Origin of the sequence: Lysinibacillus sp. NPDC093692 (assembly GCF_050280125.1) — a bacterium.
Lineage (GTDB): Bacteria > Bacillota > Bacilli > Bacillales_A > Planococcaceae > Lysinibacillus.
In genome coordinates, this window is sequence record NZ_JBNNUW010000031.1 from 1 (window position 1) to 45,094 (window position 45,094).

At 35.1% G+C, this 45,094-nt stretch carries 27 protein-coding genes, 2 pseudogenes and 1 riboswitch; of the genes and pseudogenes, 3 read left to right on the forward strand and 26 right to left on the reverse strand.

The annotated features are described in order from the left end of the window. From ACQKN4_RS22735 to comGA, 23 genes are all read right to left on the reverse strand, one after another. A partial coding sequence (locus ACQKN4_RS22735; RefSeq protein WP_427484886.1) for a transposase occupies positions 1-583 on the reverse strand: 583 nt, incomplete at its 3' end. A 334-nt stretch (positions 584-917) separates the two neighbouring features. Then, positions 918-1,157 (reverse strand): LPXTG cell wall anchor domain-containing protein, encoded by a 240-nt coding sequence (locus ACQKN4_RS22740; protein WP_079563958.1) that lies wholly within the window; start codon positions 1,155-1,157, stop codon positions 918-920. A 26-nt stretch (positions 1,158-1,183) separates the two neighbouring features. Next, the gene (locus ACQKN4_RS22745; RefSeq protein ID WP_427484887.1) at positions 1,184-1,981 is read right to left on the reverse strand and encodes a DUF4097 family beta strand repeat-containing protein; all 798 of its coding nucleotides are present in this window, start codon (positions 1,979-1,981) and stop codon (positions 1,184-1,186) included. 2 nt (positions 1,982-1,983) lie between these two features. After that, complete coding sequence (locus ACQKN4_RS22750) at positions 1,984-3,684, reverse strand: ABC transporter ATP-binding protein (protein WP_427484888.1); 1,701 nt, start codon at positions 3,682-3,684, stop codon at positions 1,984-1,986. An 81-nt stretch (positions 3,685-3,765) separates the two neighbouring features. After that, the gene (locus ACQKN4_RS22755) at positions 3,766-14,517 is read right to left on the reverse strand and encodes an amino acid adenylation domain-containing protein (RefSeq protein WP_427484889.1); all 10,752 of its coding nucleotides are present in this window, start codon (positions 14,515-14,517) and stop codon (positions 3,766-3,768) included. Continuing rightward, positions 14,518-21,288, reverse strand: a complete 6,771-nt coding sequence (locus tag ACQKN4_RS22760) for an amino acid adenylation domain-containing protein (protein WP_427484890.1) — start codon at positions 21,286-21,288, stop codon at positions 14,518-14,520. It lies immediately after the preceding gene. Continuing rightward, positions 21,266-27,136, reverse strand: coding sequence for an amino acid adenylation domain-containing protein (locus ACQKN4_RS22765; protein WP_427484891.1), 5,871 nt, complete (start codon positions 27,134-27,136; stop codon positions 21,266-21,268). The genes ACQKN4_RS22760 and ACQKN4_RS22765 overlap by 23 nt, the downstream gene beginning before the upstream one ends. Before the next feature lie 38 nt (positions 27,137-27,174). After that, positions 27,175-27,867 carry an ABC transporter permease gene (locus ACQKN4_RS22770; protein ID WP_427484892.1) on the reverse strand — a complete coding sequence of 231 codons (693 nt, stop codon included), beginning with the start codon at positions 27,865-27,867 and terminating at the stop codon, positions 27,175-27,177. A gap of 24 nt (positions 27,868-27,891) precedes the next feature. Further along, a complete protein-coding gene (locus ACQKN4_RS22775) occupies positions 27,892-28,473 on the reverse strand; it encodes a TetR/AcrR family transcriptional regulator (protein WP_079563941.1) in 582 nt (193 codons plus the stop codon). Positions 28,474-28,560: 87 nt separating this feature from the next. After that, complete coding sequence (locus tag ACQKN4_RS22780) at positions 28,561-29,283, reverse strand: ABC transporter ATP-binding protein (protein ID WP_079563938.1); 723 nt, start codon at positions 29,281-29,283, stop codon at positions 28,561-28,563. Positions 29,284-29,598: 315 nt separating this feature from the next. Continuing rightward, positions 29,599-30,303, reverse strand: coding sequence for a thioesterase II family protein (locus ACQKN4_RS22785; protein WP_427484893.1), 705 nt, complete (start codon positions 30,301-30,303; stop codon positions 29,599-29,601). After that, complete coding sequence (locus ACQKN4_RS22790; protein ID WP_079563933.1) at positions 30,300-31,007, reverse strand: 4'-phosphopantetheinyl transferase family protein; 708 nt, start codon at positions 31,005-31,007, stop codon at positions 30,300-30,302. The genes ACQKN4_RS22785 and ACQKN4_RS22790 overlap by 4 nt, the downstream gene beginning before the upstream one ends. A gap of 971 nt (positions 31,008-31,978) precedes the next feature. Next, entirely contained in the window at positions 31,979-33,442 is a 1,464-nt protein-coding gene (gene gcvPB / locus ACQKN4_RS22795) for an aminomethyl-transferring glycine dehydrogenase subunit GcvPB (RefSeq protein ID WP_427484894.1), read from the reverse strand. After that, positions 33,435-34,781 (reverse strand): aminomethyl-transferring glycine dehydrogenase subunit GcvPA, encoded by a 1,347-nt coding sequence (gcvPA, locus tag ACQKN4_RS22800; protein WP_427484895.1) that lies wholly within the window; start codon positions 34,779-34,781, stop codon positions 33,435-33,437. The genes gcvPB and gcvPA overlap by 8 nt, the downstream gene beginning before the upstream one ends. Positions 34,782-34,806: 25 nt before the next feature. Then, positions 34,807-35,907 carry a glycine cleavage system aminomethyltransferase GcvT gene (gcvT, locus tag ACQKN4_RS22805; protein WP_197144192.1) on the reverse strand — a complete coding sequence of 367 codons (1,101 nt, stop codon included), beginning with the start codon at positions 35,905-35,907 and terminating at the stop codon, positions 34,807-34,809. Between the two features lie 274 nt (positions 35,908-36,181). Continuing rightward, a riboswitch (glycine riboswitch) is annotated at positions 36,182-36,274 on the reverse strand. Positions 36,275-36,416: 142 nt separating this feature from the next. Beyond that, a complete protein-coding gene (locus tag ACQKN4_RS22810; protein ID WP_427484896.1) occupies positions 36,417-36,932 on the reverse strand; it encodes a shikimate kinase in 516 nt (171 codons plus the stop codon). A 19-nt stretch (positions 36,933-36,951) separates the two neighbouring features. Then, positions 36,952-37,140, reverse strand: coding sequence for a hypothetical protein (locus ACQKN4_RS22815; RefSeq protein ID WP_427484897.1), 189 nt, complete (start codon positions 37,138-37,140; stop codon positions 36,952-36,954). After that, a complete protein-coding gene (gene comGF, locus ACQKN4_RS22820) occupies positions 37,130-37,555 on the reverse strand; it encodes a competence type IV pilus minor pilin ComGF (RefSeq protein WP_427484905.1) in 426 nt (141 codons plus the stop codon). Before comGF ends, ACQKN4_RS22815 begins: the two co-directional genes overlap by 11 nt. Further along, a complete protein-coding gene (locus ACQKN4_RS22825) occupies positions 37,548-37,865 on the reverse strand; it encodes a hypothetical protein (protein ID WP_427484898.1) in 318 nt (105 codons plus the stop codon). Before ACQKN4_RS22825 ends, comGF begins: the two co-directional genes overlap by 8 nt. Further along, positions 37,858-38,298, reverse strand: a complete 441-nt coding sequence (comGD, locus tag ACQKN4_RS22830) for a competence type IV pilus minor pilin ComGD (protein WP_079563913.1) — start codon at positions 38,296-38,298, stop codon at positions 37,858-37,860. Before comGD ends, ACQKN4_RS22825 begins: the two co-directional genes overlap by 8 nt. Further along, complete coding sequence (comGC, locus tag ACQKN4_RS22835; RefSeq protein WP_079563910.1) at positions 38,298-38,636, reverse strand: competence type IV pilus major pilin ComGC; 339 nt, start codon at positions 38,634-38,636, stop codon at positions 38,298-38,300. Before comGC ends, comGD begins: the two co-directional genes overlap by 1 nt. Before the next feature lie 10 nt (positions 38,637-38,646). Continuing rightward, positions 38,647-39,720 carry a competence type IV pilus assembly protein ComGB gene (comGB, locus tag ACQKN4_RS22840; protein ID WP_427484899.1) on the reverse strand — a complete coding sequence of 358 codons (1,074 nt, stop codon included), beginning with the start codon at positions 39,718-39,720 and terminating at the stop codon, positions 38,647-38,649. Then, positions 39,698-40,717, reverse strand: coding sequence for a competence type IV pilus ATPase ComGA (gene comGA, locus ACQKN4_RS22845; protein WP_427484900.1), 1,020 nt, complete (start codon positions 40,715-40,717; stop codon positions 39,698-39,700). Before comGA ends, comGB begins: the two co-directional genes overlap by 23 nt. Before the next feature lie 688 nt (positions 40,718-41,405). On the opposite strand from comGA, the pseudogene ACQKN4_RS22850 reads away from it, so the two are divergent. After that, positions 41,406-41,729 (forward strand): annotated as a pseudogene (locus tag ACQKN4_RS22850) (Ltp family lipoprotein); the annotation flags it as partial. A gap of 179 nt (positions 41,730-41,908) precedes the next feature. Then, the gene (locus tag ACQKN4_RS22855; RefSeq protein ID WP_427484901.1) at positions 41,909-42,952 is read left to right on the forward strand and encodes an Ig-like domain-containing protein; all 1,044 of its coding nucleotides are present in this window, start codon (positions 41,909-41,911) and stop codon (positions 42,950-42,952) included. A 25-nt stretch (positions 42,953-42,977) separates the two neighbouring features. On the opposite strand, the gene ACQKN4_RS22860 is transcribed toward ACQKN4_RS22855, so the two are convergent. Then, complete coding sequence (locus ACQKN4_RS22860) at positions 42,978-43,334, reverse strand: aconitate hydratase (RefSeq protein ID WP_427484902.1); 357 nt, start codon at positions 43,332-43,334, stop codon at positions 42,978-42,980. Positions 43,335-43,529: 195 nt separating this feature from the next. On the opposite strand from ACQKN4_RS22860, the gene ACQKN4_RS22865 reads away from it, so the two are divergent. After that, positions 43,530-43,781: a hypothetical protein gene (locus ACQKN4_RS22865; protein ID WP_427484903.1), complete on the forward strand. Its 252-nt coding sequence runs from the start codon at positions 43,530-43,532 to the stop codon at positions 43,779-43,781. Between the two features lie 48 nt (positions 43,782-43,829). Here ACQKN4_RS22865 and ACQKN4_RS22870 read toward each other — a convergent pair. Further along, positions 43,830-44,547, reverse strand: a pseudogene (locus ACQKN4_RS22870) (peptidoglycan recognition protein family protein). Further along, positions 44,544-44,912, reverse strand: coding sequence for a phage holin family protein (locus ACQKN4_RS22875; RefSeq protein ID WP_427484904.1), 369 nt, complete (start codon positions 44,910-44,912; stop codon positions 44,544-44,546). The pseudogene ACQKN4_RS22870 and the gene ACQKN4_RS22875 overlap by 4 nt, the downstream one beginning before the upstream one ends. Positions 44,913-45,094 lie beyond the last annotated feature (182 nt).

Genomic DNA, 45,094 nt, shown 5'->3' on the forward strand with positions numbered 1-45,094 from the left:
CTTTTACTTCGTTAGAAGTATTCTTCTTTGGAAATTTTTCTTTCATGGATTTATCAAATTGATACACTGCTTTGCGGGTATGTCTTGATTTTTCTTGTAAAAATTCTTTCGGTGATTTTTGGTTATAACGTGCTTTGGTATGTGTTGCGTCCACAATGATTGTTTTACTTTTGATAATGTTCTTTTCGAGTGCGATTTCAACTGTTTTTCCAATGAGCATATCTAATAAACTTACGTCTTGAAGACGAAGTCTGCGGAATTTTGTGAGTGAGCTTGAATCAATCACGTCATCTTCTGGCGCCATTCCTAAAAAATACTTGAAAGACATGTCATATTTTGAACGTTCGACAAGGTCTACATCAGATACATTAAAAATGGCTTTTAACAATAAGTACTTAAACATTCGAATCGGAGGAATCGCATTTCTTCCATTGTCTAAACAATATTTTGTTTTCAATTCTTCTAAAATGAATGAGAAATCCACTAGTTCGTTAATTTGACGAAGCATATTATCTTTTGGCACGACAATATCGTAAATGGCCATATATGGACTTAAGTTGAAAGTCTCTTGGTTTGAAATCATTGAGAACACCACCTGCATTTAGTCTCTCAATTATAAATTAAAAAGGCGAGGTATTCGACGATTGAATCGTCGAATACCTCGCTAAGTGGAACCAATTGAAGTTTTTCAGTGCCCTCATATATTATCGAACTCATGCCCAAACCACTGCCAAATGAAATACCATATCTAACTTTTAGGTGTCACTTCACTTTACGGTAAGACTTGATAAAGTTTATACTTTCAATTTTCTCAATATGAGCTTTTCACAGTCTTGTAATCTTTCATTTCATATACTCACACATTTTTTTCTTTAGCTAGATTGTTTGTTTACTTTTCTTGATGTCAATCACATGTTTTAACTCCAGAACAGATATTGAAACACATTATTAATCAAAGATAGTAGTCCTACAATCAAAAATCCTGAACCGACAATTTTTTGAGTTTTATTTTTTCTCTTTCTATTTAACAACAAGATAAGTAATCCAATCAAGACACAGACAATGCCGAAAATAATAAAAACGACATTCCCCATTTGAACAACACTTTCATCCACTCTTGGTAAAAATGACGGAATTGGCAAGCCAGATAAATACATATTTTTTCTCCATTCAACTTTTAATTTTATAATCTATTAACGTTTCCGGTTGTTGTTTTAATATTAATTTCATTGGTTGGGTCACCCACGATTTCTGAGCTACATCTTCCATTTTTCACGAAACTTTCTATCTTAATACAGTAATCACTTAAGCTTGGATTGATGGTCAACTCAATAGCTCCTGTGGTTGTTTTGATGAATTCCCTACGGAACAGCTTATTATGAATAACTGTTATTTTCCCTGTAGTGCTTGAAATAAGAGCTTGGCTGTTGTCATCTTCACTGTCTAAGCTACCCATTGTGATATCTCCAGTTGTTGATTTGATGGATACATCTTTTCCAACTAAAGATCGAACAGTTATATTTCCTGTATCGGTTTTAAAAGAGGCATTTGGAACAATAAGATCATCGGCTATGATTGAACCTGTTGTCGATTTGATACCGACTTGCCCCATATAAGATTCTGGCAGTTTAATTTGAATATAAATTCCATTGAAGAAATTTAAAGGCATTAAAGGATTTTCTCTTTTCAATTGAAGAGAAAGCTGGCTACCTTTCAAATTCTCTGTAAAGACAAATGATTTTGCCTGTTCCCTATTCGTAAAATAATATTCAATTTCAAGATGATTACCGGGAATGTGTTCAATTTTTCCCTGACCTCTCTCAAAAAATATATTCAGTTGGTCAATCTTAGATAAATCAAATTTACACATTTTTTTTTCTGACTCAATCCCTTTAGATTGATAATTGGCATAAACCTTTTTAGCTAATAAACTAGAAATTGTAACTGACGACACCAGAGAAATTAATTTTATAGGTTTCATATTCACACCTCTTTTAGTTCATTCTCTATATTCATAAATTGATAGAATCTGGATGTTGGTTGATATATTTTATTAAATGATCCTGCATCAACGACTTTTCCGTCTTCCATAAAGATTATTGAATCATACTGAGATAGTAAGTTTTGATCCAATTTATGCGTAATTGTAATCAATGTCTGTTCAGGAATATCTAGTAGATCTTTTTCTACCTGATAGGCCGTCTGCATATCCAATGCAGAGGTTCCTTCATCCAGAACTAGCAAAGGTGATTTACGAATCAATGCCCGTGCCATTACAATTCTTTGTTTTTGTCCGCCCGAAAAATTAGAGCCATTTTCTTTTACTGGTATGTCCAATCCGGTTTCATCTATATCAATAAATTGAGAAACACCGCTAGCTGCCATTGCAAGCTTTTGCTCTTTTTCGGTATAAGTCTTGCTCAAACAAATATTATGGGCAATCGTTGTATTGAATAGATAAACGTTCTGATGAATAATAGAACATAAATTCTTTATCCCCTTCTTATCTATCTTTCTAATTTCTTGATTATCATACAAAATTTCTCCATCATAATTGGTTAAAGTTGACGTTAGTAGATTGATCATTGTAGATTTTCCACTGCCGCTTGGTCCGACTACAGCATATTTTTTTCCTTTTTCAAAAATCAGATTTATATTCGATAATACTGGCTGATTTTCTTTATAAGAGAATGAAAGGTTTTTACAGACAATTTTATCCGAAAATGTTGGCTGAGGTAATGCCACTGTTTCCTCTATTTTTTTCACCGTCAATTCTTCTACCTTTGCGATCAATGGGCCAACACTTTTCATTTTTGTAGTATTTTGCATAATCATGATCACTGGACTAATAAAAATGCTAGTCAACTGAACAATAGCTACTAAAGATCCTAATGTCATTTCTTGATGTAGTACTTGATAGGAACCGATGAAAATAACCAAAAAAATAGTTCCCATAGCAATCACTTCAGATAGTGCTTCATTAACAGCTAATAATTTATCAAATGAAAACTTTGTTTTTACAAGACTCGTGTTAGACTTTTCAAATTCATTGGTACTATCAGATTCCATTTCATAATCTTTGATTACTTCAAAGCCCGAAAATAGATCTTTCGATTTTTCTGTGAATAAAGATGCTTGAACGGAAGTTTTCTCCTGTTTCGTCTGCAATGGTTTACCGAACAGCGCTGGTACTACAGACATGATGATTAGGCAGCCGAATAAACTAAGCGTGATTATCGGACTTAACGTCAGTAGAATAACTAAGGCGAATACAAATACAAATGCATTCTGCAGACATAAAAGTAATGGTTGTAAAAAGTTTTCCTCAATTGCTTTAACATCATTTGTAACGATCGATAAGTAGCTAGCTGTATTTTTTTCAGCGAACTCCTGATGATTTTTCCTCATCACTCCGAGAAAAACATCACTTCTCATAGAGTAGACAATTTTCTTTATCAATTGTTTTCCGCATAATGAATACAGATATTTTACTAAACCCATTCCTAGGAAAAATATGATCGAAAGATACATCATATTTTCGAACGTCGAAAAATCACCATTTGTTGCTGCATCAATAATCTTTTGCAGCAGCAATGCAATCAATGCAGTAGAAGCTCCACTTAAACCTCCCAGTATAGTCGTAATAAGCACAAGCCCTTTATTCTGCTTAAGGTATTTCTTCATATTTCATCTCCTCAAATTATTTATCATGCAGAGGCAAAACATTGTTTGAGTAGAATGTTTTACCTCGCATGCTTTTACTAGTTAAAAAATTTCGAACTCTTCCAATTCGCCATTCATTGGCAATTCTTCGTATACTTCCCGCACGTCTGCCAAATCATTTAGCATTCTTGCAATTTTTTCGGGAGTTTTCAATTTGAATATTTCAATTAAAGGGATTTTCTTATTAAATTCTTTTTCTATACTATAAGATAGAACAGAAGCATTTAGTGAATTCCCACCCATTGCAAAAAAGTCGTCTTCAATACTGATTATTGATTGCTGTAGCACTTTTTCAAATAGATGAACGATTTTTTCTTCCGTTTCATTTGTTGGTAATACTTCATTCCCCGTTCTTTTTTTCATCGTTGGAGCAGGTAAGCTCTTCTTATCCAGCTTTCCGGTTCTACCGAAACTAAATTGTTCAATATATTGATAAAATTCCGGAAGCATATACCCTGGTAAATGTTTAGCCAGTTCATACTTGATTTCAGAATCTAGAAGCTCCTCTGAACCAATAAGATAAGCACATAATGTCTTTTCTCCGTTTTCATTAGTGTAAACAGTTACTGCTGCATTATTGACAGTTGGAATAGCTTTCAGACAACGTTCGATTTCTTCCAGTTCAATCCTAAATCCACGAATTTTTACTTGCTCATCCACTCGACCAATATAGATTACTTGACCCTTCTCATTCACATATCCCAAATCTCCGGTACGGTAGACACGTTGTCCTAGTTGGTCATTAAATGTAAATGTCTGTTCTGTCAATTCACTATTATTTAAATAGCCCCGTGCAAGACCGCATCCTGCAATATATATTTCACCTGGGATACCTATTCCACTTAGTAAATGGTTATTCATACATAGAACACTTGTCTGGTTAATTGGATAACCGATCGAATTTTGTTTATACTCTTCCGCTTCTGAATACTGCTGAACTGTAGCCCATACTGTTACCTCACTAGGACCATAGCAGTTGTACAGCTTAGTAAGATCACTTCCAGCTATACTGCGATATTTATCGATCATCTCTATTGAAACAGCCTCACCACCGAAACATAAAGTCTCAATCTCGACTAATTTTTCAGTTTGTCCGCTTTCAATTGCATAATCTAAAATCATATTGAATAAACTCGGTGTCAATACAACAAAATGGTTAGCCATTTTTTGAAGCATTATTTTAGGATTAGTCAATTCATTTTCTAAAACTATATCTAAAGTAGCCCCTAGCGCTAAAGAAGGGAAAATTTCAAAGACCGATCCGTCAAATATATAGTTGAAACATTGCAAAACAAGAGATTGTTCATTAACCTTCAAAATTGAGTTCAATGATTGAATTAGGTTTACTACTCCTCTGTGCTCCAGCATAACACCCTTAGGATTTCCAGTTGTACCAGATGTGTAGATGACATACATCAACTGATTAGGTGCAACCGGTGGGAGAAAAATATCCTCAGAAGCTGTCAGATTCATTTCATTCATGTTTATGAATATTACGTTTTCATCTGCCTGCTCACTAAGAAGCTTACCTTCTTCATTATTGAATAGAACAAATTTAGTCTGACTGTCTGTCAAGATAAACATCAAGCGGTCGATTGGGTGCTTAGGATCTAAAGGTAAATAGGCACCGCCTGCTTTAATTATCCCTAACATCGCTATAAACATTTCAATTGATTTATCCATCACCAATGCAGAGATATCTTCTGATTGAATTCCCTTCCGTCGTAGCTGACTAGCCAAAATCGTTGATTTCTCATCTAGTTCTCTATAGGTAATCACTTTATCTTCGAATCTAACAGCATTTTTCTCAGGAAAACGAGCTACTGCTTCTCTAAAATAATCCAAAAATGTTATGGAGCTATATTGTTCATAGTTTTGATAATTTTTCTCCAGTAAGAATTGCTGCTCTTTTTCTGGCAGCATCTGTACCGTGCCCACTACTCCCAACGGATCATTCAAAACAGAACCTAAAAGATATAGAAAATGTTCAGATAAACGGGATATTGTTTCTTCTTTGAATAAATCTGTCGCATACTCCCAATATAAATGGTATTGACCACTAAGTTCACTCATGCTCAATGTTATGTCAAATTTCGAAACCTTACTTTTAATTTCCAAGAATGACATTGAAAAATCTGCAGTCTGCATTTTTATATCATTGTCATTTTGAAGTGCAAACATAACACTGAACAGTGGATTACGGGATATGTCTCTTACAACAGTGACCTTGTTTACCAATTCCTCAAGCGGATATGCGTGATTTTGGAAAGCATCTAAACATTTATCTTGAACCCTGTCTGCCAAGTCAATAAATGTTTGCTTTTCATCAATCTGGTTACGAATCGGTAATGTATTGACGAACATTCCAAGCATATTCTGAGTAACCTCATGGTTTCTTCCACTGAAAGGTGTTCCCACAACAATTTCATCCTGCCTGCTATATTTACTCAGCAACAGTGTGAAAGCAGTCATCAATACTGTATATTCTGTATATTTATGCTCCTGACAAAACGCTCTTAAATGGTTCCTCAACTCGTCAGGCATTATACTAATAAAACTTTCCCCTTTATTCGTTGGAATATTCGGTCTTGGATAGTCTGTTCGAATATTCAAAGTAGGAATTTCTCCTGAAAATTCTTCTAACCAATATTTCTCCTGTTCAGATAAATCGACCTGATTCTGCCAGGCAGCAAAATCTTTATAGTGCAGCTCTATTGGGGTAAGCTCTTCTCCTATATACAGAGAAAGCAGTTCTTCAATCCAAATTGTTGTTGAAGCTCCATCGGAAATGATATGGTGAATGTCTACCAATAAAATATTGTCTCCACCTGTTATTTCTATAAAGAGTGCTCGAATCAAACAGTCCTCTGCCAGATCAAATGGCTGGACAAAATCGTCATACATATCTTTTAGTTGCTCTTTTGTCCCTTTTTTACTCTCTAATTTGAAAGTTATCTTATCCTTTACCGCTTGAACAGGATGACCATCCTTCAAATAGAAGTTTGTTCGCAAAGATTCATGACGCTCAATCAGCTGAACAAACGCTTTTTCCAATTGCACCGTATCAACAAAACCTTCAACAGAAAGAGCTGTAGGAATGTTATAGAGTGTCGATTCTTTATGCAACTCACTTAAGAGATACATACGGTTTTGTGCAGGGCTCAACAGATATTCAGCTGTTTCATTGGTAACTGGTTTTATCTGCATAATCGGTTGTTCTTTATGAATTTTTTCCGAATCAATAGTTTTTGAAACTGCTGAAATCGTAGCTAACTCTTTAATTTCCTTGATCGTCAAAGTCACATTGAATACTGCATCGATTTTACTAATTACGCGCATAGTTCTTAAGGAGTGACCACCCAGTTTATAGAAATCTTCCTCCAAACCAATTCCGCTGACTTCAAGCACTTCCTCAAAAATAGTTCCCACAAGCTTCTCAGTTTCTGATCGTGCTTCCCAAGCATCAGGTTGATTCAACTTTCGTTCAATTTTAGGCAGCTTCAACTTATCCACTTTACCATTGCTATTTAGCGGCAAATTAGGTAATTGAATCCACGATATTGGAATCATATACTCCGGTAATACCTCCCGAAGCTTTTGCTTCACAGTTTCAATAGAAATCGTTTCTTTTCCAACAAGATACGCAATCAGGTGAGGATCTCCAGTCTCTTTTTCGACCGTAACATAAGCTTCCTGAACTTCATTCAGCTCAACAAGACGACTGACAATCTCCCCCAATTCGATCCTGAAACCACGAATCTTGATCTGTTCATCTGATCGATCAAGATATTCAATATCTCCCATTTCATTCATTCGAACAATATCGCCTGTTCTATATAATATTTGATTAGGGATTAAAGGATGGGTAATAAACTTTTCTTCCGTCAGTTCTGGACGATTTAAATAGCCTTCAGCCAACCCGTCTCCTCCGATAATCAGCTCTCCAGGCATCCCCACATCACATAACTGTCCATAGACATCAAATAGATAAACTTGTGTATTGGAAATCGGCTTCCCAATAGGCAAAGATGGAGATTTTTCAATATCTTTTACAGGATAATAGGTAGTAAAAGTTGTATTTTCTGTAGGTCCATAAATATTATTTAATTTTACAGACGGTGTTTCTACTAAACACTTGTTCATATGCTGCTCTGAAGCTTTTTCTCCGCCAACATACAATTGAGTCAGACCTTCAAAAGCTTTATTGTCTAAGTCAATCAATGAATTAAATAAAGCAGTAGTTATAAACATTGTTGAAATGTCATGATTTTTAATCATTGCTTTAAATATCTCTACATTGCTGAGTCCGTTTTCAGATGCAACGTACAAATAGCCGCCATTTAGAAGGGCTCCCCAAATTTCAAAGGTTGCCGCATCAAAAGCCATAGATCCAGCTTGAAGTAAACGGATATTCAAAAAATCACAATAGTTTGTATTTATAACTAAACGAATGATACTTCTTTGATTAATTAATACCCCTTTAGGCTTTCCTGTAGTACCGGAAGTATAAATTAAGTACGCCGGAGTAGAAGCCGTAATCGACGGCAGACTGACCTGAGTTGCTGACTTTATTAATTCACTATAATTTATTACTGGGACTGCTAACAGATTAGCTTCATCCTCCATAACAACACATAGTTTACATTGGCTGTCTGTCAAAATCATATTCATTCGCTCTACAGGATAGTTAGGATCTAAAGGTAGATAGGTTGCACCGCTTTTCAATATACCGACCATTAAAATAATAGTAGCCGCACGCTTATCTGAGATAAATCCAACGATATCCTTTTCTTTAATTCCCTGTTCTGCCAGACCAGAAGCAATCTGATCAGAAATTCTATCTACTTCTTCATACGTAAATCTGTCCGATTCATCTTCTAAAACAACTTTATCCGAATAAAGGGATACCTGTTTTTTAAATAATTCAACGATTGAAAGTTCACTTGGATAAGGTACTGGCTGATTATTTAATAGAAGTAATTCTTCTACTCGTTGAGACTCCGTGTGTGCCACATCAGCAATTAGACCATCTGGATTTATGACTATTTTCGTTAATATAGTCATAAAATAACCGGAAAGTCGCTCTATTTCACTTTGAGTATATAAATCATACTTGTATAAAAACGAAAGATTCAAGCCGTCTTTTTCATAAACACTTAATGAAAGTGGATAATGAGTTTCTTCACTTGCATCAATCAAATCTAAATTCAAATCCGATGCATTTTCTTCCATTTTATAGTAATTTTCAAAAGCGATCATTGTTTGTATTAAATTTTCCTGACTAGCTGTCAATAAGTTAATTTCAGCCAATGGATATTTATCGTATTCACTAGAGTTTATTGCCTGATCCTGTACTTTTTTCAATAGCTCAGCTACAGTCATTCCTTCTTCAGTTCTGATTCGAACTGGAATCATGTTAATAAACAGCCCTAACATTTCTTCTGCTCCAGAAATTGCAATATCTCTACCTGATACGATTTTCCCAAATACTGTATCATTTGTATAATTGAATTTATGCAGAACTAAGCCCCAGACTGCCTCAAAAATAGTATTTTTAGTTACCCCATACCCCTTAACCAGTTGGTTAATTTTTTGATTGACTTCAGCAGGAACTTTTTTATCTATCTTACTTACCTTACGGATTCTTTCTTCTTTTATTTCACCTTGTTTATATAAAGGAGAAATGTGATTGACTGCATTATAATCTTTCAAAAGCTCTCGCCAATACTCTCTAGCTTCTGTTTTATTTTGGCTTTCATTTGCCTTGACGATATCACTCAAACTTGCCTGTTTATTTTGTGCCACTTCTTCTTCTAAATCCTTGACAATCTTACCAGTAGTCAATTCTCCGTAAAACTTAGTGAAATCATTCAATAAGATCGACATACACCAGCCGTCCATCGCAATATGGTGGAAAGTGAATATCAGATAATTTTGATCAATTTCCTGCCCCTCTACAATAGTTAATTTAAATGGACTCTCATTTTCTAAATCAAAGCCCTGAAGTATTTTCCTTTGTGCAACTTCTTCAATTTTCTCGTTTTCATCCAAAGTATAGGCATCAAGCAATAAATCATCTTGTTTCAAAATAACTAGTCTCGGCTCAGAATATTGACTGCATGCAACACGACTTCTGATGATTTCATACTTTTTACTCAATAGATCAAGAACTTCTTGAATTACTTTTACATCAAATTTTTTCGGATTACTGTATACTGATTGCACAATATAATTCGTTGATTGAGGCTCAGATAAATAATGATATAGAATTCCTTCCTGCATTGCAGTTAAAGGAATCAGTTTCTCAATTTTTCTACCGCTTCCATCAACTGAAGCAACAAGACGCTCCAATTCCAACTCAGGCAGAATCAGTTCTTGGTAAGTCTGTGGTTTTTCAAGTTCTTTCTGACAGTATTCAATAAGTTCAAGAACAGACTTCTTAAATAGTTTCAGTAGATCTTCCATTTCTAGTTTAGTAATTTTTTTAGCATTAAACAGTATTTTTATGTCCATCTGATTATTGATGATAACTATATTGAAGGAAATAGGTGTACTAAAATTATTCTTAGAGCTGAATTCCTCTCCTACAGGAAGATCACTGATTTTAAATTGATCTTCATTTGAAAGTGTTTCATTTCTAAATTGTCCTAAATAATTCAATGTAACTTCTGGCTCAGCAAATGTCGTTTCCTCTTGATAAGCAGTTAGTAAATTATAGCCGATCCCTTTATTAGGAACTCCTTGTAAAGCTCGTTTGATTTGTCCAAAGCTTTCCCGAATGCTTTTCTCTCCATGTTCCACAACAATAGGATACGTAGAGGTAAACCAGCCAACTGTTCTGTCTATATGAATACGTTCATATAAGTCTTCACGTCCATGACCTTCAATCAATACAGATACCTGTTTTTTCTGATGGTACTGACCTAACGACCGAATTAATGCAGCCGTAATACTTTCAAACACAGAAGTATTAAAAGCTTTACCTATTTGATAAAGTAATTGCTCAGTCTGCTCTTGAGATAATGAAGCTTCAATATACCCCTGTTCATATCCTTCAGCATCAGAATTTAAAAACTTGCTTTCTATCACTCGATTAGTAACAGCTTTCCAATAAGGTAATTCTGACTGGGCCTGTACTGTACCGGCAAACTGTTTCAACTGTTCACTCCATGATTTATAGGATTCTGTTTTTTGTCCTAATCTAACTGGAGAATTCTTTCTTATTTTTTCGTACAGATGATTCAAATCTTCCAACAATATTCTCCACGATATGCCATCGATCACTAAATGATGTACACAAAGGAATAAATAATTCTTTGTGCCAGTTTCAAATACCGCTGCTTTAACCATAGACACTGTTCTGTCTATTTCATGATGAATTTGATCAACATGCTCAGCAATTAGCTGCTCTTTTTCCTTTGAATCTGAAATATGGCTCAAATCATTGATTTGAATCAACTGCTCAGTGATTTCTTCACTTTTCCGAATATACAGCTCCTGTTCTTTTACGATTGTACGTAGAAGGTCATGATGCTTCAGTAATTCAAACATCATTTTTTCTAATATATCAATATCGATTTTATCGGAGTATTCAAACATCATAGCTTGATTGAAATGATCAGGCTCTTCTAAATTGCTTTGGAGAAATCTTTGCTGAACAGGTGTCGGAATGAAAACACCAGATACTTCACTCTGGTCTATCTTAGTTACTTCAGAATCGCCTAAAGCATTTTGAATATTGATAATCGTTTTTTGCTCCATGATTGTTTTTACATCAAAGTGAATCCCTAACTCACGAAGCTTAGAAACAATTCGAATCGCTTTAATCGAGTCCCCTCCCAGCATGAAGAAACTATCATCGATTCCCATATCTTCTACACCCAGAACTGATTTAAAAACAGCAACAATTTCTCTTTCTTCTTCGGTTCTAGGCATCATGATTTGTTTATTTAGGCTGATTTTCGGCTCAGGTAAAAGTCGCTTAGCTATTTTTCCATTTCTCGTCATCGGGAAATAGTCTACCTGCATAATAACTTGTGGAACCATATAATCTGGTAAAGTTTGCTGAAGATCTTTTTTCAATTGTTCCATATCCATTTCAGCAGTACCGATTACATATCCTACTAAAGCTTCTGTCTGATTTAATACACTTTTTATACAAACAGCATCCTTTACTCCAGACAACCTACGAATATGCTCTTCCACTTCTGAAAGTTCAACTCTAAAACCTCGAATTTTGACTTGCTCATCGATTCGACCTAAATATTCAATATTTCCTTTTTCGTCCCAACGAGCTAAATCTCCTGTGCGATATAATCGCTGATCAATCACAAATGGATCAGGTAGAAACTTCTCCTTAGTCAACTCAGATTTATTTAAATAGCCTCTAGCAACACCACTGCCTGCAATACAAAGCTCACCAGGTACACCAATTCCGCAAAGCTGATCGTCTCTCATAATATATATCGATACGTTGGCTATTGGCCCGCCAATTTGATTGGAGCCCACGATATTGTTTTCTCCAAAATTATTAGCTGAGCAACAGACAGTTCCTTCAGTTGGACCATAACAATTGGATATTTTACTTAAATCAGCCTTACAGATATTCTTATATTTATCGAGAATATCTTTAGTAACAGGTTCTGCTGCTAAATAAACACGTTTCATCTGAGACAATAAATGAACCATGTCATTTTCCTTTGCATAGTCGAGAAGTGAGTTGAACAAAGTCGGTACGATTGTAATATGTCTATTCGGCAATAATTTCAATAACCGATCTGGTTCTTTTCGACACTCCTCTGGAACAATTTCTAAAGTATTACCACTTAATAGCGGAGGGAATATCTCCCAAACAGAACCATCAAAAATATAGTTAAAATTTTGTAGAATAATTGCCTCTTCATTATATTCACCAAACTTGCTTTTCCATTTGGCTAAATTAACTACTGAATGATGCTCAATCATTACTCCTTTAGGATTTCCGGTCGTACCTGAGGTATAAATGATATATGCTAGGTCTTCAGGACTAACTGTTTCCACGATAACTTTCGATTTAGTTTCCTGCAGCTGATCCATATTAATGACTGTTAACTTTAATTCTTCTAATTCTTTGCTTAAACTTTGATTATTCGTGATAACTGTATTTATCCGACTGTCATCACAGATATATCGCAACCGTTCCGGTGGATATTCAGTATCCAAAGGAATATACGCCCTTCCAGATTTTAATATACCGAAAATAGAAATAATTGTATCCAACGAAGGCTTTAGATAAACTCCAACTAAAAAATCTTCTGCTTTATGATTTTGCTGTATTATATGAGCAACTCTATTTGCTTTTTCATCCAGCTGTGCATAGGTAAGTTGCTCTGTCCCCATCATCAAAGCTATTTTATCTGGGCATTTGTTTACTATTTCTTCAAACATAGAGTTAATTGATTCGCCTTTTTTATCAAGCCTACGATCTGATGACAAGGAGGAATTTATACTAAACTCCTTTAACATCAAATTTTGTTCATTAGCGTCAACCATAGAGCTTTCTCCAACTTTTTTCATTGGATTATCAAGAACATCAGCAAGTAATGTTTGATAGTGATGGGCTAATCGCTGAATTGTCGATCTCTTATACAAGGCCTCCATGTAGGTCCATTCAACAAATACCTTCCCATCTTCTTCTATGATAACCGTACTAATATCAAATTTACTTGTCTCATTTTCATATTTTATTGATTCTAAACGTTGTTTATCAAAATAAAAAGTGGAGGCAGGATTGACTTGATAAGCAAAAAACAAATCAAAAATAGGGTTGCGCGAACGATCTTTTTGATGTGGAATCTTTTCAACCAACTTTTCAAAAGGATACGCTTGATGTTGAATAGCTCCTGTAACTTTTTTATTGACTTGCTGAACCAAATCATTAAATGTAGCATTATTTTCAATTTCCGCTTTAATTGCTACGGTATTTACAAACATCCCAATCATATCTTTTGTCGGAGCCAGAACCCTGCCTGACATCGGTGTTCCTAAAATAATTTCTTCGTTTCTTGAATAATGGCTGATTAGTAGCATATATGCGCTCATAAAAATTACGTAATTAGAAACACCCATTTTTTTGCTTAGATCATTCGTCTGCCTAATGATTTCGTCACTTAAGGGTATTTCAAGATAGCTTCCTGTATTGTTTCGCTCCTGAGTTCTTTGAAAATCAGTTTTCAGCTCAGCAGAATCTACCTCGTCCATGAATTCTGTTAGCCAATACGTCTCATCAGCCTGTAAATTTTGCTTTTCCTGCCAAGCAGCAAAGTCTTTAAACTGCAGTTCAGCCTTTAAAACCTCTTCTCCATTATAGAAGCGGGTCAACTGTGTCAGTAAAGTCTCATAAGACCCCCCATCATAAATGATATGATGGAGGTCCATAAACAGATAGCTGATATTTAATTGTTTGTCATACAAGACTTTTGTCCTCATAAGCGGCGCTTCGCCTAGATCGAATGCTTGAACAAATTTTTTCTGTTCTTTCCTTAAATCAACTGTTTCTTGTTCGTTATAATGATAAATCGGCTGAACTTTCTCACTTATTTGCTGAACAAATAATTCTTTTGTATGAATGAAACTTGTACGTAGTACTTCGTTATGCTCGTGTAATTTTTCCAAAGCTGCATACATTTGCTGTGTATCAATCAAGCCATTTATACGAAATATCATAGGTACATTATAAGCATTTTTCATCTCTTGTATTTCTTCTAAAGCAAAAATCCTTTTCTGCGCTCCTGACATTCTATAACTTTTTTTCATTCAAACCTCCAGCTCTTCTGCTGCTTCTATTTCAAAGTCACAGCCGATTTCTTGATTTTTATTTATTTTTAAACATATATTACGAACTGTCTCGCTTGTATAGATAACTTCTAATGGTAGCGAAACATTCAATTGCTCTTTGATTCCACGAATAACTTCCATAGTCTGTAAAGAGTGTCCACCTAATTCAAAGAAAGAAGTTTCTACTGAAACATGCTCCAGTTTTAAAACCTGACAGAAAATACCTGCAACAACTTCTTCTTCTCTCGTACTTGGCAGAACAATCTCTTGTTCTTCATTAAAGTCCACTTCTGGCAATAATTTCTCATCTACTTTTCCATTAGAATTCAACTTCAGCTCGTCGACCCGAATAAATTTTGATGGAATCATATATCCCGGTAATGCCTCAGACAGATTTTCTTTGACTACCTCCAACATTTGTTCACCGATAAGATATGCTACAATATGCTTTTTCCCTGCATTTTCTACAACAGTAACAAAACTATTTTGGATTCCGGGAATTCCTTTCAGTTTATTTGTAATTTCATTTAATTCAATGCGATAACCTCGAATTTTAATTTGTTTATCGATTCGACCCACATATACAATTTCACCATTAGGTAGCAATTGTCCAAGATCTCCTGTTCGATAGATTCGTTCTTTTGTTCCTAATTCACATTGTGTAAAAGATTTTGCATTCAATTCCGGATTATTTAAATATCCAATAGCAAGACCATTTCCTGCTAAACATATTTCGCCAATCATTCCCACACCACAAACAGATTTTCCATTCAACAAAAAGACTTTAGTATTTTTAAGCGGTTTACCAATAGGTATACACTGTAAATCATCTTTTGGATCAATTAGATGGAATAGCGAGAACGTTGTATTCTCAGTTGGTCCATATATGTTGTGAATCCGACCCAATCCTGTTTGTAAATATTTTTCAACATGAGATCTTGATATTTGTTCCCCTCCAACATAGAGTTGTTCAATATTTTTGAATATTGTTGGATTTAATTCGATCAACTTATTGAATAATGCTGTAGTGATAAACATCGTATCAATCTGATGGTTGTCAATAATATCAGCCAATATAGCGTCGTCTATATATTCTTCTTTCTTACAAAGGGTCAAACAACCACCATTTAATAAGCTGCCCCATATTTCAAAAGTTGACGCATCAAAAGAAAGAGAGCCCATTTGAATAATTTTTTTCTGATCCAATTGCACGTAATTGGAATTTTTCACCAAATTAATGACAGATGATTGCCCGATAAGAACTCCTTTTGGCTGTCCAGTAGTTCCAGAAGTATACATCACATAGGCATGGCTCCCTGGATAAAAGTCAGATATTTTCTCCGAATTACAAGGAATTGCACTTTCAACTGATTCAATTCTTATTTGTTGATAATTATCTTCATAGCTGTACTTTTTAGAACTTGTTTTAATTAAACCTTTTGCATTCCCATCTTCCAACATAAAGCGGGCTCGTAGAGGAGGAACCGTCTCGTCAATAGGAAGATATACGCAACCAATCTTTATGATCGCCAAAATCCCTATAATCGTTTCTACATTATGATTAGCTTCAATTCCAATTACTGCGCCAGGTGATAGCTTAAGTTCCTTCAGTCTCGCCGCATAATGATCTGACCAGTTATCTAATTCTTTATACGTCCAAGTTCGAGTTAGATTTCGAACAGCTGGTTTATCAGCATACATTTCTACTTGTTCTATAAATAATTGACTCAGACTAGTTTTATTTTCAGGTGGAGAGGTTTCTTGATTAAAGATTGTATATATTTGCTGCTGTTCATTTTCATCTAATAACAATAGGTCAGCTACCAAATCATTTTCATTTTTCATCAAGTTCATCAATAGTACATATAATCGATGACTCATGCGTAAAATAGAATCTCTATTGTATTTTTGATGATCATAGAGTAGCTCAACTGTCAGTACATCCATATGCTTGATGCTTAATGTCAGCGGATATACAGCACGCTCATTCACCTGCTCTAGTTGCAATGTTATAGTACTGTTCGGAAGACCGAACTCCTTATCACCAAAGGTCGAAAACTCATACAGACTTTTCAGCTCTATGTTATTTTGCCGTTGAATCTCACTCAGGGAACAGCGGCTGTTCTCAATACTGACCATATTCTGATTCGTTTGTTCTTCAAATAAATCAGATATTCTTTTCCCATTTTTATCTGTTACTCGAACAGGAACCGTATTAATAAACAAGCCTACACTTTCTTCAATTCCTTCTATCGCTATCTCTCTGCCTGAAACGACTTTTCCAAAAACAATATCTTTAGTAAATGTATATTTTTGAAGAAGTACTCCCCAAGCAATTTCAAAAAATGAACTGACTGTCAATGCATTTTTATGACAGAATTGCTCTATCTTTTCTGTTTCCTTTTCAGTTAATAGCAGTTTAACTGGTGTCGTTTCTGAAGTTATTTTCTCTGGTCCTGTCAGAAATTCTCTGGCCGGTTCCAATGCAGATAAAACATTGTTCCAATATTCGTATTGCTTATCTAAAGACTCCGGAGCATCCTGTCTTGTGAATTCTTCAAAAACTTTATTTTCAGTTTGAGTACTGTAAAGACTTTCAAAATCAAATTCTTCGAGCTTATCATAAAAGGCAATCAGATCTCTATAAATAAGTTGACCGCACCAGCCGTCCATTAATATATGATGGAAAGTAAATAGCAACAGGTAATCTTTCTTTGTTTTGATCAAGGTAAACTGAACCAGTTTTTCCATTTCAAAAGTTATTTCTTTCTGTACATCATTATCGATAATTTCCTGTATTTCAACTTCTGATTTATTCGAGGCATCTATAAAAACGAATAACTGGTCCGTCTTGTCAAGTTTTATCTGTCTAGGTATTGCGACTTCCTGATAGATAATTTTCGATCTTAAAACACCATATTTTTTTGCCAGTAATTCTATAGCTTTTTCTAACTGTATAGTATCTACATCCTCAACAATCCGTAATACATTCTGCACGATGTATTTCCCTGGAAAAGGATTTTTCAATGTTTCATATAACATTCCGCCTTGAGTACTTGTCAGGGGATAAATCGATGCAACAGTCAATCCTTTTTGCTCCAGTGTCTCTTGAACTGCTTCAAATTCTGATATCTTCCAAACGTATTCACCAAAATCAGACGGGGTACAGTTGACTCGGTCAATATGTTCTACACAATGTTGGACAGTGTTCTTCAGCTCTCTTTGGAAATTTTCGCTTAAATTATTAATATATTCTTCTGAGAAGTATGCTTGATCAAAACTGAATGTACATGAGAATTTCTTTTCTATCACTACAGTATTAATAGAAATTTTAGTACCAAAGATATTTTCATCATGGACCTCTTTACCAAAAAAACTATTACTCAGCTGAAACATTTTATTTGAAGAATCATCAGCAAATTCACCTAGATAATTGAATGTAATACTTGGCTTTATATTGTTAAGACCAACATCACCTAGCTGACTTAACACTCCATAACCAATACCGTTTTTAGGGACTCTTCGCAGATGTTCTTTGACCTGTTTAATCGCTACCGGTAACTCTTCTGCTAAGTTTTCAACAGCTACCGGATAGACACTAGTAAACCAGCCGACTGTTCTATCTACTTCTATCAGTTCATCTAAGATTTCTCTACCATGTCCTTCTAGGCATACCCCCAAAATAGAAGATGGCTGTACGGCTACCATTGCTCTAAATAGGCTGGTCAACAAAAGGTCATTCATCTCCGTTGCGTATGCCTGATTAGAATTCAGGAGCAAATCTTCAGTAAATGTTTGAGAGAAAGTGACTGTTTGATGCACCATTTGCTGTACTTTTCCAGTCATTGGTTTGGAAGGGGGTGCTATTTTTCTAATCTTCTCTTCAACATCTAGCCAATAATCAATTTCTTTAGTCAGCCCTTTATTTGATAGATATTTCTGAATTTTGTTACTCCACGTTTTAAAAGAGATTGTTTTATCTAATAGCTGAACATCGTTTCCTTTTACTAAACTCTTATACAAGGTGTTCAAATCTTCAATAATCAACCGCCAAGAGACACCATCGACAATTAAATGATGTGCCGTCAGCATCAGGTAATTTTCTTTCTTTCCTTTTATCAGCGAGGCCTTGAATAAAGGCGGTTTAAACATCGTTATACTTTCCTGAATATCATTATTTTTTTTGGTTAAATATTCTTCCTCAGTCATCCCTTCATTATCCAGCGAATAGTCAAATTCAAACAATTCATAGTAGTCATGCTCTCCAATCTGCTTAACTATTTGCTGAATTGAATGATCTTCCCCTTTTTCATAAACAGTTCGTAAAACACAATGGTGCTCAGTTAACTTCTCCAATGATTGTTTTAAAATAGAAATATCCAATTGCTCTTTTGTGGATAACAGGATCGACTGATTGAAATGATTCGGAAACGGTAAATCACTAGCAAAAAATTCTTTTTGAATAGCAGTCAATGGAACAAGACCGATTGAATCATCTTTTTCTGGAGCCATCTTTGTACGCTCTGCCATCTCTTTTGCAATATCCTTCAATATTTTGTTTTTCATGATTACCTTAATCGAGATGTCGTAGTTCTTCTGACGAATACGAGATACTACTCGAATCGCCTTGATTGAATCTCCACCTAAAGCAATAAAATTATCCTCTATAGAAATTCCCTCATGCCCAAGCACTTCTTCCATTACTTCAATAACAAGCATCTCTTTTACTGTCAGTTTTCTATCATTGTTAATCTTTTTCTTTCTCCTCGGAATCGGTAGTTCTTGCTTGGCGATTTTTCCGTTCAGTGTCTTAGGAAATTCGGACACCCTGATATAATGTTTCGGCATCAAATAATCAGGGAGATAGTGACTCAGCTTTTGATAAAAATGTCCTTCTTCAATTTCCTTCTCACTCACGTAATATGCACATATTTCTAACTGTCCTTGAACAGACTGAATCATTACTAAAGCATCAACTACACCAGTATATTTCCGTAAATAATACTCTATTTCATTTGTTTCCACTCGATATCCGTTAATTTTTATTTGATCATCACTACGTCCAAGTAAAATAATTTGACCGTCTTTATCCCAATATGCCAGATCACCCGTTCTATATAAACGTTGATTTCCTAATTCAGGGATCCTAACGAATTTCCTTGCGGTCATTTCAGCTTTGTTCAGATATCCTTCACTTACACCAGCACCTCCTATACAAATCTCACCAATCATATCTATTCCGCAAAGAGCATCACCATTCAAAATAAAAATATGGACATTTGAAATTGGTTTGCCGATAGGAACGATCTGACCATCTATAGATTCATCAAAAGTAAATGAGCTGGCACAAACTGTTGCCTCTGTAGGACCGTAATTATTATGAAGTTTCCCCAATTTTGCTCCTGGTAAGCGGCTGTATATTTCTATCAACTCTTGTGTTACTGGTTCAGCAGCTAAAAATAAATGATCAAAGCTGTTCAGCTGTTCGACTTTCTGATGCTTCTGTGCATAGTCTAAAAGTTCCCTGAACATGGAGGGTACCATTGTGATTTGGGCGTATGGTAGCAAAGATAATAACTTTTCAGGATCTTTTCTTTCTTCATCAGATAAAATATGAAGCTCACATCCTGAAACAAGACAAGAAAAAATTTCAGGAACGGATCCGTCGAAAATAAAGTTGAAATTTTGTAAAACTTTCGTATCTTCGGTATAGTCTCCATACTTTGTAAGCCAAGCAGCCAAATTGATCACACCGCGTTGTTTCAAAAGTACACCCTTTGGCTGTCCAGTAGTCCCCGATGTATAAATGACATAAGCCAAATCTCCCCGAGGTGCTTTTGGACTTGAACAAGGTTGATTCTTTGTTTCTGCTATGGAAACAACGTTGATCATATCAAATTGACTATTCAGCTCCATATCAGCTGGTAGTAATCCTGTTAAAATTACATTGACTCCCGCATCTTTCAACATAAATGAAATACGTTCCTTCGGATGGCTTAAGTCAATCGGCAAATATGCCGCTCCAGCTTTTAATATTCCATAAATGCCAATAATCATGTCCAAGGACCGCTCTGACATTAACGCAATAACTTCATTAGGTTTAACACCTTTTGCCACCAGTTCATAAGCTATTTGATTGGCACGCTCATTTAGTTCTCGGTAAGTCAAGTATGATGTACCAAAAGAAATAGCTTTCCTTTCTCCGTGTAACACTGCATGTTCTTCTAGGTAATCAATTAAATAATCCTTTAGTTCAAATGGCTCATCAGATTTTACGAAATTACTTAGAATTTTATTTTTTTCTGAATCTGAAATCATTTGTGTAGTCATCTGGTCCGCAGAATCAGCCTTCTTTATTTTTTCTAAAAGTAATTCAATTCGTTCACACCATAAACCTACTTGCTCTTCTGTCACTGAGTCAGCTGTGATGGAAAATGATATAGTTTTCTCATCTTTATGTTTCTGGTAAGCTACACCTATATTTTCTTTCCCTTGTAAAACTTCTTTCTCTATGATGTCAGCTTGATATAGAAAAATACCGTCTGTTATTCTGTCGGTTTTTTCTATTTCTCCTTCATTCAGCACATATACCCCTGTCTTCTTCACTAAATAAACTGATTTATTCAGTAAAAAACGATCAACCTCTTTATAAACAGACCATGCAGTGATGAGGTCTTTCTGCAATTCGCATTCATCAACACTTTGACTGTGATAGTCTGCATTTATGCTAAACATATATTTTTTTGTCATTTGCTATAAACCTCTTTTCCAGATCATCCATTAAATTGTCTAAACAATTTTTCACAAGACTTTCTTCATTTTTTCTCACCGGTAAGGATACTAACAAATTATCTGCATAATTGTTTATATATATTTCCATCGATACTAGATTTGTCGTCATCTGTGAAAAGAGAAGAAAACTGTCATAATCTAATTCGAAAACTCCTTGAAAATTAACAGTAGGCACTTTTTCGATCAGGTCTGTTTGATGAAGTTTTCTTGAAGCCATCAACTCTAAATAGTTTATTTTTTCTTCTTTTTTTATCGATTGAAGAAGACTGATTTCTTCTTCAAGCTCTTTTGACTGATTGATAGTCAGCGGTAAAAGATCTAAAAATGGACCTATTCTTCCTTGATAGTCTCCAGACAACTGCTGTCTGTCTTCTTGTAATAAAAACACTGGAATATCATCCGATGAAAAATTAATTTTTATAATTTCACTGATAATCTTCTGAATAATTAACCATGGACTCTTCTGATACTGCCTTTCAACTTCTGCGCCCATTTTTATCGTGAAAACTGTACAGTAATCGAATTCCGGTATTTTATCAAATTTAGATAAATATTCCTCCACGAACTGAATTCTGCCCTCAATTTCCTTTTGATAGGACAGAGGCTGCTTATCTCTTATTTCTTCTGCGTAATCCCTAAAGCCAGCAATACCTGATTGCTGAGGTTCATTCATCTCTAGTATATTTAGTATTTTTCTATGGAATAGAACAGTACTTGTTTTATCCCATACTGAGTGACAGCCGATAAAATGAATATCATAGTGTTTTTCGGTATGTTGTATAATCACAAATTTACATAATAATGGAATCTTAGTGTTAGATTTAGCACCGATTGGATAGTTCTCTACTACTTGATTCAAATAATCTTCCACATCTCCCTGATAACTCGTACGGGAAATAAAATCTATATTAGATAGAGATGGATAAACAATCAACTGTTCTCCATCATAAGCTGAACGCAAAATATTCTCATGAGAACAGATGAGTTGAATAGCTTCAATAATCTGTTCTTTAGTATAAGCACCTACTACATGAATGGTTTCCTTGATATTCTTTCTCACATCTTCTAAATAATATCTTTGAAGGACTGTTGGTTTAAATGTCTCTTCTACTCTCAACAGTTTTGTTACTTGATCAGTTATATTATCCGATTCCTTTTCCGCCTCAAACAAATGTTCATAAATAAACTGTCTGAACTCTTTCTCATTCATCTGAGGGGATAACCAAGTCATATCTTTCGATTGCAAAATAAAATCTGGGATTTTCGATATTTCAACATTTCGGAAAAGATACTGCTGGATTTCCTGCTTCAATTCATAGGTCAGATTTTCTATAAATAACAATGTATATTCTTTCTCTTCTGTACACAGGGTATAAAGGACTGTTTTCCTCTTATACTTGGATAAAGTCAATATTATGGAGTCTTTCTCTGAAATAGATCTCTTTTGCTCAACAAAAGCATTTGAATAATTAGACGTTAGCATTTCTTGTAGATTCTCTGAGGCTGCCTGAATGATCCTCTTCAAAAGTAATATATTTTTCCATTTGTCTTTATTCGGGTAAAAATTAATATGCATTTTTCCTTCAAAAAGCACAGCTGTAATATCTAATGCTCCCCCAATACTGTTCTCTTCACTTATATCCCGCCCATGCTCTAAATCAGATAAAACAAATGCCATCTGTTTCGTCTCTGATCGTTCCATTTCTCCTAAATAATTAAATGTAATATCCGCGAACGGTTCCTCTACTTCACCATTGACAGTCAGCCCGTAGCTAACTCCTCCATGAGGAACTTGTTCAAATACGTCCTTCACATAACCTATTTGCTGCTGTAAAACCTCTTGTTTTGAAAAATCAAAAATGATTGGATAAACACTTGTAAACCAACCAACTGTTCGATCTGTTTCAATCGGTTTGGATAATATTTCTCTTCCATGTCCTTCTAGATTCAGTGCCACTTTCTTTTGTTTACCTGCATCTCCTACAGCTTTAGCAACAGCTGTCATCAATAAATGCTGCATTTCAGCTCCAGTTTTATGACAAATTTCAGTAAGCAACTTTTTGGTATCCTCTTTATTTAAAACAATTGAACAGTCAAAAGAAGTATCAGCGTCTATTTCCTGTGCAACAGGAAGCTCAGCATGTATTAATTGACTTTCTACTTGTGTCCAATAATCTTTTGTTTTCAGAATTGCTGTTTCATTCTTTTCATTCTCTAGATAATTGGACCAGTCAATAAAGGAAGCTGTCTTTTTAGGTAAAACAATTGATGCTCCTTTTTTCTGTGTTGCGTAAGCATTTTGGAAATCTTCAAATAAGATCCTTAAGGACACTGCATCCATCACCAAATGATGGAACGAAAATAGTAAAAATGTCTTGTCGTCTGTATAAATCAAACCAATTTTAAATAAAAGACCAGATTCAAGATTGATACTGCTCTTGATACGTTCAGCCTGGTAAATCAGCTCTTCTTTCCATGCATCATTCTTACGTAAATCAATGACTTGCAAATCAAAAAATCTTTCTTCAGTAAAATCGTGTATTACCTGTTCTTCGTTTTTGAAAGTTGATCTTAAATTATCATGATGTTTGACCAAACTATTCAATACAGCTCTTAATATATTGCAGTCAACCTTTTCATCCGCTTCAATCAGCAGCGACTGATTGAAATAATGCTGCTTAGTCATTTTTCTCTTGAAAAATGTTTTCTGAATCGGCGTCAGATTAACCTTACCTGAAACAGTTCCTTGAGCGTATTTTACCTCTTGCTCTATCATCAAAGCTTGAGCAATTCCTTCTACTCTTTTCAGACTCAGAATATCACTGACCAAAATCTTATATCCCTGTTCTCTAACTTTTGATACTACCTTGATTGCTTTGATTGAATCTCCACCTAAATCAATAAAACTATCATTTATACTGACTTTTTCTAAACTGAAAATTTCTTTAAACACATCAGCTATTAAGACCTCTTGCTCATTTCGTGGAGCTACAAACGCTTCTGTCATCGATAGTGAAGGTTTAGGTAATTTTATCGAATCTAATTTTCCATTGATTGTCTTCGGCAAAGTTTCCAACATAATCATTTGAGATGGGATCATATAATCAGGTAATCTTTTATGAAGTTCTGCCTTGATTATATTCTCAGTTACGGTTTCCTCACAGACAATATAAGCACAAAGAATCGGAGTATTCTCGATTTCTGATAAAATAACAGCTGCTTCTCTTATGTTGGAAATTTGAAGTAATTCCTTTTCAATTTCAGCCAACTCAATTCGGAAACCTCTTAATTTAATCTGCTTATCTTTTCTGCCGATACATTCAATTTTCCCATCACTGTTGATGAATCCCAAATCACCCGTTCTATATAGCTGTTCATTAGGTTTGAATGGATGTGAAACAAAGCTGTTTGCTGTCATTTCAGGGCGGTTCCAGTATCCTCGACTGACACCTTGACCTCCAATACAAATCTCACCTTTTATACCAACAGGGCAAATTTGCTCATCCTGCATGATATAAACTTCTGTATTGCCGATTGGTTTTCCTATTGGAATCCGTAATCCTTCCGCTTTTGTAATTTCATTTGTCAGAGCAAACGTTGTTGTTTCTGTAGGTCCATAACCATTAATCAGTTTTATTGTCGGGTTATGGCTGATAAACTTTTTAACATGTCTAACAGATAGATTTTCTCCACCAATCAACAACTGCTTTACAGACTCTCCGAAAGAACTCTTGAGAGATACAAATTCATTGAATAAACTAGAGGTTAACCATAGTGTATTGATTTGATATTCATCAATAATTTGATGGAATTTATCCACATCCAACAATGCATCTTCTTCTGCTAAAAACAGTGTCATACCATTTAAGAGTGTTCCCCAAACTTCGAAGGTTGCTGCATCAAAAGCTAATGAGCCAGTTTGAAGTAAACGAACATCCTTGAAATCAACGTAATCAGTATCTTTGACTAAACGAATGATGTTACGATGTGTTATCATTACACCTTTTGGGGTCCCGGTTGTTCCCGAGGTATAGATCATATAAGCCATTGAATCAAGCGTCGTTTCTATTTCCAAATCTGATAATTCCATTGGCTCAGTTTCTAGATCAGAAGCAGCGATTATTTCTGCTCCCTGTATAAAGGAAAACTCAGAAACTTTATGATCGATTACAATCAAATAATCTGAACCGCTGTCTGTAACAATCGTCTGAACACGTTTTTCTGGATATTTTGGATCAATTGGTACATAAGCAGCACCGATTCTTACTACAGCTAACATTATTATGATTGATTCGATATCTTTTGTTGAGATAAAACTTACATACTGTCCCGGCTCAATCCCCTTATTTTTTAAAGCCACGGCAGCTTTCATTACTCGCTGATCAAGTTCTTTATATGAAAGCTCATTTTTTCTAAAAACTAAAGCGGTCTTATCCGGATTTTCCCTCACCTGCTGATCGAACAGAGCATTCAAATTTTGATATTTTTCTAGATCACTAAAACCGTTCAACGATTCTATTTGCTCCAAATCCTCTGTACTACATAGTCTTATATCTTTCAGTATCGTTTCCTTATTCGTAAGCAGTTCCTTTAATATAAATTGAAATCGCTGATTCAGACACTCAATTGTTTCAGGTTTAAATAATTCCGCAGCATATTCCCAATAAATATGATAGGCGCCATCAATCAGACAAAGATTAACAGTTAAATCAAACTTTGCATTTTTATACTCAGTTTCAACTGGTTTCATCTTTGCTTCACCTAGCTGATATAATGACAGATTATCCTCTGATACTGAAAACAGCACATCAAACAGAGGATTTCTGGATGGATCCCTCGGTACATTCAATTCATCAACCAACTCATCAAAAGGGTACTCTTGATAAGAATAAGCATTTAAGCATTTTTGACGAATCTCTTGAATAAGCGTTTGAAAAGTCTCTTCGTATGGAATTTCATGATGAATAACTAATGTATTCACAAACATACCTAACATATTCAATGTATCTGGATGTGTTCTTCCGCTTACAGGAAACCCAACAGTCACATTTTTCCCCATGGAAACTTTACTTAAAAAGAACATAAACGCTGATAACAAAACCATAAATTCTGTAGCATTCGTTTCATCTGCAATCTTTCTTATTGCCTCTGTCTGTTCTATTTCAAAAATGCTTTTCAAATTATTTCCAACAAAATTTCTATTGGCCGGTCGTAGATAATCATGATTTAAATCAAGCGTTGTTTCTCGTCCTTCCAATTCATTAAACCAATATTCTTTTTCTACGTTCAAATTCTGCTTGTGCTTCCATGCACTATAATTTTTATACTGAATAGTTAGTTCTGGCAATGTGTTTCCGTTGTACAAACATTCCAATTCTTTAATCAATACATCGACAGAGCCGCCATCACAAATAGAATGGTGGATATCAAAAAACATCATGCTCTTTTCAGGATTTATCTTTATCAATTGGACTCTGAATAGCGGTGCCTTATTCATATCAAAAGGTCGAACGAATTTTTCATATAATCTGGTAACTTGTTCTTCTTTTGCTTCAAGATAACTAAAATTAGCTTCACAGCGTTCCTCTATGATTTGTAGGAAGTTTTCGTTGTGGTTAACAAAATAAGTTCTTAGTAGTTCTTGTCTGATAGTAAGTTCATTTAAAGCCCTTTCTAGTTGTAAACTATCAATATTCCCCTCGATTTCTAACATCATAGGTATGTTATAAACTGTACTGTTTTCCAATAGCTGCTCCAACACAAAAATCCTTTTTTGTGAATCACTCATTCTGTATGCTTTTGCCATATTCTTTTCCTAAGCCTCCTTCTAGTTAAATGAATATTTTAACAGTAATCTTCAGTCTCGATTTTCCATACTGTAAACAAACCTGCCATAAGTCCAATCAGCCCTAATGTTACTGCAACTGATAACTTAGAGATGATTCCTCCTGGTCCTGCTGCAGCTGATGTGACAATACACATAATCAAAATAGCCGCGACAATCGTTGCAATAGTCGAACGATTTAACATCCCGACTGCAAAGGTGATCAACCCCATAAAAATAGCTGAAATATTTGTAATTAAAACAGTCAGAATTATTTCCGTAGTAATATTGTATGAGAACATCGGTAAGTTCTGATTCAATACATACATCACTACATTTTGAAAGATTCCACTTATTGACATAAATATAAATGTAATTATAAATACTACTACTAGTTTACTAATGATGATTTTTGTCATTTTGATTGGATATGTGTAAAGCATTAACGCCGTTTTATTTTGAAATTCACTTACAATCAGTGAAGCAATCAACACTGCCTGCCATACGATAAATACGGCTTTGATTAATGTATCGATAATTATAGTTGTACTCAACTCGATTGTCGGCATCCCAGAATCCAATCCACTAATCTGATCAGGAATAAGAAACTTCATCATAATGACTAAAGCAGTGATAAGAAAATTGCATGCTGCTAAAGAAATCAACTGCTGCTTCATATTTATTTTTCCTAATTCAATACTGACATACTTCATATTTTCCTCCTCTTCATGTAGGACTTATTCAAATAGCTCATCAATAACATGCTCAAGTAAAAATTCAAATACTATCTGATGATTGTAAGCAATAGCATCCTTTTCTGATGACAATGTCAGTAATGCAGATAAAATCCCGATAACTTTAGAGAGTGGTTCCTTACAAACCAAATTACTTCTCTCTATCGTTTCACTTAATTTTACCAATGTATGTTCCGAGCTATGAGTAATCAGTCTACTTTCAGGTAATCGATTTAATAATGCCTTGAAATCATTGCTGGACAGTGTTTTGATCCAGTTTCCTCGATCGTATTCCTGATACAATAATTTGAATCCTTCAATAAATCCTTCTTTATTGGGAGATTTCGTTACAGCATCATTCATATGATTAACCATTCGATTTTGTACTTGATCCATGACATCGGCAAACAGGGCCTCTTTACTATCAAAAAAAAGATAGAAAGCTCCTTTAGAAATACCAACTGTATTACAAAGCAAATCAATATTAGTTTTTTTATACCCAATACTCACCCAACTTTTTTCACATTCAATACATAGATTCTCTTTGATTTTTTCTTTTTCTTCTTGTGAAAAACCTCTTGCCATAACTAATGCTCCCTCTCTTCATAGGACTGCACCCCACGATAACCATATGACTAAATTCATTTTTTTAGTCATACGCATTCAAAAAAATTAACTTTGCTGCTTATGTAAAATCGAGACAAAGTATTCTTCCAATTCAATATTTTCTTTTTTCAGCTGTTCCAGTTCCACATGTTCAATCATTTCGCCCTGACTCATAATTGCCACATCAGTTACAATTTTATCGACTTCAGGGATAATATGACTAGATATTAATATAGTGGTCCCCATCTTTTGATTAATTTCCTTCAGTATTTCTCGAATATCAATAATTCCCATTGGATCAAGCCCATTGATTGGTTCGTCTAAAATCAACAACTTGGGAGAGGTTACTAAGGCTCTGGCAATCCCCAATCTTTGTTTCATCCCTAAAGAAAAAGTATCTAATATATCCTCAGCATTCTCTGATAAACCTACAATAGATAAAACATTATCAATATTGCTTAAATATTCTTCATTCATATATTTACAATGGATTTCTAAATTTTTTCTGGCTGATAAACCAGAGTAAAAAACAGGAGTTTCAATAATACAGCCAATACTTGTCAATACATTCTGATTTCTTCTGTCTATAGTTTCGCCAAACAGTTTGACAGTACCTGAATCAGATTTTAATATACCCAAGATTGTTTTCATCAACGTTGTTTTACCTGCTCCATTTGCTCCAAGCAAACCGAATATTGATCCCTGCCTTACTTCCAAAGAAATATTATTTAACAACCTCTTTCCATTGATTGTCTTACAAAGGTTTGTAACTTCAATAACTGTATCCAAAAAATCCCTCCTTAGTTAAAAAGTATATATTTCACACTATAATCTGTCAATAAAAAACAAAACCCCCATTAATATATCCCAAAACTTTTACATTTTAATACATTTGTAACATAAAACACCCATCTACAAAAGCAGGTGGATTTCTAATTGTCCACGACTAAAGTCGTAATTCAAGGCTAAAGCACTTCTCAAAGCTTTTACGCTTTATAAGTACATTTAACTTCTTTCAGCAAGTTTCTAGTAGGAAAGCAAAGCGACAGCTACAGATGTTTTTTGTAGCGAAAGCAACGCGGCAGCTACAGATGTTAAATATCTTTAGGTCTCCAAAATCGTTTTATGAAGAATCTTTAAAAAAGAATTTTTATCTTCTTGCAAATAAAAGTGACCACCGTTAAAAAATTCATACTGACACTTTTCTTGAAAAAATTTCTGCCAATTTTGATACTGCTTTAAATCCCCTTTGTCTTGGGCTCCTATAAAAATATGCGGCTGTATATTTCCCAATGGATATTTCGGATATCTCAATTCAGTCTCATATTGCTTCAATAAAGAAATATCCTGTTGCATTATAGGAAATAGAAGCTTTCCTAATTCTTGATTTGTATGAATCTCATCCGGTTGTTTATGCAGTGACTGAATATATTCCCACATATCTTCAATTGTTTCTATTTTTATTTTTAGATTCATCTCTCCAGGAGGCAATTTAGCTGATATTATCAGTTTTTCAATACTTATATTATATTTTTCATATATTCTCTTTGCTACTTCATAAGCAACAGAACCACCCATGCTATGACCAAAAAATATTAATTCTTCTAAAACCAAATCATTTATTTCAAGTAGTTCTTCCAGCAGGTAATCTACCAGTTCATCCATTGTTTCAGCAAGCGTTTCTGTTAATTTCAGTAAATGTCCAGGATAATCAAGATAAATGGGTAATATTCTTACAGGTTCTTTTATGATAGCACTATAAAACAAGCTTGCTCCACCTGCATGAGGGAAAATAACCACTTTTTTCATATTCCATACTTCTCCTTTTCCATTAATACTCTTACTATTTCGTTTAAGGAAACTCTTTTTAAATCATATTTCAGCTTATTTTTATAGCAAACTGCAGAAGAGTATTTTTCATCAATAAACAAAATTTCAAGCTCTATGTTTTCTAATTGACCCTCTGCAGTATAAATACATATTTCACCATCAGACTCGTTCACATAAAATGAATTTAATGGTGTCGATAGTCCCGTTCCTCTATATTTTAAATAACTCTCCTTTAAGCACCATATTCTGTAAAAATACTGCAGACGTTGTTCATTCAGCTGCTTTAGAATAGCTTTATATTCTCTCTCGTGGAAGAAATCTTCCGCTATGTCCAATTCAATTTCATTAATTTTTTCTATATCAACACCTAATTCCTTATCACTGATACCACACAGCACATATTCCTCAGAATGCGACAGACTGAAATATACATCTGCAACATTATTCAGAAACGGCTTTCCGTATTCATTCTTAATAAATTTTATATCTGAATTTTTCAACAAAGAGTTTTGACATATACCATATCTAATCAATAGCTCTCCCAGAATCGACCGTGTCTGATCATCTTCAAATTTAAGTAAATCGATTGCAGCTCTTCTTTCTTCAGATAAATATTTTTTTAATTCAGTTTTCAATTTTTTATCTGTAAGCTCTTCTATTTTCAAATAATACAGCTTTAACATATTTCCCCCGCAATAATAAGTTTGTTATAACGTACATTTAATAATAGGCAATTATGCCGAGGCGTAATTGCCGCTGTCGCTACAAAAAAATATTTGTAGCTGGCGTTTCACTTTCGTTACTAAAAACTTGCTGAAGAAGTTTCATTTTAAAACATTCATCATAGTAAATAAAAGTCAATCCACAAAGTTAATTATATACTACACATAACAGTATTTTAAGGAAAATTTCACTTAATTTCCATTAATTTCATACATTTTTTACTCTCTATCTTCTTCATTCTCCAATTGGTTAATCGTATTATTTTACTTAATTTATTAATATTAATAACCATTCTTTACTAAAACTCTTAGTTTTTCACCTACAACTAACATCTTTAATATCAAAAAAAGATCAAGATTAGTATTCACTTCCCTAGTATAATTAGCAATTCTGCAACACTTTCAGTAAAAGCCTTTACGACTAAGTTCTAAAACTTCATTTATGTAATCAGGAATTTCAGGTTCTACAAATTGCTTCCCTATTTTAACTTTACTTTGAATGTAACTTTTATTATGTACTTTCCCTTCTTCAAAAGCTGAAAAAACACATTCAATAATTTGCTGTTTTATTTTTCTTAGTTGTTTAGATTTTTCTTTGGATTTATTCGCTTTATATCTTGCGCCTATTAATCAACATTCATCCGGAACTTTCTAATCGTAGCATAGGACCTCGCCCTTTAATGGAAGTATCTTATTATCGCTTTACAGATTCTTAATCCAAAAGAAAAACCGAATTCTCTCTTAAGAAATTCCGGTTTTTCTTTTTTATAGTAGGTTAAACATTTTCAAAAATGGTAAGTATAACATTGCCTAAAATAAAATTAAGTATATCCTTGCCCTTGCGGCAAAAATATACTTAAAATCACAAATGACTCTGTATTTACAGCCACTTTATTTATAGAGATAGCGGGAGTCGCACCCGCTAACATATTTTATGCTTTTTGATAACGAAGTACTGGTGTACGAGCAGCGCGTGTTTCGTCTAGACGAGTTACGACTGTTGTATGTGGTGCTTCTTGTACGATTGATGGGTTTTCTTCAGTTTCTTTTGCAATTTGAATCATCACATCGCAGAATGCATCTAATGTTTCTTTAGATTCTGTTTCTGTTGGCTCGATCATTAATGCCTCTTCCACATTTAATGGGAAGTAAGTTGTTGGTGGATGATAGCCAAAGTCTAACAGACGTTTTGCAATGTCTAAAGTACGAACGCCAAGTTTCTTTTGACGACGACCTGATAATACAAATTCATGTTTACAATGACGGTTATATGGTAGATCGTAGAATGGCTCTAAACGACGCATCATATAGTTTGCGTTTAGTACAGCGTATTCTGTTACAGCTTTTAAGCCATCTGGACCCATTGTACGAATATAAGTATATGCACGTACGTTGATACCAAAGTTACCATAGTAAGGTTTAACACGTCCGATTGATTGTGGGCGCTCGTAATCGAAGTGATATGTTCCTTCTTCTGTTCTTACTAAAACTGGTTTCGGAAGGAATGGAATTAAATCAGCTTTCACTCCTACTGGACCTGAACCTGGGCCACCGCCACCGTGAGGACCTGTAAATGTTTTGTGTAAGTTTAAGTGTACGCAGTCAAAGCCCATATCACCAGGACGTGCTTTACTCATAACTGCGTTTAAGTTTGCACCGTCATAGTATACTTTACCGCCAACAGAGTGAATAAGCTCTGCCATTTCGATAATGTTTTCTTCAAATAGACCAAGTGTATTTGGATTTGTTAGCATTAATGCAGCTGTATCAGAACCAACTACTTTGCGCAAATCTTCAATATCTACTAAGCCATTTTCATCTGATTTCACAGTAATAGTTTCAAAGCCTGCAACTGTTGCAGATGCTGGGTTTGTACCGTGAGCAGAGTCAGGAACAATAACTTTATTACGGTGACCCTCACCATTTGCTTCATGGAATGCGCGGATCATCATTAATGCTGTCCATTCACCATGAGCACCTGCTGCAGGTTGTAATGTCACTTCATCCATACCTGTAATTTCAACTAATGAAGTTTGTAGGTCGTAAAGAAGCTCCATCGCACCTTGAGTTGTTGATTCGTCCTGTAATGGGTGAACATTAGCAAAGCCTGAAATTCGTGCAACGGCCTCGTTAATTTTTGGATTATATTTCATCGTACAAGAACCAAGCGGGTAGAAGCCAGAGTCTACACCGTGGTTACGACGAGAAAGTGCTGTATAGTGACGCATAATATCAAGCTCAGATACTTCTGGTAATTCTGCTGCCTCAGCGCGTACTAAGTTTCCAGGAAGTAAATCGGCAAGATCAACCTCTGGTACATCAAGTGCTTCTAAGCTGTAACCTACGCGACCTTCTTTGGTAATTTCAAAAATGAGTGATTGATTTTCGTTATGCATTAAGAGCCCCCATTTCTGCAACTAGTGCATCAATTTCTTCCTTCGTGCGTAATTCTGTTACTGCGATTAGCACGTGATTTTTTAGAGAGTCATATGTTTGACCTAAAGGATAGCCACCGATGATACCTTTTTCAATTAAGCCTTTATTAATTTCTTTCACACATTTATTTGTCTTCACAACGATTTCGTTAAAGTGTGCACCTTGGAATGCTACTGTGAAACCAGCCGCTTCAAAGGCATTTTTAGCATAGCGTGTTTTCGCAATGTTTTGCATTGCCATTTCACGAACGCCTTCTTTACCTAGAGCAGTCATTGCTACAGAAGCAGCAAGTGCAAGAAGTGCTTGGTTCGAACAAATATTAGACGTTGCTTTATCACGACGGATATGTTGTTCACGTGCTTGTAATGTTAAAACATAACCACGACGACCTTCACCATCAACTGTTTCACCTACAAGACGACCAGGAACTTTACGCATTAACTTCGTAGTTACTGCAAAGAAACCACAGTGTGGACCACCGAATGCTTCAGAAATACCGAAAACCTGTGCATCCCCTACACAAATATCAGCACCTAGCTTACCAGGTGGTGTTAAAATTCCTAGTGCAAGTGGATTCGAAGAGACAACAAATAAACTTTTTGCCTCATGCGCAATATCGCCAATTACTTGCAAGTCCTCTATTTGACCAAAGAAGTTAGGATATTGTGCAATAACAGCTGCCGTATTATCATCTATTAATTCCTTTAAAGCTTCTACATCTGTCACACCATCATTTTGTGGAACAGTAACAATTTCAATGGATTGACCATATGCATATGTAGCAACGACATCACGATACTCAGGGTGAACTGCTTCAGATACTAAAATTTTCTTACGGCGTGTATGGCCAGCTGCAAGCATACCTGCTTCAGCTAACGCTGTTCCTCCATCGTACATAGAAGAGTTTGCAAGATCCATGCCTGTAAGCTCTGCGATCATCGTTTGGAATTCAAAAATTGCTTGTAATTCCCCTTGTGAAATTTCTGGTTGATATGGAGTATACGCTGTGTAAAACTCTGAACGAGAAATAACATGGTCCACGATAACCGGTTTATAGTGGTTGTATACGCCTGCACCTAAAAACGATACGTTAGCATTTGTATCTTTATTTTTCGCAGCCATTGCTGTTAATTCTTTTAATAAAGCTGATTCAGATTTCGCTTCTTTAATATCATATAGGCCTTTAAAACGTACTTTTTCTGGAATATCCTCAAATAACGCATCAACTGAGGATACACCGATTACGTCTAACATTTCTTGTTTATCTTGCTCCGTCATTGGTAAATAACGATGTTTCATAAATGTAGGTCCCTCTTTTCAACTTTTATTTTGAACGCTTGTAAAACGGTGTTTCAACTGTTACTACTTTTAAGTGCTTACCACGAATTTCAATTTCCAATTCAGTTCCGATAGTTGCGAATTGACTGTCAATTAATGCGTGACCAACATTTCGTTTAGAAGAAGGAAGTTGTGTACCTGTTGTCACTTCACCGATTTCCTTACCATCCTTCAACACTTTGTAGCCATGGCGAGGAATTCCTTTATCAATCATTTCAATACCCACAATTTTGCGTGACAGCCCATTTTCTTTTTGTGCCACTAATGCCTCATGACCATTAAAGCCCTCTTTATTTAACTTCACAGCAAAACCAATACCAGCCTCAAGAGGTGAAATTGTCGCTGATAGCTCTTGCCCGTATAATGGAAGACCTGCTTCAAAACGAAGTGTATCACGGCAGCCTAAACCTGCAGGAACTACACCTTTGTCTTTTCCAGCCTCTAAGATTTTACCCCATAATGCTTTAATATCTTCTGGAGAGCCATATAGTTCAAAGCCATCTTCTCCTGTGTAACCGCTACGAGATACTAATGCTTTATGACCAGCAACTTCAACATCTGCTTGGAAACGGAAGTATTTAATCGTTTGTAAATCAGTATCTGTTAATGTTTGAAGAACTTCTTCTGCTAATGGACCTTGAAGGGCAATTTGTGCATAAGCCTCTGATTGGTTGTCTATCGTTACATCATATTGATGTTGATTTTCCATCATCCAATCATAATCTTTTTCAATATTTGCCGCGTTCACGCATAATAAATAATGATTGTCTGCTAATTTATACGTTAATAAATCATCGACAACACCACCATCTTCATAGCACATTGCATTATATTGCGCTTGACCTACTGCAATCTTAGAAATATCATTTGTCAAAAGATTTTGTAAAAACTCTAGTGAATTAGGTCCAGTTACTAAAATCTCACCCATATGTGATACATCAAATAAGCCAGCACGATTACGTACTGCATCATGCTCTTCTTTAATAGAAGAGAACTGCACTGGTAATTCCCATCCACCGAAGTCAATTGTTTTACCACCATGTTTTGCATATTCTTCAAATAGAGGTGTGCGTTTTAATTCTGTCATTGTTTTTGCCCCCTTATTGTTCGTTACATATTTACTTATAGTAGTTCGTCTGTTTTTTTGTACAGTCATGCTTCCCTTGTTTGTTCATCCAAATAAAGAAAAACGAACAACATTAGGTAAAACATTTAGACATAAAAAAAGACAGACGAACCCCTTTTCGGGATTCTCTGTCCTTGCACCTGAAAGTTACACCAGACTGACTCGCATACATACAATGCCAATCAGCCGGCTTTCCCCTTTGGTGGCTGTAGTACTACAGCACTCTCCAGAGTTGCGTCTTATACGAGTCCTTTTACCTGAGAGATTCATAACATTTTGCTATTTGCTCCTTCGGTGACGTCTATACGTGCTCTCCCCGTACAATCATCCGCCCAAGTTTCAACTTGGTACTATTTAGTATTCAATGAACATTAAGTAACTTTTGTCTATATCCTAACATTAATTGCATTGAAAAGGCAATCATTTTTTATTTTATGTTAAAAAACGAACATTTAAGTATTAACGATACATCAACGTTCGCTTTTTAACCTTTTAACTTGGAATACTAAATACTCAAGAATTTGGCGGATTGTTCGCCCCTCTGTTAACACTTGTATATGTCCTACTTCACGATAGAACTTTCTTCTGTAATGATACAGCTGCTCTAACTCTTCTTTCGTCGAGCTCTGTACAATCGGTCTGTTCGGATCATGCTGTATTCGTTTGTATATATCTTCGAATGTCGCATCTAAAAAAAACACGAGCCCACTGCGTCTCATTATTTTTCGATTTTCAGCATTAATTGCGACTCCACCACCTGTTGAAATAATACAAGCTTCGTCCCGGAAGTTTTTCAAAAATTCTGTTTCTATTTCCCGAAAACGGGCTTCTCCGTATTTTTCAAATATTTGCGGAATTGTCATACCCTGCTGTCGAACAATCTCATGATCCATATCGTAATAGGGCATCTTTAACAAATAGCTTAAACGTCTTCCTAACGCACTTTTCCCGGAGCCCATAAAACCAACCAAATATATTTTTCGCATTCGAATCACCTTCTTATAACTACGATTCTACACTGTCTGACAAAATTTGTCCTAATAAATTTATCGTAGCTCGAACATTGAGCTTTTCTAGGCCATCATATGTTCGAAACTGAATCTCATAAGACGTACAAAACGTAAGGACAAAAGTAGTTACAAAAAATAATAATCCAATTGCGATTAAAAAAATAGCCCCTCTGTCATTTTTCAAAAACTGGAACATAGAAAGTTCGCTCCTTTTTACTACCACTTGGAAGTTCAACAGCTACTGTTAACATATCTTTTTCATATCGGAACTGGCATTTAGTAATACCAACTAGCATTGGTACATGACCACCATTTACTTGATCACGAATTATATTGCTGTAACAATCAATATTATGAATGGTATCTGCGGCCTGGAAGGTTATTCTCTTTTGATCCTTTCGAATTGTAAAAGATGAAATATCACTTACATACATATTCAAATCATAAACAAAAAGCTCCCACTTTGATTGCTCATCAGTTAGCATCGTTGTTTTCATTTCAGCAAACCAAAGCATAATAAACACAACAAGATGGGCAATAAGCACAAAAACAACTAATTGAAACATCGCTTCTAATAATGTGTAGCCTCGCTCATTCATCAACTTCACCTGTCAGTTGTATACATTTTTTACGTAATTCCCGCATATTTTGAAAACTTACACATATCCCTTGTCCATTCATAAACCACTGAAATTCTATATTATCAATGGTTTTAGTGCCTTCTGTTTGTTGTAGATTGCGGTAATGCTTTAAGCCTTCATAGGCCGTTTCAGCTGCGAACACCTCCAACTTCTTGTTATAAAGAGTCGTTTTCATCGTATAGCTAATTGGTATTAATGTCGTGCATACTAACATAACAATGACTACTGATAATATCGTTTCCACAAATGAATAACCAGATTCATTCAATCCTCGATCTCCCTCGTCCTAATGTAATCACAACTTTTTTCACACCTTGAGGCGTTTTAAAATAAACAGTCCCTGGCGTCATGACGTTTCCATTATAGTTGTACATAATCGTGTAAATTGAACTCGATGCAGGCATAAACTCAACTCCTTTCGGAAAAGGGCGTTCATATAATTCTGTAAAAATATCCTTTTTAATAATGTATCTCTTTGATGAACTTTCAAACTTCATCGAGATATATTCCCTTTGATGCATACTATAAGTTTGTATATATTGAATATCTAATTGAATTTGTGTAAAAAATTGCTCAAGCTCCCTAGTCTCCACTCCTTTTAACGAATATTTGACGACAATTGCTGACAAACACATGAGGATAAACAATACAATTAGCATTTCAACAAATGTATAGCCACGCTCACTCTTATTAGCATCCATCAATTACCAGAACCAGTATCGGTAGAGGTTTTCGCCAATCGTACCTCCCCATCCTTAGTGATTACAATCTCTTCTTTATTAGGGCAGGTCGTTTCATTCTTCTTTAAATAGCCTTTCGCTACCAAATCTTGAATCGTTGGATAATCCATAAAATCTACTCGATACGCCTCCACCTGACCTTGCACCATGCTCACATACGCTTTGCACCCCTTCTCATCGACGGTGGCAAAATGTTTCGTAACATTTGGGATTGTAATTAAAATTAATATGGAAATAATCAGGAGAACTATTAACATTTCAATTAAAGTAAAACCTGTTTGCTGCTTTATACGTTTCATTATTAACCTCCTATACTAGTTCAATCATGTGATATATTGGCAATAATAAACTTACATATGCGGCAACTATGCACATCGCTATAATGATAAAGAAGGTGGGCTGCACGAACACAAGGATTTTATGCAATAGTTGCTCTTGCTTTTCCGTCATTAACTCGCTGTACAGTACTAGCTCTTTTCCTAAATAGCCACTTTGTTCTCCATGTTCAACAAATGTTGTAAAATCCTTCTGCCAAACTGTCATCAACTTAACTGCTTGCGTTAGCGTATCACCCAAAACAACGCGATCCTTTATACATAGCGCTAGATATTGTAAAAACGGTTGAAGTCGCTGCTCCTCTAAAATTTGTAGACTTGCCTGTAAAGAAAATCCACTTTGTAGCAGGCTCCCTAAATAAGCAGCAAATTGTCTCGTCAAAGACATTCGTGTATAAATCCGAATCAAAGGAGTTTTTAGAATAATATTTAACTGGCGAGCAATCGGACGTCGTTTGAGAGTAAGGTAAAAAATGAAAATACAACAAAATACCGCAATGCCTATGAACATTAAAGTATCGGGAAGATGCAATAATGCCTTTGACAAAGCAATGCTTGTCTCCTCAGTGCCGGTAGTTCGGCTAGTCACCATTTTTTCGATATTAGGAAAGAATATGGTACGAAACACTAAAAACAACAGCAACAAAAATAAAATAAGTACTACAGGATATAGGAGTAGCTTCATTAATTTTTTCTTCGTCGCTTCACTCAAAGCCATATGCTTTGCTACGCCTTTTAACGTCTCAATCATATGCCCATTGTTTTCTGCAACTGTAATGGCTACTAAATGCTGTTTTGGAAGTTGTAATGCTTCAAAAACTCCTAAAACACCGACTCCTTGTCTCAGCTTTTCATTGATTAGCTTTTGCATGTCTTCATGTGCTTCAATATGATGAGGTAATAAAATAGAAATAGCCTGCGGGAATAAATAACCTTCCTGCATTAACACACTTAACCGACTAAAAAAATGAGCTTGCTCCCTTACGCGCCATTTTGTTGCCTTATTGTAAGCCAATTGAATTCTTTCAATAAACGTTCGTATTCGCATAGTGATGACTCTCTATCATTTCTTTTTGACCTGCAAGTGTTAACTCATGTGGCAATTCATAGCTAGTTTTTTGCATAATTGCTTTAATGGCCATTTGAAGTTGAACATCGCTTAATATTTCAAACAATGCACGGCGTTCTTCCTGTATTATAGGTGATTGGAAAAGTGTTTGAGCGACTATACCTACCACATTTTGGCGAAGTTCTTCTATTGATACACCCAAGTCCAAAAATCGATAAAGGCAGTTTACCGAATCCTTAGCATGAATGGTTGAGACTACTAAATGACCTGTTAAAGAAGCTTCGATTGCGATTTTTGCAGTCTCTTTATCGCGTATTTCACCAATCATAATAACGTCAGGTGAGTGGCGTAAAATAGCCTTTAAGCCTGTAGCATATGTAACGCCAGCTCGTTCGTTTACTTGAATCTGTAAAAGATTAGCTTGATTATTTTCTACAGGGTCTTCTAAAGAAATGACATGACGATTTAGCTCTGTCGAACAGTAATGGATTAGAGAATACAAGGATGTTGATTTACCAGAGCCTGTCGCACCTGTGAAGCATAAAAGTCCCTGTTGATGTTTCACTAGTTCCATCAACATGTTTGCTGCATATTCGGAATAAGATAAGGAAGTAAGTGGGAATGCATGATTTTGTAGAAGTAGACGGATAATTAGGCTTTCTTTTAAAAATACGGAGGGAAGTGTCGAGACACGAAAGGCATATTGATCTTGTTCCATAGCTTTTTGGAAAGAGCCGCTTTGGGGTTTTCGCCGCTCGCTAATATCTAATGCCGCTGAAAATTTATAAAAGGAAATCATTCGTTCCGCAAGATTATTTGGTAACTCACCTGCTTGGAGTAGCTTATCATATTTGCGAAAATAAATACGATACCGCTCACTTTCCGGAACTAAAAGCAAATCTGATGCACCGAAATGATAGGCTTTTAGTAATAGTTGCTCACATTTTCGTTCAACAACCGTTTCAAAGTTCTGCATATTCGCACCCCTCTTCTGGTTTTTTCGAATATGACCGCTCTATTCGTTATGTCCTAGTATAGATAGGAACTTGCCGGAAGAAAAGCTCTTTTCTTAAATTAAAAATTTGGTATAAAATTTCCTATCAAACATGTTTTTTTGCGATAAAAATGTGGATAGCTTGCTAATTTCCATAAACGATTCGTTCAGTAATATATATACTAAGTCAATAATTTTCTAATTACTACCTTATAGTCATCAATCCAAACACATCAAAACATCCTTTAAGACGATTACCAACACGATTAGTTTTCTATAAAATGAAAGAGGCTACCGAAATAATATGGCGGCCTTTTAATTCTTCATATCACCTAATAAAATCTCTTATTTATTAAATAGCAACTTAAAGTAATTATAGGTTCGAGAAGACACATCCAATTCTAATGCCTGCCCTTTAATTTTAACCTTCCATTCTAAATATGATTAGAGAATACAAGGATGTTGACTTACCAGAGCCTGATGCACCTGTCACGAAAGTACAAGTTCTGAAAAATGTATTTCCTTCTATTATATCTGTTATCATCCCAGACAGTCATAGGGCACTGGATATCCTTTGTGTACTTTGTATCACAGATAATTACAAACACAATTAAGACCACCCATCACGGAGTGGGATGCTGAGGCAGAAGCAAAAGCAATAGCGGAAGCGAAGGCGAAAGAAGAAAGCATTCCTAGAGAATATAAATCGGCATTAAAAAAAGCAGAAGTATATGCGAAATCTATGTCCATGTCAAAGGCTGGTATTTATAATCAATTAACTTCTGAACATGGAGAGAAATTCCCAGCAGAAGCTGCTCAATATGCTGTAGATAATATTGTATTCGATTGGAAAGGTAATGCATTGAAAAAAGCTCAAATATACGCTGAAAAAATGAGAATGTCGGATTCAGCTATTTACCAACAATTAACTTCTGAATACGGTGAAAAATTTACTCCTGAAGAAGCTCAATACGCGATTGATAATTTAAAATAAGTAATATCATCAACATAAATGATTGTGGAAGGCACATCGAAGGTCACTCAAATGAGTGGCTTTTTATTATTAAAAATAAACGATTTTTATTATGGTAAATAAGTCTCGTATTGGTTAGAGTTGTCTTTAAAGGTTATTTAAAGAAATTTCCTATAAATACTTTAAAGGAGGATACATAAGTGAGTAAGATATTTAAAAATAGTTTTATTTATCTAGCATTATCACTACTAGTACTAATCAGCTATAACGTTGAAAATGCACATGCTGAAGATGGCTATTCAGAAAATTTAATACCTAAAATGACTTCAAATGAATCAGAGTTTGGTAAAGCATCCTCTTCAAGTAACCACGTTGAAACACCAAGCTGGAAAGCCTTTGATGGCATTGACTACTATGATAGTGGTGGCGCCAACTATGCTTGGGGAACGTCTGAAAAAACAGGGTGGTTAGCATATGAATTCTCAAGTCCAAAAGCAATTAGTAAATATGTAATGAATAATCAAGGAAGTTTTCCAGAACTTTTTCCAAATACATGGACATTTGAGGCGTGGGACGGTTCAAATTGGATAGTATTAGATTCTCATAGCAACGTTACAGTAGACGATTGGAGAAAGAATCCAAAACAAAGCTTCACCTTTGAAAATTCTAGTTATTATAACAAGTACAGGGTTAACATTACACTTACTAATAGCACATATCATGCCGTAAATACAGCAATATCTGAACTACAAATGATGGAAAAAATTTCAACATCACCAAAACCTGAATCAATCTCATTAAATAGAAATGTATTAGAACTTCTAGAAGGTAGCCAAGATAAATTAATAGCAACTGTAACTCCTGATACTGCAAAAGTAATATGGACATCTAGCGATGAATTAATTGCTACTGTAGATCAGAATGGAAATGTTAATGCCATTCGTGAAGGTGAAGCAATCATTACAGCAAAGATAGAAAACACAGATATCGCAGCTACTAGCGCAGTATTTGTAAAAAAAACAAGCAATGAATCTTCAAATGCTATTTTAAGCATTACATTAGTAAATGGTATAATAAAAGAGTATGACGTTACAAATAAAGTACTAAAAGACTATTTGAAATGGTTTGAAAGTGCACAAGATACATCAACATTCAAATTTTCTAAAACAATAACCCCTTATAAAAAAGTAACGGAATATATCGTACATGATAAAATCGCCTCATTCGAAGTAAGAGAATACTAAACAAAAAATGACCAGGTACTCACTTTCAATTGAGCGCCTGGTCTTTATTTTGGTGACTTAATAATAAATTTTCAACCTGCGTTTTTAGTGCCATATTAGCATATCGTAGAACCACGTCATTCCCCGCCGTTGCTACATGCACATCACTAAAATACTCATCTATCTTTTCTACTTTAAATAACCTTATTTTCTCTTTTGCCAACAACCTCTTCTTATTGTAATAATCTTGGGTTATGTCTTTTAATAACTTATCGAGGATTGGTAAATAAACTTTACTCATTTTCAAATTTTCAATTACAGAGTAATTACGTTGCAATGATTGGACAGCCATACCAAGAATCAAAAATTTATGAAATAGTCGCCGTTGTTCAGGATTCAACATACAACTCCACTCCCTACACAAGAACATTCGTTTGTATCTTTTCGGAACGAACGTTCGCTTTTTGGTAGGTGAAAATTACAGGAATAAAATTTAAATAGCGTGATTTCCGTTACTATTGCCTAATTTTATATATACAATTCATGCTAAATTTCCTAAAATGGTAATTAGTAGATAAGGTTAGTGAGGAGAATATAATTGAGTAATTGCTCTAATTGTTTAGCCATAAATCCATTTAAGAAAGTACATAGAGATGGGGCTGAGATTGAAATATGTGAATATTGTAATACGATTAAGGAAGAAGAGTGCGAGGAATATCCAAAAAAACAAGTACAAAATAAAAATGATTCAGATCCATTTACTTCAGATCCATTTATCACTAAAATTTTTATATACGCATGTATTCTGCTAGTGTTTTTTGTTTTATTTTCATTATTGCCATACTTATAAATGTACATTGACCAAGACGGCAATTTGAGCTATCTTGGTCTTTACATTTTAGTTACTACGCTGTGCAATGATAAGTTTTAAACCTTCATAATCACCATTTGTCATAGTTCCATTATCAAATTTATCTAACCACATTTTATCAATAAGCTTTTTATCTACTGCTTGTTTAATATAATCACGTACTGCAGCTTTTGTTGTCGCGTTTGTGAATTGCATTTTATCATCATCCTTCTCCGTTGGTTTATCTAAGCCGTTTTTAATGTCTAATTTGAATTGTTCCTCTGAAATCCCCATACTCTGCAGATACGAAAATGGATCTCTATGTGTTGTACCTTTTAAATTGTCCGTAATCCAACGGTGTGATTTTATACCGTCACCACTGCCATCGAGTACAACAGGTATTCCAGCCTCTTTAGCAAGTTCACGTAACAACTCAAATATAAGCAGCGTAATCCTTCTTAAATTGCTCCATATCATTTATACGAGCCAACTCTACTTGTGCATAGCTAAGTGGATTACCTTTCGGGCCACAACCATATTGCACACGATTAACTGGCGCAACTTGTACAATTTTACCGCCACAGCCTACCCAGTGAGATGTAAATGCATTGGCTTTATTGCGGTTCATGTATGCTATTTCATTTTCTAAAGCGTTTGGGCTACAATTGTTTGGATTGCCTGATTCATGGGCTATAACATATTTAACAGCAGTTAAAGCTATGTTCGGCAATCCTGACATTAAGCGTTTTTCGATAGCATAAGTCATTGTTTATCACCCTTTTTATCAACGTTATCCATTTGTAATTGTGTAAAAGCATTTGCTAAGAATTTAGGTACTTTAATGTCCAACTTTCCTAGATTTTCAATCATACTTATACCTTCCATCCCGATTAAGAACAAGATCATTGCATTAAAATTCCCACTCGCTGTTGCTGAATCGAGTTGTACTGCTGCAATGACCATCAATACCATAGCCGTCTTTTTGATTAAGCCCTTAAACATCTTTTTACTTTCAGTTTTCTTGAAAACTAAACTAACCATAAATCCTAGTGCATAATCGATAGTCACGAATATAACTAACGCTTTAATTAAGTGGTCAATACCTCCGATAAGGTATCCTATCCATGCCATTGCACCGCCAATAAACGATGTATATAATGTGTCTGTTGTTCATCTGACACCTTCCTTTTCTGCATAATAAAAGCCCTCCACAGATAATGAACTGCTCCCCAATTATTAGACACTCAATCTAACAATTGGAGGTGCAGTTTTTGTATGGTTAAATTTAAAGAAAAAGTGAAATTAGAAGCTGT

Coding starts and splice junctions, on each gene's coding strand:
- ACQKN4_RS22740 (WP_079563958.1), bottom strand. CDS start 1,157: ATGTATTTATCTGGCTTGCCAATTCCGTCATTTTTACCAAGAGTGGAT.
- ACQKN4_RS22745 (WP_427484887.1), bottom strand. CDS start 1,981: ATGAAACCTATAAAATTAATTTCTCTGGTGTCGTCAGTTACAATTTCT.
- ACQKN4_RS22750 (WP_427484888.1), bottom strand. CDS start 3,684: ATGAAGAAATACCTTAAGCAGAATAAAGGGCTTGTGCTTATTACGACT.
- ACQKN4_RS22755 (WP_427484889.1), bottom strand. CDS start 14,517: ATGAAAAAAAGTTATAGAATGTCAGGAGCGCAGAAAAGGATTTTTGCT.
- ACQKN4_RS22760 (WP_427484890.1), bottom strand. CDS start 21,288: ATGACAAAAAAATATATGTTTAGCATAAATGCAGACTATCACAGTCAA.
- ACQKN4_RS22765 (WP_427484891.1), bottom strand. CDS start 27,136: ATGGCAAAAGCATACAGAATGAGTGATTCACAAAAAAGGATTTTTGTG.
- ACQKN4_RS22770 (WP_427484892.1), bottom strand. CDS start 27,867: ATGAAGTATGTCAGTATTGAATTAGGAAAAATAAATATGAAGCAGCAG.
- ACQKN4_RS22775 (WP_079563941.1), bottom strand. CDS start 28,473: ATGGCAAGAGGTTTTTCACAAGAAGAAAAAGAAAAAATCAAAGAGAAT.
- ACQKN4_RS22785 (WP_427484893.1), bottom strand. CDS start 30,303: ATGAAAAAAGTGGTTATTTTCCCTCATGCAGGTGGAGCAAGCTTGTTT.
- ACQKN4_RS22790 (WP_079563933.1), bottom strand. CDS start 31,007: ATGTTAAAGCTGTATTATTTGAAAATAGAAGAGCTTACAGATAAAAAA.
- gcvPB (WP_427484894.1), bottom strand. CDS start 33,442: ATGCATAACGAAAATCAATCACTCATTTTTGAAATTACCAAAGAAGGT.
- gcvPA (WP_427484895.1), bottom strand. CDS start 34,781: ATGAAACATCGTTATTTACCAATGACGGAGCAAGATAAACAAGAAATG.
- gcvT (WP_197144192.1), bottom strand. CDS start 35,907: ATGACAGAATTAAAACGCACACCTCTATTTGAAGAATATGCAAAACAT.
- ACQKN4_RS22810 (WP_427484896.1), bottom strand. CDS start 36,932: ATGCGAAAAATATATTTGGTTGGTTTTATGGGCTCCGGGAAAAGTGCG.
- comGF (WP_427484905.1), bottom strand. CDS start 37,555: ATGAATGAGCGAGGCTACACATTATTAGAAGCGATGTTTCAATTAGTT.
- comGD (WP_079563913.1), bottom strand. CDS start 38,298: ATGGATGCTAATAAGAGTGAGCGTGGCTATACATTTGTTGAAATGCTA.
- comGC (WP_079563910.1), bottom strand. CDS start 38,636: ATGAAACGTATAAAGCAGCAAACAGGTTTTACTTTAATTGAAATGTTA.
- comGB (WP_427484899.1), bottom strand. CDS start 39,720: ATGCGAATACGAACGTTTATTGAAAGAATTCAATTGGCTTACAATAAG.
- comGA (WP_427484900.1), bottom strand. CDS start 40,717: ATGCAGAACTTTGAAACGGTTGTTGAACGAAAATGTGAGCAACTATTA.
- ACQKN4_RS22860 (WP_427484902.1), bottom strand. CDS start 43,334: ATGTTGAATCCTGAACAACGGCGACTATTTCATAAATTTTTGATTCTT.
- ACQKN4_RS22875 (WP_427484904.1), bottom strand. CDS start 44,912: ATGGCATGGATAGGATACCTTATCGGAGGTATTGACCACTTAATTAAA.